Source organism: Umezawaea sp. (assembly GCF_036375055.1).
In the GTDB taxonomy this organism is placed as follows: Bacteria; Actinomycetota; Actinomycetes; order Mycobacteriales; family Pseudonocardiaceae; genus Umezawaea.
On record NZ_DASUSQ010000144.1, the window covers coordinates 1 to 55,606 of the forward strand.

Annotated in this window: 59 protein-coding genes and 2 tRNA genes (1 of these 61 cut by a window edge); 33 read left to right on the top strand and 28 right to left on the bottom strand. The window is 70.4% G+C overall.

The window, feature by feature from the left end; all coding sequences use genetic code 11:
• From VFZ92_RS34945 to VFZ92_RS34965, 5 genes are all read right to left on the bottom strand, one after another.
• Positions 1-453, bottom strand: a 453-nt coding sequence (locus tag VFZ92_RS34945) for a sodium:solute symporter family transporter (protein WP_414720096.1), incomplete at its 3' end; no start/stop codon positions are given.
• Position 454: 1 nt separating this feature from the next.
• Positions 455-904 (bottom strand): hypothetical protein, encoded by a 450-nt coding sequence (locus tag VFZ92_RS34950; RefSeq protein WP_330880988.1) that lies wholly within the window; start codon positions 902-904, stop codon positions 455-457.
• The gene (locus tag VFZ92_RS34955; protein ID WP_330880990.1) at positions 901-1,737 is read right to left on the bottom strand and encodes a LytTR family DNA-binding domain-containing protein; all 837 of its coding nucleotides are present in this window, start codon (positions 1,735-1,737) and stop codon (positions 901-903) included. Before VFZ92_RS34955 ends, VFZ92_RS34950 begins: the two co-directional genes overlap by 4 nt.
• Before the next feature lie 71 nt (positions 1,738-1,808).
• Entirely contained in the window at positions 1,809-2,678 is an 870-nt protein-coding gene (locus VFZ92_RS34960) for a S49 family peptidase (RefSeq protein ID WP_330880992.1), read from the bottom strand.
• A gap of 372 nt (positions 2,679-3,050) precedes the next feature.
• Complete coding sequence (locus VFZ92_RS34965; protein ID WP_330880994.1) at positions 3,051-4,310, bottom strand: sensor histidine kinase; 1,260 nt, start codon at positions 4,308-4,310, stop codon at positions 3,051-3,053.
• Between the two features lie 105 nt (positions 4,311-4,415).
• On the opposite strand from VFZ92_RS34965, the gene VFZ92_RS34970 reads away from it, so the two are divergent.
• Genes VFZ92_RS34970 through VFZ92_RS34990 form a run of 5 tightly spaced genes read left to right on the top strand, consistent with a single transcriptional unit; the run spans position 4,416 to position 7,686 of the window.
• On the top strand, positions 4,416-5,156 hold the full coding sequence (locus VFZ92_RS34970) for a (Fe-S)-binding protein (RefSeq protein ID WP_330880996.1): 741 nt from the start codon (positions 4,416-4,418) through the stop codon (positions 5,154-5,156).
• Positions 5,135-6,565 (top strand): LutB/LldF family L-lactate oxidation iron-sulfur protein, encoded by a 1,431-nt coding sequence (locus VFZ92_RS34975; protein ID WP_330880998.1) that lies wholly within the window; start codon positions 5,135-5,137, stop codon positions 6,563-6,565. Before VFZ92_RS34970 ends, VFZ92_RS34975 begins: the two co-directional genes overlap by 22 nt.
• Positions 6,558-7,160 carry a LutC/YkgG family protein gene (locus VFZ92_RS34980; protein ID WP_330881000.1) on the top strand — a complete coding sequence of 201 codons (603 nt, stop codon included), beginning with the start codon at positions 6,558-6,560 and terminating at the stop codon, positions 7,158-7,160. The genes VFZ92_RS34975 and VFZ92_RS34980 overlap by 8 nt, the downstream gene beginning before the upstream one ends.
• A gap of 23 nt (positions 7,161-7,183) precedes the next feature.
• Positions 7,184-7,384 (top strand): DUF2945 domain-containing protein, encoded by a 201-nt coding sequence (locus tag VFZ92_RS34985; protein WP_330881002.1) that lies wholly within the window; start codon positions 7,184-7,186, stop codon positions 7,382-7,384.
• A complete protein-coding gene (locus VFZ92_RS34990) occupies positions 7,381-7,686 on the top strand; it encodes a DUF3140 domain-containing protein (RefSeq protein ID WP_330881004.1) in 306 nt (101 codons plus the stop codon). Before VFZ92_RS34985 ends, VFZ92_RS34990 begins: the two co-directional genes overlap by 4 nt.
• A 3-nt stretch (positions 7,687-7,689) precedes the next feature.
• On the opposite strand, the gene VFZ92_RS34995 is transcribed toward VFZ92_RS34990, so the two are convergent.
• The 3 genes from VFZ92_RS34995 to VFZ92_RS35005 all read right to left on the bottom strand — a co-directional run bounded on the left by VFZ92_RS34995 (position 7,690) and on the right by VFZ92_RS35005 (position 10,553).
• On the bottom strand, positions 7,690-8,553 hold the full coding sequence (locus tag VFZ92_RS34995) for an Fpg/Nei family DNA glycosylase (RefSeq protein WP_330881006.1): 864 nt from the start codon (positions 8,551-8,553) through the stop codon (positions 7,690-7,692).
• 27 nt (positions 8,554-8,580) lie between these two features.
• Positions 8,581-9,018 carry a DUF983 domain-containing protein gene (locus VFZ92_RS35000; RefSeq protein WP_330881007.1) on the bottom strand — a complete coding sequence of 146 codons (438 nt, stop codon included), beginning with the start codon at positions 9,016-9,018 and terminating at the stop codon, positions 8,581-8,583.
• Positions 9,019-9,143: 125 nt separating this feature from the next.
• Positions 9,144-10,553: a sigma-70 family RNA polymerase sigma factor gene (locus tag VFZ92_RS35005; protein ID WP_330881009.1), complete on the bottom strand. Its 1,410-nt coding sequence runs from the start codon at positions 10,551-10,553 to the stop codon at positions 9,144-9,146.
• Positions 10,554-10,780: 227 nt separating this feature from the next.
• Between VFZ92_RS35005 and VFZ92_RS35010 the strand changes: the two genes are divergently transcribed.
• From VFZ92_RS35010 to VFZ92_RS35030, 5 genes are all read left to right on the top strand, one after another.
• Positions 10,781-11,179: a DUF7674 family protein gene (locus VFZ92_RS35010; protein ID WP_330881011.1), complete on the top strand. Its 399-nt coding sequence runs from the start codon at positions 10,781-10,783 to the stop codon at positions 11,177-11,179.
• A 37-nt stretch (positions 11,180-11,216) separates the two neighbouring features.
• A tRNA-Gly gene (locus VFZ92_RS35015) sits at positions 11,217-11,289 on the top strand.
• 124 nt (positions 11,290-11,413) lie between these two features.
• Positions 11,414-11,839: an OsmC family protein gene (locus VFZ92_RS35020; protein WP_330881014.1), complete on the top strand. Its 426-nt coding sequence runs from the start codon at positions 11,414-11,416 to the stop codon at positions 11,837-11,839.
• A 322-nt stretch (positions 11,840-12,161) separates the two neighbouring features.
• Positions 12,162-12,326: a hypothetical protein gene (locus VFZ92_RS35025; RefSeq protein ID WP_330881016.1), complete on the top strand. Its 165-nt coding sequence runs from the start codon at positions 12,162-12,164 to the stop codon at positions 12,324-12,326.
• A 47-nt stretch (positions 12,327-12,373) separates the two neighbouring features.
• On the top strand, positions 12,374-12,766 hold the full coding sequence (locus VFZ92_RS35030) for a hypothetical protein (RefSeq protein WP_330881018.1): 393 nt from the start codon (positions 12,374-12,376) through the stop codon (positions 12,764-12,766).
• Here VFZ92_RS35030 and VFZ92_RS35035 read toward each other — a convergent pair.
• Positions 12,763-13,059, bottom strand: coding sequence for a YiaA/YiaB family inner membrane protein (locus VFZ92_RS35035; RefSeq protein ID WP_330881020.1), 297 nt, complete (start codon positions 13,057-13,059; stop codon positions 12,763-12,765). The genes VFZ92_RS35030 and VFZ92_RS35035 overlap by 4 nt on opposite strands.
• Before the next feature lie 419 nt (positions 13,060-13,478).
• Here VFZ92_RS35035 and VFZ92_RS35040 point away from each other — a divergent pair, with 419 nt between their 5' ends.
• Both VFZ92_RS35040 and VFZ92_RS35045 read left to right on the top strand, forming a co-directional pair.
• Positions 13,479-14,552, top strand: coding sequence for a hypothetical protein (locus tag VFZ92_RS35040; protein ID WP_330881022.1), 1,074 nt, complete (start codon positions 13,479-13,481; stop codon positions 14,550-14,552).
• 97 nt (positions 14,553-14,649) lie between these two features.
• Positions 14,650-15,417, top strand: coding sequence for a hypothetical protein (locus VFZ92_RS35045; protein ID WP_330881024.1), 768 nt, complete (start codon positions 14,650-14,652; stop codon positions 15,415-15,417).
• Here VFZ92_RS35045 and VFZ92_RS35050 read toward each other — a convergent pair whose 3' ends face one another.
• Positions 15,418-16,551: an acyltransferase gene (locus tag VFZ92_RS35050; RefSeq protein WP_330881026.1), complete on the bottom strand. Its 1,134-nt coding sequence runs from the start codon at positions 16,549-16,551 to the stop codon at positions 15,418-15,420. It abuts the gene before it with no gap.
• 202 nt (positions 16,552-16,753) lie between these two features.
• Here VFZ92_RS35050 and VFZ92_RS35055 point away from each other — a divergent pair, with 202 nt between their 5' ends.
• The 3 genes from VFZ92_RS35055 to VFZ92_RS35065 are packed head-to-tail and all read left to right on the top strand — an operon-like array spanning position 16,754 to position 20,471.
• A complete protein-coding gene (locus VFZ92_RS35055) occupies positions 16,754-17,830 on the top strand; it encodes a hypothetical protein (RefSeq protein WP_330881028.1) in 1,077 nt (358 codons plus the stop codon).
• Positions 17,827-18,729, top strand: coding sequence for a glycosyltransferase (locus VFZ92_RS35060; RefSeq protein WP_330881030.1), 903 nt, complete (start codon positions 17,827-17,829; stop codon positions 18,727-18,729). Before VFZ92_RS35055 ends, VFZ92_RS35060 begins: the two co-directional genes overlap by 4 nt.
• 11 nt (positions 18,730-18,740) lie before the next feature.
• Positions 18,741-20,471 carry a methyltransferase domain-containing protein gene (locus VFZ92_RS35065; RefSeq protein ID WP_330881032.1) on the top strand — a complete coding sequence of 577 codons (1,731 nt, stop codon included), beginning with the start codon at positions 18,741-18,743 and terminating at the stop codon, positions 20,469-20,471.
• On the opposite strand, the gene VFZ92_RS35070 is transcribed toward VFZ92_RS35065, so the two are convergent.
• On the bottom strand, positions 20,468-21,793 hold the full coding sequence (locus VFZ92_RS35070; protein ID WP_330881034.1) for an alginate O-acetyltransferase AlgX-related protein: 1,326 nt from the start codon (positions 21,791-21,793) through the stop codon (positions 20,468-20,470). The genes VFZ92_RS35065 and VFZ92_RS35070 overlap by 4 nt on opposite strands.
• Positions 21,794-22,161: 368 nt before the next feature.
• On the opposite strand from VFZ92_RS35070, the gene VFZ92_RS35075 reads away from it, so the two are divergent.
• Positions 22,162-22,536 (top strand): hypothetical protein, encoded by a 375-nt coding sequence (locus VFZ92_RS35075; protein ID WP_330881036.1) that lies wholly within the window; start codon positions 22,162-22,164, stop codon positions 22,534-22,536.
• Between the two features lie 81 nt (positions 22,537-22,617).
• Here VFZ92_RS35075 and VFZ92_RS35080 read toward each other — a convergent pair whose 3' ends face one another.
• The 4 genes from VFZ92_RS35080 to VFZ92_RS35095 form a co-directional block, all read right to left on the bottom strand.
• A complete protein-coding gene (locus tag VFZ92_RS35080) occupies positions 22,618-23,283 on the bottom strand; it encodes a response regulator transcription factor (RefSeq protein ID WP_330881038.1) in 666 nt (221 codons plus the stop codon).
• Entirely contained in the window at positions 23,280-24,086 is an 807-nt protein-coding gene (locus VFZ92_RS35085) for a sensor histidine kinase (RefSeq protein ID WP_330881041.1), read from the bottom strand. The genes VFZ92_RS35080 and VFZ92_RS35085 overlap by 4 nt, the downstream gene beginning before the upstream one ends.
• 63 nt (positions 24,087-24,149) lie before the next feature.
• Positions 24,150-24,335, bottom strand: a complete 186-nt coding sequence (locus tag VFZ92_RS35090) for a DUF397 domain-containing protein (protein WP_414720097.1) — start codon at positions 24,333-24,335, stop codon at positions 24,150-24,152.
• Between the two features lie 9 nt (positions 24,336-24,344).
• Positions 24,345-25,166 carry a helix-turn-helix transcriptional regulator gene (locus VFZ92_RS35095; protein ID WP_330881043.1) on the bottom strand — a complete coding sequence of 274 codons (822 nt, stop codon included), beginning with the start codon at positions 25,164-25,166 and terminating at the stop codon, positions 24,345-24,347.
• A gap of 99 nt (positions 25,167-25,265) precedes the next feature.
• Between VFZ92_RS35095 and VFZ92_RS35100 the strand changes: the two genes are divergently transcribed.
• On the top strand, positions 25,266-25,529 hold the full coding sequence (locus VFZ92_RS35100) for a hypothetical protein (protein ID WP_330881045.1): 264 nt from the start codon (positions 25,266-25,268) through the stop codon (positions 25,527-25,529).
• A 190-nt stretch (positions 25,530-25,719) separates the two neighbouring features.
• Here VFZ92_RS35100 and VFZ92_RS35105 read toward each other — a convergent pair whose 3' ends face one another.
• On the bottom strand, positions 25,720-27,510 hold the full coding sequence (locus tag VFZ92_RS35105; RefSeq protein ID WP_330881047.1) for a gamma-glutamyltransferase family protein: 1,791 nt from the start codon (positions 27,508-27,510) through the stop codon (positions 25,720-25,722).
• Between the two features lie 298 nt (positions 27,511-27,808).
• Between VFZ92_RS35105 and VFZ92_RS35110 the strand changes: the two genes are divergently transcribed.
• Entirely contained in the window at positions 27,809-28,567 is a 759-nt protein-coding gene (locus VFZ92_RS35110; RefSeq protein WP_330881050.1) for an SDR family NAD(P)-dependent oxidoreductase, read from the top strand.
• A gap of 182 nt (positions 28,568-28,749) precedes the next feature.
• On the opposite strand, the gene VFZ92_RS35115 is transcribed toward VFZ92_RS35110, so the two are convergent.
• Positions 28,750-30,393: a TM0106 family RecB-like putative nuclease gene (locus VFZ92_RS35115; RefSeq protein WP_330881051.1), complete on the bottom strand. Its 1,644-nt coding sequence runs from the start codon at positions 30,391-30,393 to the stop codon at positions 28,750-28,752.
• Positions 30,394-30,510: 117 nt separating this feature from the next.
• Here VFZ92_RS35115 and VFZ92_RS35120 point away from each other — a divergent pair, with 117 nt between their 5' ends.
• A complete protein-coding gene (locus VFZ92_RS35120) occupies positions 30,511-30,948 on the top strand; it encodes a DUF6474 family protein (RefSeq protein ID WP_330881052.1) in 438 nt (145 codons plus the stop codon).
• A gap of 55 nt (positions 30,949-31,003) precedes the next feature.
• Here the strand turns inward: VFZ92_RS35120 and VFZ92_RS35125 are convergent, their stop codons facing one another.
• Entirely contained in the window at positions 31,004-32,668 is a 1,665-nt protein-coding gene (locus VFZ92_RS35125; RefSeq protein ID WP_330881055.1) for a BCCT family transporter, read from the bottom strand.
• Between the two features lie 126 nt (positions 32,669-32,794).
• Between VFZ92_RS35125 and VFZ92_RS35130 the strand changes: the two genes are divergently transcribed.
• Genes VFZ92_RS35130 through VFZ92_RS35145 form a run of 4 tightly spaced genes read left to right on the top strand, consistent with a single transcriptional unit; the run spans position 32,795 to position 35,731 of the window.
• Positions 32,795-33,343 carry a hypothetical protein gene (locus VFZ92_RS35130; protein WP_330881057.1) on the top strand — a complete coding sequence of 183 codons (549 nt, stop codon included), beginning with the start codon at positions 32,795-32,797 and terminating at the stop codon, positions 33,341-33,343.
• 53 nt (positions 33,344-33,396) lie between these two features.
• Positions 33,397-34,146 (top strand): YcnI family protein, encoded by a 750-nt coding sequence (locus tag VFZ92_RS35135; RefSeq protein WP_330881059.1) that lies wholly within the window; start codon positions 33,397-33,399, stop codon positions 34,144-34,146.
• Positions 34,143-34,715 carry a copper resistance CopC family protein gene (locus tag VFZ92_RS35140; RefSeq protein ID WP_330881061.1) on the top strand — a complete coding sequence of 191 codons (573 nt, stop codon included), beginning with the start codon at positions 34,143-34,145 and terminating at the stop codon, positions 34,713-34,715. The genes VFZ92_RS35135 and VFZ92_RS35140 overlap by 4 nt, the downstream gene beginning before the upstream one ends.
• Positions 34,715-35,731 carry a copper resistance D family protein gene (locus VFZ92_RS35145; RefSeq protein ID WP_330881063.1) on the top strand — a complete coding sequence of 339 codons (1,017 nt, stop codon included), beginning with the start codon at positions 34,715-34,717 and terminating at the stop codon, positions 35,729-35,731. Before VFZ92_RS35140 ends, VFZ92_RS35145 begins: the two co-directional genes overlap by 1 nt.
• 106 nt (positions 35,732-35,837) lie before the next feature.
• On the opposite strand, the gene VFZ92_RS35150 is transcribed toward VFZ92_RS35145, so the two are convergent.
• From VFZ92_RS35150 to VFZ92_RS35160, 3 genes are all read right to left on the bottom strand, one after another.
• Positions 35,838-36,116 (bottom strand): hypothetical protein, encoded by a 279-nt coding sequence (locus VFZ92_RS35150; RefSeq protein ID WP_330881065.1) that lies wholly within the window; start codon positions 36,114-36,116, stop codon positions 35,838-35,840.
• 152 nt (positions 36,117-36,268) lie between these two features.
• Entirely contained in the window at positions 36,269-37,186 is a 918-nt protein-coding gene (locus tag VFZ92_RS35155; protein ID WP_330881067.1) for an aminoglycoside phosphotransferase family protein, read from the bottom strand.
• Positions 37,187-37,199: 13 nt separating this feature from the next.
• The gene (locus tag VFZ92_RS35160) at positions 37,200-38,603 is read right to left on the bottom strand and encodes a helix-turn-helix domain-containing protein (protein WP_414720098.1); all 1,404 of its coding nucleotides are present in this window, start codon (positions 38,601-38,603) and stop codon (positions 37,200-37,202) included.
• 194 nt (positions 38,604-38,797) lie between these two features.
• Between VFZ92_RS35160 and VFZ92_RS35165 the strand changes: the two genes are divergently transcribed.
• A complete protein-coding gene (locus VFZ92_RS35165) occupies positions 38,798-39,121 on the top strand; it encodes a hypothetical protein (RefSeq protein WP_330881069.1) in 324 nt (107 codons plus the stop codon).
• 13 nt (positions 39,122-39,134) lie between these two features.
• A complete protein-coding gene (locus VFZ92_RS35170) occupies positions 39,135-39,494 on the top strand; it encodes a hypothetical protein (RefSeq protein WP_106185032.1) in 360 nt (119 codons plus the stop codon).
• Positions 39,495-39,737: 243 nt separating this feature from the next.
• Here VFZ92_RS35170 and VFZ92_RS35175 read toward each other — a convergent pair whose 3' ends face one another.
• From VFZ92_RS35175 to VFZ92_RS35185, 3 genes are read right to left on the bottom strand one after another with little or no spacing between them, the layout of a single operon-like run.
• Positions 39,738-40,529, bottom strand: a complete 792-nt coding sequence (locus VFZ92_RS35175; RefSeq protein ID WP_330881071.1) for an SDR family oxidoreductase — start codon at positions 40,527-40,529, stop codon at positions 39,738-39,740.
• A 15-nt stretch (positions 40,530-40,544) separates the two neighbouring features.
• Positions 40,545-41,780 carry an MFS transporter gene (locus VFZ92_RS35180; RefSeq protein ID WP_414720099.1) on the bottom strand — a complete coding sequence of 412 codons (1,236 nt, stop codon included), beginning with the start codon at positions 41,778-41,780 and terminating at the stop codon, positions 40,545-40,547.
• Positions 41,758-43,026: a GH1 family beta-glucosidase gene (locus tag VFZ92_RS35185; protein WP_330881076.1), complete on the bottom strand. Its 1,269-nt coding sequence runs from the start codon at positions 43,024-43,026 to the stop codon at positions 41,758-41,760. Before VFZ92_RS35185 ends, VFZ92_RS35180 begins: the two co-directional genes overlap by 23 nt.
• Before the next feature lie 103 nt (positions 43,027-43,129).
• On the opposite strand from VFZ92_RS35185, the gene VFZ92_RS35190 reads away from it, so the two are divergent.
• Positions 43,130-43,777, top strand: coding sequence for a TetR/AcrR family transcriptional regulator (locus tag VFZ92_RS35190; RefSeq protein ID WP_414720100.1), 648 nt, complete (start codon positions 43,130-43,132; stop codon positions 43,775-43,777).
• A 260-nt stretch (positions 43,778-44,037) separates the two neighbouring features.
• Here VFZ92_RS35190 and VFZ92_RS35195 read toward each other — a convergent pair whose 3' ends face one another.
• Positions 44,038-45,225 (bottom strand): amino acid deaminase/aldolase, encoded by a 1,188-nt coding sequence (locus tag VFZ92_RS35195; protein WP_330881080.1) that lies wholly within the window; start codon positions 45,223-45,225, stop codon positions 44,038-44,040.
• Positions 45,226-45,313: 88 nt separating this feature from the next.
• Between VFZ92_RS35195 and VFZ92_RS35200 the strand changes: the two genes are divergently transcribed.
• Complete coding sequence (locus VFZ92_RS35200; RefSeq protein WP_330881082.1) at positions 45,314-46,618, top strand: D-arabinono-1,4-lactone oxidase; 1,305 nt, start codon at positions 45,314-45,316, stop codon at positions 46,616-46,618.
• On the opposite strand, the gene VFZ92_RS35205 is transcribed toward VFZ92_RS35200, so the two are convergent.
• The 3 genes from VFZ92_RS35205 to VFZ92_RS35215 form a co-directional block, all read right to left on the bottom strand.
• Complete coding sequence (locus VFZ92_RS35205) at positions 46,615-47,244, bottom strand: NAD(P)H-binding protein (RefSeq protein ID WP_330881084.1); 630 nt, start codon at positions 47,242-47,244, stop codon at positions 46,615-46,617. The genes VFZ92_RS35200 and VFZ92_RS35205 overlap by 4 nt on opposite strands.
• Before the next feature lie 14 nt (positions 47,245-47,258).
• A complete protein-coding gene (locus tag VFZ92_RS35210; protein ID WP_330881086.1) occupies positions 47,259-47,876 on the bottom strand; it encodes a hypothetical protein in 618 nt (205 codons plus the stop codon).
• 876 nt (positions 47,877-48,752) lie between these two features.
• Positions 48,753-48,835 (bottom strand) — tRNA-Leu (locus VFZ92_RS35215).
• Positions 48,836-48,952: 117 nt separating this feature from the next.
• Between VFZ92_RS35215 and VFZ92_RS35220 the strand changes: the two genes are divergently transcribed.
• The 6 genes in view from VFZ92_RS35220 to VFZ92_RS35245 are tightly spaced (at most 51 nt apart) and all read left to right on the top strand, a layout consistent with a single transcriptional unit that may run on beyond the window.
• Complete coding sequence (locus VFZ92_RS35220; RefSeq protein ID WP_330881088.1) at positions 48,953-50,146, top strand: DUF3662 and FHA domain-containing protein; 1,194 nt, start codon at positions 48,953-48,955, stop codon at positions 50,144-50,146.
• Between the two features lie 51 nt (positions 50,147-50,197).
• The gene (locus VFZ92_RS35225; RefSeq protein ID WP_106185021.1) at positions 50,198-50,659 is read left to right on the top strand and encodes an FHA domain-containing protein FhaB/FipA; all 462 of its coding nucleotides are present in this window, start codon (positions 50,198-50,200) and stop codon (positions 50,657-50,659) included.
• Positions 50,656-52,071 (top strand): PP2C family serine/threonine-protein phosphatase, encoded by a 1,416-nt coding sequence (locus tag VFZ92_RS35230; protein WP_330881092.1) that lies wholly within the window; start codon positions 50,656-50,658, stop codon positions 52,069-52,071. The genes VFZ92_RS35225 and VFZ92_RS35230 overlap by 4 nt, the downstream gene beginning before the upstream one ends.
• Positions 52,072-52,074: 3 nt before the next feature.
• Positions 52,075-53,538, top strand: coding sequence for an FtsW/RodA/SpoVE family cell cycle protein (locus VFZ92_RS35235; RefSeq protein ID WP_330881094.1), 1,464 nt, complete (start codon positions 52,075-52,077; stop codon positions 53,536-53,538).
• The gene (locus VFZ92_RS35240; RefSeq protein ID WP_330881096.1) at positions 53,535-55,010 is read left to right on the top strand and encodes a penicillin-binding protein 2; all 1,476 of its coding nucleotides are present in this window, start codon (positions 53,535-53,537) and stop codon (positions 55,008-55,010) included. The genes VFZ92_RS35235 and VFZ92_RS35240 overlap by 4 nt, the downstream gene beginning before the upstream one ends.
• Positions 55,010-55,606 carry the beginning of a protein kinase domain-containing protein gene (locus VFZ92_RS35245; RefSeq protein ID WP_330881098.1) on the top strand. Its footprint extends 852 nt past the window's final position, so the window shows 597 of its 1,449 coding nt (coding positions 1-597); the start codon lies at positions 55,010-55,012; the stop codon falls past the right edge of the window. Before VFZ92_RS35240 ends, VFZ92_RS35245 begins: the two co-directional genes overlap by 1 nt.

Below are 55,606 nucleotides of genomic sequence, written 5' to 3' on the forward strand. Positions count from 1 at the left end.
GAGACCGGTGATCGTGTTCAGCGTCAGCCCCGCGCTCTGGAGCTGCGGCACCAGGTAGAGGACGCCGATGCAGACCACGAAGAACGTGCACACGTGCCGCAGACCGGTCGAGCCGAGCCTGGCTTCCGCGAAGTCCGGCAGGGTGTACGCACCGGACCGGCGCAGCGGCGCGGCGACGAACAGCATCAGCGCGAGGTACCCGGCGGTGAAGCCGATCGGGTACCAGATCGCGTCGATGCCGTCCTTGAGGACGAGGCCCGCGACACCGAGGAACGAGGCCGCGGACAGGTACTCGCCGGAGATGGCGGCGGCGTTGCGGGTGGACGGCACCGCGCGGCGGGCGACCAGGAAGTCCGGGGTGGAGTTGGCCCGCCGGGAACCGACGTAGCCGAGCAGGAACGTGACCACCGCGACCACGACGACGCCGGAGAGGCTCCACAGGTCCTGGGTCATGTCAGCGGTCGACCATGCTCACGAAGTCGCGCTCGTGGCGCTCGGCGGTGCGGCGGAACCAGAACCCGATGGCGTAGAACAGCGGGAACGGCACCAGTCCCAGGACGATCCAGGGCAGCCGCACGCCGACGAGCTGCACGTCGGAGAGCGCGGGCACCCACAGGAACAGCGCGGGCAGCAGGCACAGGAACAGCAGGGTGCTGCCGCCGAGCAGGAACGCCGTGCGAAGCTGCTGGTTGATCAGGTCGCGCACCAGCTTCTCACCGACGCTGGTCTGCTCCTCCAGCTCTATGATCGTGCGCATGGCCCTGCCGCGGCCCTTGCTGTCGGCCAGCACGACGCGGCGGCGCCGCTGCTTGCGGCCGGACGCCTCCAGCGGGGAGTCGCGTTCCCCCGGCTGCGGCTGGTCCGGTTGTCCGGGCGGACCGGACCCGATGTCGTGCCTGGTCATCCCCAACTGCTCTTGGGCGGACGCACGATTCGCTCCTTCAACTCCCGCGTGTGCCTGCGGCTCACCGGCAACTCCTTGGCGTCGGCACCGCTGCCGATGACGACCGCGTAGCCGTTCGACGTCATGCGCAGTTCGCTCACCAGGGGCAGGGCCACCAGGTAGGACCGGTGGATGCGGACGAAGCCCGCGTTGGCCCAGCGCTCTTCGAGCTGCGCCAGCGGGATCCGGACCAGGTGGCTGCCCTCGGCGGTGTGCAGGCGAGCGTAGTCGCCCTGCGCCTCGACGAACCGCACCGTGGCCCTCGGGACCAGTTTGATCGTCCCGCCCAGTTCGACGGGGATGACCTCCTCGTCCGTCGGCTCGACGTACGCGGGCTGGTTCTCCGGTGCCACCGCCGGTGTCTGGTTCACCCGGTCGACCACGCGGGAGATGGCCTTGTTGACGCGGTCGTCGTTGATCGGCTTCGTCACGAAGTCCAGCGCGCCGACCTCGAAGGCGACGACGGCCTCCGAGTGCTCGACCCCGGTCACGAACACGAGGGCGGGCGGCGCGCGGAACGCGTTCAGCACCCGCGCCAGGTCGGTTCCGCTCAGCCCCGGCATGTTGATGTCCGCGAAGACCGCGTCCACCGGAGGCCGACCGTCCTTCGTGCGCTGCATGACCTCGTCGTCGTAGTCGCCGCGCAGTATGCGCAGCGCCTCAGCGGCGTCGAAGGCCGTCAGCACACGGCGGATGTGCGGGCTGCTCTCCAGCAGGAACTTGATCTCGCTCAGACCTGGCGCCTCGTCGTCCACCGCCAGGACGAGGAGACCGGTGTTGTCGTGGGTGCTCACTGTGTGCGCATCTTGCCCATCCGCGAGGGGTCGTGTCTACGCCACCGACCAGCCGTTGGAGAACCTTGATCTCACAATCCGAATCGGGACCAGCGCGCACGTTCCTCCAGCGCCGCCAAACCGTCGAGCACGAAGTCCCCCGATCGGGTGGTGGCTCCGGCCAGTCCGAGGCGGCTGAGGAGGTTCTTCTTCGGCTCCGCGATGGTGATCTCGGCGTCCGGGAACCTCTTCGCGACGACGCTCCGAACGGTCCCGATGCCGTCGACGAGCCCCAACTCGGCCGCCCGCACCCCCGTCCAGACCTCACCGGTGAACAGCTCGTCGTCGGCGGCGGTCAGCTTGGCACCGCGGCGCTCCTTCACCCAGTCGATGAACTGCGAGTGCAGCTGGCCGTGCAGGCTCCTCAGCCACTCGACGTCCTCGGGCTTCTCCGCCTGGAACGGGTCGAGCCGGACCTTGTTCGCCCCGGCCGTGTAGACCCGGCGGTCCACGCCGTAGCGCTCCAGCAGCCCGTTGAGCCCGAACCCGGCGCTCACGACACCGATCGAACCGACCATCGACGTCCCGTGCGCGTAGATCTCGTCGCCCGCGCACGCCAGCCAGTACCCGCCCGACGCCGCGAGGTCCTCGCAGAACGCCAGCACGGGAACCCCCTTCTTGTCCGCCAGCTCCCTGATGCGCTCGGCCACGAGCGCGGACTGCGTCGGCGCACCACCCGGTGAGTTGATCAGCAGCGCGACCGCGAGGAGCCGGTCGTGCTCGAACGCGCGCGTGAGCGCGGTCTCCAGGTTCTGGAGGCTGATCGAGTTCCGCGCCATCGGCGTGGGCGTCGGCGTGATCACCCCGTGCAACCGCACGGCCGCGACGACCGGCGTCCGCTCGCCCCGCTCGCCGACGATCTTCGGAAGGCGGGCCGCGATCTTGTCAGTCACGCTGCTCATGACCACGACCCTACGTGCGGCGGGGTGGGGTTCGCGCGGTTAGCATCGGGGACCAGCGCAACCACGGCGAGGTCGCCCATGACGTTTAACCCGATCCGATGGCTAGAGCGGTACGTCGAGTGGTGGGACGACCGGGGTCGGCAGAACGCGGACGGGCCTTCGCCCATGGGTGTCTACTGGATGTGGATCCTGTGGTGCGTGTGCGCGGTGATGCTGGTGACCGTGTTGGCCGCCGCCGCTCGGTGAGTGCCGCTGGTTCGGGTGTTGTCGGTTCCCGCCCGCCGGGTGGCAGGCCGCTGGTCCCAGCGGATCCGGTGGTGGCCGCCGGTCCCAGCGGTGGTGGCCGCGGCTCGCGCCGGGTGCCGCTCGCCCCTACGCCCTGATCACCGGTTGTTCGCTGGTGTCCTCCATCGTCGGCTGCACCAGCGTCAGGTTGGTGCGTACGCCCCTGCTGTACTTGGGGATCTTGAGGATGATCTTCATCCCCGCTTCCGGCGCCGTTTCGACCACCAGCGCGTACTCGTCGCCGAAGACCGCCCTCATGCGGTCGTTGATGTTGCCCAGGCCTACGTGCGCGCCTGTCTGGTGGGCGTCCTTGAGGTCGTCGAAGAGGCGGTCCGGGTCCATGCCGACACCGTCGTCCTCGACGCTGATCAGTGCTTCCGCGCCGTTGTCCTCGGCGATGATGGTGAGGAGGCCGCCGCCCGGCTTCTTCGCGATGCCGTGCCTCACCGCGTTCTCCACCAAGGGCTGGAGCACCAGGAACGGCAGGACCACCTGGAGGACTTCCGGGGCGATCCTGAGGCGGACGTTGAGCCTCGGGCCGTACCTCGCCTGTTCGATGGTGAGGTAGCGGTGGATGTTGGTCAGCTCGTCGGCGAGGGTGGTGAAGAAGCCGTCCGTCCTGAACGAGTAGCGCGTGAACTCCGCGAATTCCTGGAGCAGTTCCCTGGCGTGGGCCGGGTCGGTGCGGATCAGGGACGAGATGGTGTTCAGCGCGTTGTAGACGAAGTGGGGCGAGATCTGGGCCCGCAGAGCCTTCACCTCCGCCTGGGCCAGGGCCTGGCGGGACTTCTGCAAGACCTCCAGCTCCAGCTGGGTGGAGACGAAGCGGGCTGTTTCCTCGGCCATGCGGATCTGGCGCTTGTTGGCCACCCCGCTGATCACGATGAGCGTTCCGGCCACGTCGTTCTCCACCACCAGCGGCACGACCACGGCGCTGTGCAACGAGCACGGTCCCGGTAGCTCGCAGCCGAGCTTGCGGTGGTCCACGTGTTCCTTGTGGCCCTCGGTGATCGCCCTGGCGATGTACTCCTGGAGGAACTCGTAGTGGTCGTTGGCGCCGCCGTCCCACGAGAGCAGGGTGCCCTCGTGGTCGGTGATGCCCACCGCCACGCACCTCAGCATCTCGCGCAGGTGGGGTGTCGCCTTGTCCGCCGCCTCCTGGGTCAGGCCCTCGCGCAGGTCGGCCGACGCCTTCGACATGCGGTGCAGCATGTCCATGACGGCGTCTTCCACGGAGGTGCTCACGCGTCGAGCACGGCAGAGCATCACGAAGAGGCCGAGGACGGCCAACGTCGCGATGACGCCGAGCACCGTCCTCTCGGCCAACAGGTCACCCACACCGACCATGCTGTTCCGTCAGGTGCCCTCTCGGCAAGGGCCTCCGGCCCCCAACGCCCGTACGGTCCACTGCTTCGGGTAGACATCCGATGACTCAGCGGCAAAAGTGGCGGTGTGCAGAAGGTTGTCGAGAAGTCGCCGAAGGTCGCTTTGTTCGCAACATGCCTGACTGACACGTTGTACCCGGCGACGGCGCGGGCCGTCGTGACGCTGCTGGAGCGGCTGGGGTGCTCGGTGGAATTCCCGCTCGACCAGACGTGCTGCGGGCAGATGCACTTCAACACCGGCTACCCCGACCACGCGCGCGGACTGGCCGGGGCGTACGAGCGGACGTTCACCGGCTACGACGCGGTGATCATCCCGTCCGGGTCCTGCACGGGGATGGTGCGCGACATCCACCCGCAGCTCGGGTCGCGGCCCGCGCCGACCTACGAGCTGTCGGAGTTCCTGGTCGACGTGCTCGGCGTGACGGACGTCGGCGCGTACTTCCCGCACCGCGTCACCTACCACCCGACGTGCCACTCGCTGCGGATGCTCGGCGTCGGCGACAAGCCGTTGTCGCTGCTCAGGGCCGTGCGCGGGCTGGACCTGGTGGCTCTGCCGGACGCCGAGTCGTGCTGCGGCTTCGGCGGGACGTTCGCGGTGAAGAACGCCGACACGTCCACGGCGATGCTGTCGGACAAGATGCGGCACGTGCTCGACACCGGCTCGGAGGTGTTGACGGCGGGCGACAACTCGTGCCTGATGCACATCGGCGGTGGGCTGTCGCGGCTGCGCGCGGGCGTGCGGACGGTGCACCTGGCCGAGATCCTGGCGAGCACCGAGGAGGAGCCGTGGGCACCCGCAACCCGGTGACGTGGCTGGGCAGTCCGAAGTTCCCGGACGCCGCCCGGACCGCGCTGGCGAACACGCAGCTGCGCGGCAACCTGCGCAGGGCCACGGGCACGATCCGCGGCCGCCGTGCCGCCGCGGTCGGGGAGATGACCGACTGGGAGGACCTGCGGCTGGCCGGTGAGGCGCTGAAGGACGAGGTGCTGGCCAACCTCGACGTCTACCTGGAGCGGCTGGAGAAGTCCGTGACCGAGCGCGGCGGTGTCGTGCACTGGGCGCGGGACGCGGCCGAGGCGAACGAGATCGTGCTGCGGCTGGTCCGCGAGACCGGGTCCGACGAGGTGGTCAAGGTCAAGTCGATGGCCACCGCCGAGATCGGGCTCAACGAGGCGCTCGAAGCCGGTGGTGTGACGGCGATCGAGACCGACCTGGCCGAGCTGATCGTGCAGCTCGGGAACGACCGGCCGTCGCACATCCTGGTGCCCGCCATCCACCGCAACCGCTCGGAGATCCGCGAGATCTTCCGCCGCGAGATGCCGGACGTGCCGGACGGCCTGACCGACGAGCCCCGCGACCTGGCCGAGGCCGCGCGGGCGCACCTGCGGCGGAAGTTCCTGTCGGCGAGGGTGGCCGTGTCGGGCGCGAACTTCGCGGTCGCCGACACCGGGTCGATCGTGGTGCTGGAGTCCGAGGGCAACGGCCGCATGTGCCTGACGCTCCCGGAAACCCTGATCACGGTGATGGGCATCGAGAAGCTGGTGCCGACGTGGTCCGACCTGGAGGTGTTCCTCCAGCTGCTGCCCCGGTCGTCGACGGCCGAGCGGATGAACCCCTACACCTCGGTGTGGACCGGCGTGACGCCCGGCGACGGGCCGCAGCGGTTCCACCTGGTGCTGCTCGACAACGGCCGCACGGCCACGCTCGCCGACGAGGTCGGCAGGCAGGCGCTGCGCTGCATCCGCTGCTCGGCGTGCCTCAACGTGTGCCCGGTGTACGAGCGCACCGGCGGCGAGTCGTACGGCTCCGTGTACCCGGGCCCGATCGGCGCGATCCTCACGCCGCAGCTCGTGGACGACCCGCACGACGCGCAGGCCGCGTCGCTGCCGTTCGCGTCCTCGCTGTGCGGCGCCTGCTTCGAGGTGTGCCCGGTCCGGATCAACATCCCCGAGGTCCTGACCCACCTGCGGGCGCGGTCCGTCAAGGCCCGAGGCCGCTCGCCCGAGTCGATCGCGATGGCCGCCGCCGCGTGGGTGTTCAGCTCGCCCAGCCGGTACGAGCGCGCGCAGAAGCTGGCCACGTTCGCCAAGCTGGTCAGCCGCAACGGCCGCATCACCCGCCTGCCCGGTCCCGGCGCCGCGTGGACGTCGTCGCGCGACGCGCCCGTGCCGCCGAAGCAGTCGTTCCGCGCCTGGTGGAAGGAGAACCGTGGCTGACGCGCGCACCGAGGTCCTGGCCCGCATCCGAGGGGCCCTCGGCGACCGGTCGGCACCGGTGGTGGTGCCCCGCGGGTACCACCGGACCGGGCCGGGGTCGCTGGACCTGCTCGCCGAACGGGTCGCCGACTACCGCGCGACCGTGCACCGGGTGGCGTCCGACGGGCTGGTCGAACTGATCGGGTCGCTGCTGGCCGGGCGCCGGATCGTCGCGCCCACCGACCTGCCCGCGTCCTGGCTGGTCCCGTCGGTGACGTGGCTCGCCGACTCGCCGCCGCTGACCGTCGAGGAGCTGGACGGCTCGGACGGCGTGCTCACGGGGTGCGCGGTGGCCATCGCCGACACGGGCACGATCGTGCTCGACGCCGGTGAGGCCCAGGGCAGGCGGGTGCTGACGCTGCTGCCGGACTACCACCTGTGCGTCGTGCGCGAGTCCCAGGTGGCGGCGACCGTACCGGAGGCCCTGGCCCGCCTGGACCCCGTGCGCCCGCTGACGTTCATCAGCGGCCCGTCGGCCACCAGCGACATCGAGCTGGACCGGGTGGAGGGCGTGCACGGACCGCGCACGCTGGAAGTGATCATCCTGCGGGACTGAGCCGTTCGGCCGACACTCGGTGCATGGAAAAAGGCGACAAGGTCTCCTGGTCCAGCCACGGTCAGCGCGTGCGGGGCGAGGTGGTCGAGGAGATCACCTCGGACACCGAGGCCGCGGGCCGGACCGTGCGGGCTTCGGAGGACGAACCGCAGTACCGGGTGAGGAGCGACAAGACCGGCAAGGACGCGGTGCACAAGCCGGACGCGCTGCGGGAGAAGTCGTGACCGGGTTCAGCGAGGCCGTCAACATGACCGCCTCGGAACTGGAGCGCTGGCTGGACACCGACGAGTCGAAGTCGGTCGGCCAGTCCGACGGAGGCGAGTCGGTCGGCCACCGCTCCGGGCGGCGGATCGTCGACATCCTGGGCAAGAAGAAGGCCGACCTGACCGACGCCGACGAGGAGCACATGGCCAAGGTCGTGGGCTACGTCCACCGCCACCTCGCCCAGCGTCCCTCCGGCGACGTCGAGGACACGCGGTGGCGGTACTCGCTGATGAACTGGGGCCACGACCCGCTGAAGCCCTGAGCGTCACTTCAGCAGGCGCGACATCCTGCGGTCGGCCAGCGGTTTGCCGCCGGTCTGGCAGGTCGGGCAGTACTGGAACGCCTTGTCGGCGAACGAGACCTCGCGGACGGTGTCGCCGCAGACCGGGCACGGCAGGCCGGTGCGGGCGTGGACGCGGAGGCCGGAGCGCTTCTCGCCCTTGAGGGTGGCCGCCGACTGCCCCACCGAACGGCTGACGGCGTCGGTGAGGACGGTCGTCACGGCCTCGTGGAGCTGGTCCAGCTTGTCGTCGGCGAGCTTGCCCGCCGTGGCGTACGGCGAGAGCCGCGCGGTGTGCATGATCTCGTCGGAGTAGGCGTTGCCGATGCCCGCGAGCAGCGTCTGGTCGGTGAGGGCCGTCTTCAACCGCTCGCCGCGGCCTTCGAGCAGCGACGCGAGGTCGTCGCGGCTCAGGCTCAGCGCGTCCGGACCCAGGCGGGCGATGCTCGGGACCTCGGCCGGATCGCGGACGATCCACGCGGCCAGGCCCTTCTTCGTGCCCGCCTCGGTCAGGTCGAAGCCGGGCCCCTCGCCGGGCGGACCGAGGTGGACGCGCAGCGCCAGCGGACCGCGACCGGGTTTGGGCGGTGGCGCGGACGTGGTCTCCGACCAGCGCAACCAGCCCGCGCGGGCCAGGTGCACGACCAGGTGGATCCCGTCGCAGTCCAGGTCCAGGTGCTTGCCGTGCCTGCCCGCGCCCGTGACGGGACGGCCGACCAGCGCCGTCCACGGCGGGTCGAACGTCTTCAGCACCTGCGTGGACGCGACGTCCACGCGGTGCACCGTCCGCCCGACGGCGTGTTCGCGCAGGTGGTGGGCCAGCGCCTCGACCTCTGGTAGTTCCGGCACCAGCCCAGTGTCACCCGTGGACGCCGATCAGTCGACCGGTTGCAGCGGACCCTCGACGTCCGGCAGGGAGTACATCTCGATGTTCCGCGACACCTTGGACGCCTCCTGGCGCACGGTGAGCACCCCGCGGACCTGGCCCATCCACAGCTCCGGCGGCTGCTCGTCGGCCGTCGCCTTCGACTCCGCGACCAGCGTCCACGGCCTGCGCAGGCTCCAGCGGACCGGGAAGAACAGGAACAGGAAGATCAGCGCCAGGATCAGCCACGCGGGCACGACGACCTGCTCGGGTGTCCACGAGACGAGCACCACGCCCATCACGATGACGATCAGCATCATCATGACGCCGGGGCCCTGGCCCCCGCTCACGTCGTGCTCGAAGTCGCCGTCGGGGGACGGGTTGCGCCACTCGATCCGGCTGCGCACCGTCCACATCCGGCCGTCCGCACCGCGCACCAGCCGCGTCATCACCGTCTCCTAGGCCTCACGAGCGATCACTCAGCGTTGGGTCAACGCTACCCGCAAAGCGCTGCACCCGGCGGGTGAACCGGCGGGGCCTCGTCGTGGCGGGGAGTGATCGCGAATTGTGCCAGTCACTCCGCGCGGTAGGCGGTCCCGTAGGTCGGGTACGGCGGCGGCGTCGAGGTCGGCCGGATGATCACCGTGGTGGGGGTGGGCGAACCGCTGGCCGACGCGGTGGTGGACGCGCTGCCGAGCGACTTCGTCGGGACCGCGGTGGTCGGCGTCCCGGTGGTGGACTCGTTCAGCTCGACCGGCACCCCGGAGTCGGAGCTCTCCACGACGACCTGCTCCCCCACCTCGCCCGCAGGCTCGTCCGGCTCCCCGGTCAGGGTGGCCGCCGACCCCCCGACCGGCGTCGGGGCACCCCGGTCGCCGTGCTGCCGCGCCGCGGCGGGCGGAGCGGCCACCTCTTGGTGCCGCGGCTGGTCGACCTCGTCGGAGCTGGGCGGCAGCGCGACGATCGCGCCGGGCGGCTGGCTGGACGTCGTGGTGGCGCTGGTGGTGATCACGAGCTGCAACCCGTGCGGCGCGTCCTGGTCGGCGCGGATCACCCCCGGCCCCGGTGAGCCGGTGAACAGGCCCGCGAGCAGGCTGAACACGCCGACGGCCGCGGCGGACGCGGCTCCCGCGAGCACGAGCTTCACCCGGCCGCCGAGCCACGCGGCCTTGCCCGCCACGGCGACCGACGCCACCTGGGCGCCGACCAGAGCGGTCGCGGCCACCGGGACGCCGAGGTGCGCGGCGTGCGCGCGCAGCGCGGAGCAGACCTCGGTCAGCTCGTCGTGCAGCGCGCTGCACCGGGCGCACGTGCGGAGGTGCTTGCGGATGCGGAGGTGCTCGGCGCCCTGGACGCCCCCCGCCGTGTACGAGCCGAGCTTGGCCAGCACCGACGCGCACGACTCCCCGCCGCGGTCCTCGGCGAGGTGGGCCTGGAGGTAGGCGGCGCGCAGGCCTTCGCGGGCGCGGCGGGCGAGCGCGGACATGGCGTTGGCGCTGAGGCCGAACAGCGGCGCGACCGCGGACGGCCGCTCCCCCTCGACCTCGACCTGCCACAGGACCGTGCGCCAGCGCTCGGGCAGGCTGGTGAACGCGCGGCCGATCAGCGAGTACTCGGCCCGCTGGGCGGTGGCGTCGGCGTACGGCTCGACCCGCCTGTTCAGCTCCTCGTCGTCCACCGGGACGTCGCGGCGGCGCCCGCTCCACTCCCACGCGACGCGGCGGGCGACCGTCAGCAGGTACGTGCGGACGTGGTCGGTGGGCCCGGTGCCGCGGCGGATCGCCTGGAGCACCCGGAAGAACGTCTCGGCGGTCAGGTCGTCGGCCTCGGCGGGTTCGCGGACGTGCCGCAGCGAGAACCGCCTCACGGCGTCCGCGTGCCGCGAGAACAGCTCGCCGTAGGCGGCGTCCTCCCCGGCGCGAACCCTGGCCAGCAGTTCCCGGTCGACCTCGGTGCCGTCGGTGCCATCGATGTACTCGGCCATCCCGACCAGACACCTCCACCCAGCCACGTGCTCCCAGGTCAACATGCCACAAACCGGTCCTACCGCCCGAGGAAGAAGCCGAGCCGGTACCGAAGACCATCCGGTCGGCGTAGGACGTTCGGCCCAGTCCGCTCGTCCCACCACCGGTGACGAGCCGGTCACGGGTCGGCGTCGGGTGATCTCGCCGGCGTCCACGCGCGAGCCGTGAACCGGTAACCTCCCGACGTGTGGCCGACTGGCGTTCGAGAGCGGCAGCTCTGCTCCCCGAGCTGAGCGGTGTCGTCGAGCAGGAGTCCTGGTCGTGCCACGTGTACTTCGGCGAGGTCTGGCACCTCGCGCTGGAGGCCCACCAGGCGCGGGACGAGGACACCCTCCGGCGCGTCTACGGCTTCGCGCACTGGTGCTTCCAGCAGCCGGAGCAGTTCCTCACCAACGCGATCATGGTCAGCTTCTACGAGCACGTGTTCGACGACTGGGACCTCCGCGACGACGTGGCGCACCGCCTGCCGCCCGAGGTCGTGACCAGGGTGCGACCGCTGTGGGAGTGGCGCATGACGACGGAGCGGTTGGCCGAGGTGGACCAGCTGATCGCCGAGACACGACCCCCCGGTCGAAATGCCGTTTGAGGCTGGGCTATAGTTACCTCGCACCAAGAAAACCGGTGCGGACGTGGCGCAGCTGGTAGCGCATCACCTTGCCAAGGTGAGGGTCGCGAGTTCGAATCTCGTCGTCCGCTCGTTGAAGAGGCCAGTGCTCATCCGAGCACTGGCCTCTTTTCTCATGCCCGTGGCGCGTGCTCCGGCGACCGCGATTAGGTTTGGCCCCGTTAGGAAGACACCTCTTCGAGACGGAGCTTTCAGATGGCCACCACGCGCAAGGCGACCACGCACTGGGAAGGCAACCTGCTGGAGGGCAAGGGCGCTGTCACGCTGGAGTCGTCCGGCATCGGCACCTACGACGTGAGCTGGCCCTCCCGCGCCGAGGCCGCCAACGGCAAGACCAGCCCGGAAGAGCTGATCGCCGCGGCGCACTCGTCCTGCTACTCGATGGCGCTGTCGCACGGCCTCGCGGGCGCGGGCACCCCGCCCACCTCGGTCGACACCTCGGCCGAGGTGACCTTCCAGCCCGGCACGGGCATCACCGGCATCCACCTGACGGTGCGGGCCTCCGTACCCGGTCTGGACGCCGCCGCGTTCGCCGAGGCCGCCGAGGGCGCGAAGAAGAACTGCCCGGTCAGCCAGGCGCTGGCGGGCACGACGATCACGCTCGACGCGACGCTGGTCTGATTTCCCGATGGGGACCGGCTCGGCCGGCACCGGTCGAGCCGTCCCCGTTGGCACATCACGATTTGACCCGACCAGGTGATCAAGATAGGCAGTCCGGGTGCTGTGGGGGCTTCCGGGGAGGGTCGCGGTGGGCGCGCTGGTGGGTGCCGCCTTCGCCGCCCTCGTCGCCACGAGCCCCTCGGCGGAGCCGGTTCGACCACTCGGCGGCACCCCGAACGTCCTCGTCGTGACCGCTTCGGCCACCCGCACGGAGCTCAAAACGGCGTCCAGCACCCCTGCCCCGGTCGTCTCCACCCCTGTTTCGACCACTACGTCCGCCGGTGTGACGACAACGTCGACGACCACCACGACGACGACCACGGCCGCCGTGACCACAACGGCCGTGACGACAACGACGCAGGTCCAGCCGCCGACGACCACCACGACGACGGTCCGGCCGACGACCACGACCACCACCCGGAGGCCCTGCGGTCTGCTGTCGTGCTGATCTCTCCCCCTGGAAGTCAACGCGGTGGAGCCGGCAGAATCCGAGTTGTGACGTTGAGCCAGGAGCACCAGCAGTTCACACCCGGCAACGAACCGACGATCAAGTTCCAGAGCGACGCGACGGTCAAGTTCCAACCGGTCGGCCCCCCGCCGCCGTTCGTACCACCGCCCGCGCGGCAGGTCCCGCCACCGGCGCCCCAGGTCGCGGCAGCTCCTCCGCCACCGGCGCCCCAGGTCGCGGCAGCTCCTCCGGCACCGGCTCCACCGGCCGCCGCTCCACCGGCCGCCGCTCCCCCGGCGGCAACTCCCCCGGCGGCGACTCCCCCGGCACCGGCCCCCGAGGCCAAGCCCGCGGCCCCCAAGCCGTACGTGCCGCGCAGCGCGGCCCGCCGCCTCGCCCGCAAGATCCTCGGCCCGTCGCTGATGACCAAGAGGGGCTAGAGCGCCTCGACCTTGAACGGGTCGTGCTCGGCCAGCAGCTTCTCCAAGCGGGCCTGGTCGACCCGGCTGGCGAGGTACTGCTCCTCCTGGCGGTCCCGGATGCACTTGGCGAGCGTGAACGCCGACGTGACCGTGAACAGCAGCCCGAGGGCCAGGAACGCTCTCACCCACCCGTCGACGGGCAGGTAGGCCACTCCGAGGCCCACCGCGCCGAGCGAGACGGCGAACGAGATGACGGCCTGCGCGTAGAACGCCGTCGAGGTCGGGGTGTGCTTCTTGGTCGTGGCAGCCATGCCAGGAATTCTGCGGTCGGCACCGGCCGCTGTCTTGAGTACCGCTACTCAACTTGTGCCGCTCGACCGCGGTGCCGCGGGTGGGCCTGTGGTGACCGTTCCCTCGGCGACCACCCATCGCGCCGCGCTGGAGCGGCTGTGAACGCACGGGCGGGGCGCGTTCCGCGTCGATGAGCGCGGTCTTGCCGCGCCCGAACCGGGCCGTGGCACCGATGTGCGGAACGCGGGCGGTCGGCGTGGTACCGAAGTCATCCGGTAGCGACCCATCTCACCTGCGGATTTGCCCGACCGGCTGATCGGTGCGCCCGTGGTCGGTCAAGATAGGCTCGGCTGGCTTGGCCACTGGTGTCGACTTGTTCCCAACGGCCACGACACGGACGTCCGAGAAGTCGCGGACAGATCGCCGAGAGGGATTTCAGATGGGCTGGCAGGAAGAGCTGAGCGCTCTGGACGAGGCGCTGGCGGCCGGGCGGATCACCGCGGACCAGCACCGGTCGCGTCGCGACGAGCTGCTCGCCGCCGCGTCCGGGGGTGGCCCCACGCCCATGCGGTGGCGGGCCAGCCAGCCCGCCGACCCCGAGGCGACGAGCGTGATCAGGAAGAGCGACTTCGCCGACCCGGAGAAGACGCAGCAGGTGCGACCGGTGGGGTTCCCGGCCACCCCGTCCACGTCGCAGCCGCTGCCGCAGTTCCCACCGCAGCAGCAGTTCGGCCAGCCTCCCAAGAGGCCGGTCCCGCCGTGGGAGGACAAGGGTTTCGGCGTCACGCCGAGCACGTCGGGCGTGCACGGCGCCGAGGTGTTCGACTCGAACGCGGGCAAGAGCCCGAGGGTCGGCATCTACGTGCTGATCGGGGTGCTGGCGTTCGTCGTGATCGGCGGTGGCGTCTTCTGGTTCGGGCTCAGCGGCGGCATGGGCACGCAGTCGGCGGCCCCGCCGCCCGCGACGACGACGGAGGCGTTGACGAGCGCGCCGCCCACGTCGAGCCCGCCGCCCGCCCCGACCACCACGGCCCCTCCGTCGGGCCTGGCGGCGGTGCCGGACCCGCCGGGCAACCCGTACCCGAAGAACGGCGAGTACACGCTGGAGACCGCCAAGGACGCCAAGATCATCCCCGAGGGCGACCTGGCGGCGCTCGAAGCCGCAGGCGTGGACAAGGTCTTCGAGAAGTCGAGCGGTGACGGCACGCTGTCCTACGCCATCGCGGTGTACGTCGCCGAGGACGAGCAGTCGGCCAAGGACCTGTCGGCCGCGCTGGTGGAGAACCGGGCCGTCGCCGGTACGTCCACTGTGGAGCTGAACGACGTGCCGAAGTCGGTGACGATGACGAAGCTCGCCACCTCCAACCAGTTCCTGTACCGCGGCATCTACACGTCGGGCAAGATGACCGTCCGCGTCGCGACGGCGGGTCCCACCACGGTGCCGGACCAGGACGTGGGCGGCAAGTTCGCCGAGTTCATGCGCGGGGTGGTCGGTTCCATCCGGGTCGGCTGACCGGCATCGGCACCACCGCGAGGATCTTGACGACGGGACTCGGGCAGGATGGTGCAGTCCCGATCGGGGCTGTCGATCGATACGTGAGGTGCTGGCGATGGACTGGCAGGAGAACCTGCGCGCGCTCGACGTGAGGCTGGCGGGTGGTGAGATCACCCGCGCCGAGTACGTCAAGGAGCGCGACAGCCTTCTCGTTCGGGCGGCCGCGCCCGCTCCCGGTTCACCGGCGGTGGACTTCGCCGACCACACACCCGTCGACGAGCCCGTCGCCGCACCGCCCGACGCCGCAGCCGTGCGCAAGCCGAAGCGCAAGCGCCGGTGGATCGCCGTCGTCGCCGTGCTCCTGGTGGCCGCGCTCGCCGCGAGCACGTGGTGGTTCACCCGCGACACCGGCTCGTCGGGCGCGGCGGCGGCGAGCAGCGCGGCGCAGATCCCGGCGCTGCCCGGCGCGGGCCAGACGGAACCGGAGATGGACGTCGTCCGCGCGATGAACCTGCGGCTGCTCTCGCCGCAGGAAGCGGGTCTGCTCAACGACAACGGCGTCAACAGGTTCCACTTCGCGACGTCGTACGAGAACAACACGTCCTACGCGCTGATCGTCGTGCCCGCGGGCTCGGCGCAGGAGGCGGGGCAGGTCGCCGCGGGGTTGACGGAGCAGCTGCGCACCGCGGGCTTCGTCGACGTCAGCGAGGGCCGCTTCGTCCTGTCCGCCCCGGACAAGGCGGTGCTGCGCCTCGTCTACACCTCGGGGGACAAGGTGGTCCGCGTCGGCGTCGCGCAGGGGCCGAAGCCGGACATGGCGCGGCTGGCGCAGGACCTCACCACCCTGCTGGCCACGGTCCAGGCCGCGCTGCCGAGCAGGTGATCAGGTCCTGACCCGCTCGAACTCGACGGTGGGCGCGGAGTGCGACGGCGGTTCCGGCTTGCGGCGCAACAGGACCCGGCGCAGCTTCATCGCCGGCTTCTCGACGAGGTTCCACGACAGCAGCCCGAGGGCGAACGCGATGGGCACCGACACCAGCGCGACCACCAGTTCCGACCGCGCGCCCGCCCACACGACGAGCTGCTCGGTCGGGAAGCCGTAGAGGTACACGCCGTAGCTGGCGGCGGTCAGCGAGGACGGCAGCCACAGCGTGCTCGGCAGCAGCGTGCCGATGGCCAGCGCGATGTAGGGCACGGTCACCAGCCGCGTCAGCTCGGTCATCGGCGACGCGTACATGACCACCTCCACGGCGACGCACACCAGGACACCGCCCCACGCGTACCGGAACTTCTCGCGGTAGAGGTGGGCGAGGATCCCGACGCAGTACACGGCGAGGTACTGCACCAGCGGCGACGTGGGCACCAGCAGGAACACCGGGGGCGTCTCCCACTGCGCGGTGAGCATCCGCTGGAACAGCACGGCCAGCGCGAGGGCGACCACCAGCACGACCCACCGGCGCCGGAGCGCGCCCACGAGGCCGAACACGGCGATCAGCAGGTAGCCGAGCACCTCGATGGCCAGGCTCCACAGGGACCCGTTGACCGCGTTGGGGTAGGGGTTCTCGGTGAACACCCCCGGCAGGGCGTACCGCTGTGGGAAGATCAGCAGGTTGTCGTAGAGGTAGCTCCACGTCGCCGGGTGCCGGAAGTAGGCGCCGGTGGGGAGCGTCGTCAGCAGCGGGCCCAGCACCAGGGCGCACAGCGCGAGCACGACCACGAGACCGGGCAGGATGCGGAGTGCGCGCTTGACGGAGAACCGCCACGGGTGGGGATCGCGTTCCCAGCTCTGGACCACCTGGTAGCCGCTCATGGCCATGAACGCCGACACCATCACCGTGCCCAGGTCGAACCCGAACCAGACCGGCAGCACCGAGCCGCCGGACTTGGTCAACGGAGCCGCGTGGTCGATGATGATGCAGAACGCCGCGATCAGACGAAGGGTCCCGAAACCGTCTGTGGCCCTCTTGCGGTCGTTCGGCGCGCTGCCCTCGGAACGACGATTCCCCCAGATGCCCACCGGGGCCTCCTCCCGCCGACCCGCAGTCGGCGGACCGTAGGATAGGCGAACCGCGAGGGCCGGGGGTTTTTCCGTGCGCACGTGCAGAGATTGACCACGAGGGAGGATCGCGGTGACCTGGCAGGAACAACTCCGACAGCTCGATGCGGCGTTCGCCGCGGGGAAGGTTTCGGCAGACGTCTACCGGCGTCAACGCGACGACTTGCTCGCCAGTGCGCAGAGCGGCCAGAGCGCCGCGCCCCCGCAGCAGACCGGACCGGACTCCAACCCGTTCCCCGCTCCGTTCAAGTGGAGCCCCCAGCAGCCCCAGCCGTCCCAGCAGCAGCCGTCGGGCTCCTCGGAGTCGACGCAGTTCATCAAGCCCGTGGGCACGCCGGGCGAGGCCGACCGCACCCAGGTCGTGCCCAACAGCGGTGGCCAGCCGCCCGCGGGCGACGCGGCCGAGCGGACGCAGGTCGTGTCGAACGCCGACCGCACGCAGGTCGTGCGCGGCCAGCAGCAGCAGGGCGCGCCCTGGCAGGCCCAGCAGGGCACGCCGTGGGGCGGCGACCAGAGCGCGTACTCCCCTCCGTGGGCGGGTGGTGACCCCGAGCAGCAGCAGTGGAGCGGGTTCAACACCCAGGGCCCCGAGGTGTTCGACGAGAGCGGCGGCGGCAAGGGCAAGGTGTTCGCCATCGTCGGCGTCGTCGTCCTCGTGCTCGCCATCGCCGCGGGCGTCTACTTCTTCGCGATCAAGCCGGGTGGCGGTCAGTCGGTCGCCGACCCGACGTCCTCGTCCTCGGCCGCGCCGACGACCACCACGAAGCCGAAGCCCAGCCCCTTCGGCACGCTGGTCGTGCCCGAGGGCCGCTCGGCGGGCCCGAAGACGTACACGCCGGAGGAGTTGACGACGGCCAAGCCGCTGCCGACGCCCGACCTCGTGGTGCTGAAACAGGTCGGCGCGACCGAGGCGCGCTCGGTGATCGTGGTGGAGAACGAGATCACCACGAGCCTGTGGGCGTTCAAGGCCGGCAGCCCCGCCGCGCTCCAGGAGGCGATGGACACCGACCAGAAGCGGTTCGGGTTCACCGAGGACCCGGCGGCCAAGCAGGGCGACATCGTGCCCTCGAAGTCGGTCCAGACCAGTGCGGAGAAGTCCATCACGGTCTTCCGCGCGCACTACGTCGCGGGCGGCGAGGTCATCCGCGTCGAGGTGTTCAGCGTGGACGAGGCCAGCGCCCGGAAGCGCTTCGACGCGGTGTTCACCGAGCAGCTCAAGCACACGGCCCCGACGAAATGAGTTCTCCCTCGTCCGTGCGGGTCGCGGTCGTGCTCTACGAGAACCCGCTCGCCGAGGTGTGGCGGTGCGTCCGGGCCCTCAACCGGACGGCGCAGCTCGCGCTGGACGCCGCCGAGGTCGGGCTGAACAAGGTGGCCCTGGCCATCGGCGACTGCTCGGACGTGCCGGTGATCAGCGAGGGCGACCTGCGGGAGCTGCGCGCGGGCGCGGACCCGCGGGTCACGCTGGACTACACGTGGTTCAACGCGAACCTCGGCCACAGCGCGGGTTCGAACGCGCTGGCCGAGGGCGCCACCGAGGACGCGGTGCTGTTCCTCAACCCGGACAGCTACGTCGCCCCGACGCTGCTGCGGCACCTGGTGGAGGCGCTGCGCGACCCCGACGTGGTCGCCGCCGACGGCCGCCAGATCCCGTGCGAGCACCCGAAGCACTTCGACCCGAGGCTGGGCGACCAGAGCTGGGCCAGCGGCGCGTGCCTCGTGGTGCGCACCGCCGACTTCCACGCCGTCGGCGGGTTCGACGCGCGCTGGTTCCCCTCCTACGTCAACGACGTCGACCTGAGCTGGCGGCTGCGGCTGCGCGGCTCGCGGGTGGTGCACCAGCCCAGGGCGGTGCTGTTCCACGACAAGCGGCTCGACGCCACGGCCGGGGTGCGCACGACGGCGATCGAGCCGTACGAGGGCATCCTCGGCAGGCTGATGCTGGCGACCAGGTTCGCCCGACCCGACATCGTCACCGAGACCGTCGAGGTCATGGAGGTCCACGGCAGCCACGAGCAGCGCCGCGCGCTGGAGGAGTACGAGCGCAGGCACTCCGGCGGCGACCTGCCGCCGGTGCTGCCCGACGCCGCCTCGGTGGCCGACTTCGTCAACGGTGAGTACGGCCGCCGCCGATTCTGAGGGATGCACGCGTGGGCAACTACGAATTCGACTTCAACGACTCCGGCCCGTACGGCTCCGCCGTGCGGCTGCTGTCCACGAGCGCGCCCGAGGGCCGGGTGGTGCTGGACGTCGGGTGCGGCGCGGGCGCGGTGGCGGGTCCCCTGGGCGACCTGGGCGCGACCTACGTCGGCCTGGACCTGGACGAGGGGTCGGTGGCCGCGCTGACCGAGCGCGGCATCGAGGCCCACGTGCTCGACCTGACCCGTCCTGACCTGCGGGAAGCGCTGGACAAGGCGGTCAACGGCCGCAAGGTCGCCGCGGTGCTGTGCCTGGACGTGCTGGAGCACGTGCCGGACCCGAGGGCGGTGCTGGAGGTGCTGGCGGGCCTCGCCGCCGAGCAGGCGGACGTGGAGCTGGTGGTCAGCGTCCCGAACGTCGGCCACGTGGACCTGGCGCGGCAGCTGCTGTCCGGCCACTGGGACATGACGGACTCGGGCCTGCTGGACCGCACGCACGTGCGGTTCTTCACCGAGCGCTCGCTGACCGAGCTGATGGTGTCGACCGGCTGGTACGAGGCCGCGCGCGAGGACTTCGTGCTGCTGCGCTCCGACCAGAGCCGCGCAGGCCACCCGCTGTTCGAGCCGAAGGCGACGCTGGGCGCGCTCGTGGACCAGGTGCGGTCCGGCGCCGACGAGCACGGCAAGGTCAACCAGTTCGTCCGCCGCTACCACCGCGGTGCCGCGCGGGTCGCCGTCGCCGTCGAGGAGGAGCGGCCGTTCCTCAGCGTCGTGATGCGGACCCAGGGCAGGCGCCCGGACACGCTGGTGGACGTCCTGTGCTGCCTCGGCGCGCAGACCGACCTCGACTTCGAGGTCGTCATGGTCGTGCACGACTCCACGATGGAGACCGACGTGCGGACCGCGGTCGACCAGTTCGAGGGCAACCTCGCCCACCGCGTGACGGTGCTGCCGTGCGACGGCGGCACGCGCGGCAGGCCCGCGAACGCGGGTCTGGCGGCGGCGCGCGGCGAGTACGTCGTGTTCCTGGACGACGACGACCTGGTGACCGCGAACTGGGTGGAGAACATCAAGGCGGGCGCGCGGACGTCACCGGGCACGCTGGTGCGCTGGTGGGCCGCCGAGCAGCACCGCGAGTGGGCGCCGAACGGCCAGCTCGCCACGCACACCGCCACCGGTCCGCTGACGCCGACGTACGCCACGCGGTTCGACATGGTCCGGCACATCCGGCAGAACGAGACGCCGTTCCACTGCTTCGCGTTCCCGCGCGTGCTGGTGGAGCTGGGGTTCCGGTTCGACGAGTCGCTGACGGTCTGCGAGGACTGGGAGTTCCTGGTGCGCGCGGCGTCGTTCTGCGGCGTGCACGACACCGACGAGATGACCTCCATCTACAACAAGTGGTCGGAGAAGTCGTCCTCGCACGCGGTGGCCACCGACGAGTGGCTGGTGATGCGGTCGATGGTGCACGTGGCGCTGGACGAGAAGCCGCTGCTGCTGCCGCCGGGGTCGGTGCGGTCGCTGGACCGCCGGTTGGAGCGCGAGGAGGTGCTGCAACGGCGCGTCGACGCGCTGGAGGCCGAGCTCGCCGCGGTGCGGGGCCAGTTGGCGCACACCGAGCAGGTGTCGACCAACGCGCACAACGCGCTGTCGGAGCTGCGCGGCTCCACGTCGTGGAAGGTGAGCGCACCGGTGCGGCTGGCGGGCGCGGTGGCGAAGAAGGCCAGGCAGAAGCGCCAGTCCTAGCGGGGCCGCTTGGCCAGTTCGGCCTTCACCACGTTGATGATCGGGTCGGCGACCATCGGGTTGATGCCCGCGGTGAGGCTGCGCTCCACCGCCTCGAACACGACCACGTCGCTGTCCGCGAGCGTGTTCGCGACCTTCAGCACGTCGGTGCCCGCCGTGTCGCTGTGCACGACGGTCAGGTCGGCGAACCCGCCGCTGAGGTACGGGATGGCGGGCAGCGTGAACGAGTCGGCGATCATGCTGACCTTGGTCCGCACGACGCCCTTCCCGGTCGCGCCGGGCAGCCGGAGCGGGTCGCGGAACGCCTTGTCGACCGCCTTGCTCTGCACCGTCTGACCGTCCGGTGCCAGGTCGTAGGTCTGCACCGGGAACTCGACGGTCTTGCCCAGCAGCGTCGGCAGGTCGCCTTCGCGCCGCACCACGGTCGCGGGCGTGGCCTTCCAGGTCGCGGTCGAACCGGCCTGGACCGCCTCGGCGATCAGGCGGGTCATCGCGAGGCCGCCCTCGTGGGTCCAGTGCGTGTCGATGGTGGAGTAGACCGGGGCGCCGCGGCGTTCCCCGGCGGCGCGCAGGGCAGGCCGGACGTCTAGCACGCCCGCGTCGGCCAGCGCCCGCTTCCAGAAGTTCTCGCGGGCCTCGGTGGAGCAGGCCTTGCCGACGTAGTCGGCGGGCAGGTGCTCGGGGACCATCGTGGTCTTGTCCGGCGCGACGATCAGGATGAACTCGCGCCCCGACGACTCGACGGCCTCGCGGAGCTTCTTCATCCCGCCGATCACGTCGTCGACCGACCGCTCCGGCAGGCACGCCCCGAGCACGTCGTACCCGAGGTAGAGCCACTCGTCCGAACCCTCGATGACCTTGGGGAACCCGCTGGCGCGCAGCTTGTCGCGGTCCTCGTCGGACGCGCTCGGCGTCTGGACGGGCGCCTGCACCGGGCCGACGACGGCGGGCTTCTGCCCGAGCGGCGGCGGTTCGCCGAACACGCCGCGGCTGATCGCGTCCTCGGCCAGCACGGCCTTGTCGCGCAGCGGCAGGTGGTCGGTCGCCCACTGGTCCAGGCCCGTGAGGAGGCCGAACCCGTCGGTGACGGACGGGAAGTCGGCGAGCTTCCTGTTCTCGAACTCCGGCGCGCGCACGCCCACGACCAGCAGCAACATCGGGACGCAGAAGAACACGAGCGCGGCGACGCGCGCCGTCGTCTGGCGGGCTCCGTGCCTGGGCCGGTGCAGCGGGTGCTCGCGGGGGAGCCAGGACTCGGCCAACGGCGGCAGGCCGGGAACCCCTCCGGGCGGGGTCGGCGAATCAAGCCGGTTGGCGGTCACCTGGTCAGGGTATCCAGCGCCGCCGCGGCGGGTCGCGTGGATCTGCAACCTCGCACGAGAGCCGCACGTCTATACCGGTGGGTCGAGCGATCAGGACCCTGACGAGTCGACGGAGGCCGCCATGTGGTTGCATGTGACCCTGGTCACTTTGGCAAGTGTCGCATTCCTGGCACGAACGTTCCGGGTGCTCAGAGCGGGACCCAAGAGAACCGGACAAGAGCAGGACAAGCTTCTACCGCCATCCCCGATTGAGACATAGACAAGACCCACAGGTCTATGTTGGATTCCCTCGTTTGCCGTACGATCCATTCCAGTTGATATTGGGATCGGTCTACGCCCGACCCGGACCTCACAGAGGTAGGTGCGTCATGGATCTCGCACTGAGCAAGGTCATCGAGTTGCGCGAAAGTGGCTTCCAGTTCCTGCACCTGAGGGACGGAGAAGGCGAACTCGACCGGATCATGGCCTTCAAGCAGCGCAGAGGCTTCATCGACTCGATCCTCTTCTGGTCTGAGACAGAAGCTCGCGCAGGCCGTCTACCTGCGGTTCGAGACAGCACGCGCCCCGCGCAGGCCGTCTGGATCTACGAGGGTCAGCTCGTCGAGGCCGTCGACCGCCTGCTGCACCTGCCCGAGCCGGGGGCCCGCAACGCGCCGTCGTTGATGAAGAGCACCGCGTCGGACCTCGCCGTCGTGACGACGCTGCCCTTCAAGTTGAACCTCCCGCCCGGCGCCATCGCCTAGCCGTCAATTGGTCGCACTGCGTCAATAAATTACTCCGTGACCAATACGACCAATACAGCCGGTAACGGGCTCATGAATTGCTCATAATCTTTTAGCGGTTACGAGTCCCGATTCATAAGCGAGAACGACGAGTTGCGCCCGGTCCCTCGCGGCAGTCTTCGTCATGATGCGGCTCACGTGCGTCCGGGCCGTCGCAGGGCTGATGACCAGGTGTTCCGCGATCTCGTCGTTCGACAGTCCACCCGCCACGAGCGCCAGGACCTCTCGCTCACGATCAGTGAGTTCTCGCAGCGCAGATGGGTGAACGCGACGATTCTCCGGTCGCGACGCATACTCAGCGATGAGTTTCCTGGTCACGCTCGGTGCAAGCAGGGCGTCACCCGCGGCGATCACGCGCAGGGCGTGCAGCAGCTCCACCGGTTCGACGTCCTTCAGCAGGAACCCGCTCGCCCCGCCCCGCAGCGCCTCGAACACGTACTCGTCCACGTCGAACGTCGTCAGGACCAGCACCTTCGTGTCCCGCAGCTCCGGGTCCCCCGAGATGAGCCGCGTCGCCTCCAGACCGTCCGTTCCGGGCATCCGGACGTCCATGACCACGATGTCCGGCCCGCACTCCCGCGCCCGCGCCACGGCCTGGGCACCGTCACCGGCCTCCCCGACGACCTCGAAGCCGTCCTCGGTGTCCAGCAGCAACCGGAACCCGGCCCTGACCAGCGCCTGGTCGTCGGCCAGCACGACCCGGATCATCCGCCTCCCCCTTCGACCGGCAGCACGGCCCGCACCTCGAACCCACCGCCCGGCACCCCGCCCGCGTCGACGCTCCCGCCGAGCGCTTCCGCCCGTTCCCGCATCCCCGCCAGCCCCGTCCCCGCACCGATGCCCGGCATGGTCGCCCGACCGTCGTCCCGCACCGTGATCTCCAGTTGACCACCGGTCCGCTCGAAGCGAATGGTGATCTTCGTGGCGTCCGGCGCGTAGCGCAGCGCGTTGGTCACCGACTCCTGCACGATCCGGTACGCCGCCACGTCCACCGGCACCGGTAGATCGCCCGGTTCACCCAGCACCTCGACGGGTTTGCCCACCGGGGCCAGCAGCTCGTCGAGCCGAGCCAGGCTCGGAGCCGGAGCCGTGCCCTCGCCGCTGCGCAGCACCCCGAGAGTTGCCCGCAGGTCAACCAGGGCCGCCCGACTCGCTTCCTTGATCGCCAGCAGCGCCTTCACCGCCTCGTCGGGTTTGCGATCGGCCACGTGCGCCGCCACCCCCGCCTGCACGTTGATCATCGCCAGGCTGTGCGCCACCACGTCGTGCACCTCGCGCGCGATCCTCAACCGCTCCTGCTCGGCCTGCCGCCGCCGCCGCTCGACCGCCGACACCCGGCCCAGGCTGAAGACGGCCAGCGCGGGAGCCGCGACGAGCGGCCCCCAGTGGCCGGTCGTGTAGTACAGCCACGTCGACGTCCCGGTGAGCGCGATCGTCGCCACCGGGTACCGCTTGCGCAGGAACAGCAGCCCGAACGTGGCCGCGAACCAGGCGTAGGGCAGGAGGAACACGGCTCGACCGTACGGGAGGAGGTGCCCTGGGACGTCGGTGCTGGAGCGGCACCGCGGCGTACGTCAGCGGTCGTACGCGCCGCTCCTGACGGCGACCAGAAAACCGGACCAGTCCGGCAGCGAGACCGCCGGGCCGGTCGGGTTCTTGGAGTCCCGGACGACCGCGGCGACACCGGCCAGGGCGACCTCGACACAGTTCGCGTTGCCGCCGGCGTTGCTACGGCTGCTCTTGCGCCACACAGTGGACACCACGATCCCCTATCGCTCAGCGGCCAACCCCTCGATCCACGTCACGGACTCGTCCGGGGACAACGCGCGCTTCGAGAGGTGGTTGAAGACGAGTTTACCGGCCCTGACCTTCTCGGGGTCCTCGATGTGGATCGCCCCGGTGGCGTGCTCCACGTAGAGGACCTGCGAATCCCGCCTGTCGGGGAAGTCGAGCAGCGTGAACGGGCCGCTCTGACCGTCGTGGAAACCGACCGAGCGGGGCAGCACCCGCACGTCGACGGCGTCGAGCCGACCGCGCTCGACGATGTGCCGCAACTGCGCCCGATCGGCCTGCGCGAGGGCGCTCTCGGCGATCACCACCTGGAGCCGCAACGGGTCGGCGGCCAGCAGGCGCTCCTGTCGGCGCATCCGCACGAGCACCTGGTTGTCGACCCACTGCCTGGACCGCTGGACCCGAGCACCCGCGAAAGCCGCGCGCACGTACGCCTCCGTCTGGAGCAGGCCGGGCACGTGGGCCAACTGGAAGTCCCGCACCACGCACGCGTCGTGTTCCAGACTGGTGTACCCGTGGTCATCCACTCCGTACGGGTGCCACCAGCCCTTCTCGATGGCGCGCTCGTACATGTCCAGGTAGCGCTTCCACTCCGGCACCGGCAACCCGTACTCGTCCAACATCGCCCGCAGGCCGTGGTACTCGGGCCGTTGGCCGTTCTCGATGCGGCTGAGCTTGCGGTGGTCGTAGCGGAGTCGGGCGGCGGCTTCCTGCTGGGTCAGTCCAGCGCGCTCCCGCAGCACGCGGAGCGCTTCGCCGAGCTTCCGCTGCCGGAACGTGGGTTCGGCGTTCTTGCCCACCAGGCACCTCCCCGTGATCGCCCGACCACGAGACGTTACGACCTGGAATGCACGCGGCGGGAATCCCACCGCGTGACGCCCGCGTGGACCGTCCACCGCATGGACGACTACCACCACCGGATCGAGTACCAGAGGCGGCGGCCGGGCGGGGCGCTGGTGTGCGAGCACGTGGAGAACGTCTCCGACCACGGCTGGTACGTCGTGCGGGGCGAGGCGTGGAAGGCGCACTACACGCGGGGCTGCGCGGCCGAGTACCTGACTCGGGTGCGGGCGGAGAGCGGTACCTACGTGGTCGTGGTGTGGCGGGCGGACGTTCGGGTGTGCACGACGAAATTGGACTGGGCGCGCCCCTCTCGCGGGTGAATGAAGTCGCCCAGGGTGATTACGCGCCTTGCTCCGGACGGCCCGGATGCGGCAATTTCCCCGCCATGAACCTCGGGCGCGCCGCAGCGGTGCCGTGCCGGAGGGGATTCCGGTACCGGAACGGCCCTGCTCCCCTCCCCCCTCGGGTCAGGGCCGTTCCGCTCCTAGCGCGAGCGTGCGCGGCCGGGGGCTAGCGGCCGACCGCGTAACCCTGGGCCCCGCGGGGGTTGGCGGCGGCGCGGAGCAGGCCGTCGCGGGAATCCCGCGCCACGGCGGACATCCGGCCCAGCGTCCAGTCGCCCGCGTCGACGACGGTGTGGCCGCGGTCGCTCAGCTCGGCCATCGCCGCCGCCCCGATCCGGGACTCCACGACCAGTTCGCCCGGCGTCCACGTGCGCGGGAAGAAGGAGCTGGGGAACGCGTTGCTGTGCCACAGCGGCGCGTCGATCGACGCCTGGAGGTTCAGGCCGCCGGTGGTGTGCGCGAGCCAGAACCCGAGCTGCCACTGGTCCTGCTGGTCGCCGCCGGGAGTGCCGAACGCCAGCGCGGGCAGGCCGTCGCGCAGCGCGAGCGACGGGGTCAGCGTGGTGCGGGGGCGCCTGCCGGGGGTCAGGGAGTTGGGCAGGCCCTCGTCCAGCCAGAACATCTGCGCGCGGCTGCCGAGGCAGAAGCCCAGCGACGGGATGACCGGCGACGACTGGAGCCAGCCGCCGGACGGGGTGGCGGAGACCAGGTTGCCCCAGCGGTCGACGACGTCGACGTGCACGGTGTCGCCCTTGGTGGTGCCCGCGCGTTCGACGGTCGGTTCGCCGATGGCGCCGCCGAGGTCGGTCGGGGTGCTCGGTCCGCGTCGGATGTGCTCGGCCAGCCGCGGCGTGAGGTCGCGCGGCGAGCCGGGACGCAGGTCCAGCGAGGCGTTCTCGTCCACGAGCTTGCGGCGCACGTCCGCGTACTCGCGCGACAGCAGCACGTCGAGCGGCACGTCACCGGAGTCGCCGTACCAGGCCTCGCGGTCGGCGAACGCCAGCTTCGCGCACTCGACGGCGAGGTGGATCGTCTCGGCGGTCGGCTTGCCGTCCACGTAGGACAGCCGGTCGGAGAAGCCCTCCAGGAGCCGGAGCTGTTGCAGCAGAACGGGTCCCTGCGACCAGGCACCGCACTTGGCGACCGTCCAGTCGCCGAAGTCGGCCGTGACGGCGTCCTCGTAGGTGGCCTCCCACCCGGCCATGTCGGCGCCGGTGAGCACGCCGGCGTGGTCGCGGCCGGAGTCGTCGCGGAACTCGGACCGGCAGAAGTCGTCGACCTGCGCGGCGACGAAGCCCTGCGACCAGGCGCGGCGGGCGGCTTCGATCTGGGCGTCGCGGTCGCCGCCCGCGGCCTCACCCGCCGCCAGCAGCCACTCCCACGTCTCGGCGAGCTTCGGGTTGCGGAACCGGGTACCGGCCTCGGGCACGTGCCCGCCGGGCATCCACTGCGCGGCCGACGTGGGCCAGTGGTCGCGGAACAGGTCGGAGACGCGGGAGATCGTGAACGACACCCGCTCCAGCAGCGGGAAGCCGTCGCGCGCGTAGCCGATCGCGTAGCCGAGGACCTCGCGCAGCGACTTCGTGCCGTAGTCGCGCAGCAGCGTGAGCCAGCCGTCCCACGCACCGGGCACGGTGGCCGCGAGCAGCCCGCTGCCGGGCACCAGTTCGAGGCCGAGGCCGGTGTAGTGGTCGATCGTCGCGCCCGCCGGTGCGACGCCCTGGCCGCACAGCACGCGGGGCGCGGACTCGTTCACCGACGAGAAGACGATCGGGACCTCACCGCCGGGTCCGTTGAGGTGCGGTTCGACGACCTGGAGCACGAAGCCCGCCGCGACGGCGGCGTCGAAGGCGTTGCCCCCGGCCTCCAGCACGGCCATTCCCGCCGAGGAGGCGAGCCAGTGGGTGGACGCGACCATGCCGTGGGTGCCGACGAGTTCCGGCCGGGTGGTGAACACGTGGCCAACTTACGCGGTGGGGAGGATTTTGGTTACCCCGGCTAACGAACAGAAAGTCGATCACCGAGGTGTAGCGGAGCGTGACATCGGGTATCCCCTGAGTGCACGCAGACAACCCTCTGCCGGACGACGCGGGGGAACCACGAAGAGGGGCACTGTTCACCACATGGAATTGCTGGTCATCCTGGGCCTGTTCGTCGGACTGGCAGCACTGGCCGCTGTGCCGTTGGTCGCACTGCTCCACTTCTCCGACCACCGGAGCAGGAGCCTGCGCTGAACGAGCGTTAACCTGGGCCGCATGCAGATCACGGGTACCGCGGCGATCGTGACGGGTGGTGCGTCGGGCCTCGGTGGGGCAACCGCACGCGCTCTGGCGGCGAAGGGCGCGCACGTCTTCGCGCTGGACCTGCCGTCGGGCATCGAGAAGGCCGAAGCCGTCGAGGGCGTGACGTACCTGCCCGCCGACGTGACCTCCCCGAGCGAGGTGCAGGCGGCGGTGGACACCGCGGCATCCGCCGGAGCACCACTGCGCATCGTCGTCAACTGCGCGGGCATCGGCCCGTCGAGCAGGACGGTGGGCAAAGCGGGCCCCCACGACCTCGACCTGTACCGCAAGGTCATCGAGATCAACCTGGTGGGAACGTTCAACGTCCTGCGCCTGGCGGCAGCGGCCATCGGCAAGACCGAACCCCTGGAAGACGGCCAACGCGGCATCGTCATCAACACCGCGTCCATCGCCGCCTACGACGGCCAGATCGGCCAGGTCGCCTACGCCTCCTCGAAAGCAGCGGTGGTGGGCATGACCCTCCCAGCGGCGCGAGACCTGTCGACCGTGGGAATCCGCGTGATGACCATCGCCCCCGGCATCGTGGACACCCCCATGCTCGCAACGGTGTCGGACGATTTCCGCGCAGGCCTGGCAGCAGGCGTCCCGTTCCCCAAGCGCCTGGCCCTGCCAGCGGAGTACGCCCAACTAGCGCTGACGATCATCGAACACGACTACCTCAACGGCGAAGTGATCCGCATGGACGGCGCCCTGCGCATGGCCCCCCGCTAAGAACAAGACCCACCACACCACGAAACCCGACCGGTCACGGAACGTGGCCGATGTGACTCGGGGTCGTGAGCCTTGAAATTGATGATCGGGCAGGCCTTCGGGACTGCCCCTTCGGCCCGATCAAGGCTCACGAGAGGGGTCCCGAGCCACATCGGCCGCACCACCCACGAGCCCGGCGACCCTCACAGGTCCCCGGCAAACGGCAACTCGTTGATCTCCTCGGACGACATCCAGTGCCGCAGGGCATGGGTAGCCCGGACATCATCCTCGTTGTACTCGACCAACCGCCGCCGCTGCACGTCATCGGGCGGAAGACCGTCCATCCCCACGGCGTCCCGGTACCAGCGCATGGAGTTCTCCCCACCGGCCTCGGGATCACGCCACCTGAACCCGGCCACGGGAGCGATCGTCTTCAACCCCTTCCCGTGCGCGCACAGGAACTCCTCCCGCACGATCCCGAACAGGTCCACCCAGGCGTCGGACTTGATGAACTCCCGAACCGCCGACACGGGCGGGATCCCCGGCATCCCCTTGAACCGCTCAGCGGACCCCAACAACCACCGGTTCTCCGCCAGCTCGTTGTAGCAGTAGGCCCGGAAGCTCAACCCCCGCGCCCGAGCCCGCAACCGAACCGCCGTCAACCAGGTCCAGAACTCCGCGAACGACCGCGCCTCGTCATCGCTGGGCACCGGGTCCCACGTCGCGAAGGCCCGGTACCCCGGCTCCTCGTCCACGTTCTCCCCGGACAGCCAGCAGCCCCACATGTAGGCCCCGAGGTCGCCGAAGCTCTCCATGTCGACGTCCACCTCGACGTCCGCCCTCGGCACCGTGAAGCTCTTCGACCGCCGCACGACCGTCAGGTCCCGCAGCCAAGCCCGAGCCAGGATCACCGCGTCGTCGAACGGCATCCCGACGAGCTGGAGCAGGGGCTTGCCCCCGATCGACAGCTCGGCGAGCTGGTCCACGGTCGTCACGCCGACCTTGCGCAGCGCCACGGCGTCCTCGCCGCGGGCGACCAGGCTGACGTCGCGGGTCGACTTCAGCTCGTCGTCGCAGATCGGCCACCACGGGCACGACTTGCACTCCACGATCCGCGACGGCTTCGCGAGCGGCTCGTCACCCCGGTCGGCCGCACCCGCCACGGCGAGCCGGTCGGAGAACCTGGCGTCGTACTCCGACAGCGCCGTGCGCCCACCGGGCCACGTCGCCGCCTCCAGGTCGTGCCACACGACGACGTCCGCGTCCATGCCGATCACGCCCGCCACCGCCCGACCGTGCTTGGCGAACCCGGAGGCCTGGAGCTGGCGCTGCGCGTGCGCCAGCCGGAGCTGGTCGCGCGGCTGCGGCCGGACCTTGCGCGACGGGTCGACGCGGGCGCCGTTGGGCAGGGGGTGCGACAGCGGCGACGTGCGGGCGCCCTGACCGGGGTCGCTGGTCTTGTGCCGGACCACGAGCACCGGCACGTAGCCGGTGGTGTCCTTGACCAGCAGGTCGATGCCGCCGCGACGGCCGCCGGTGAGGTCGCGCGGGAGGGCCGCGCCCCAGATGTACGGGGTGCCCATCCGCATCGCGGCGAGGGTCACGCGCTCGCGGTCGGCGGTGCTGATCTCCGGCCCGTGCGGGATCTCCATCAGCTCGGACCCGAACACCTTGGCCAGCGCCGACGCGACCTGGCGGCGGTGTTCGGTCGCGTCGGCCTTGCGCTGCTCACCCGCCGGGTCCGCGGGCGCCCTGACGACGTCGCGCATCGCAGGGTCGTTCTCTAGGTGCACCCGCCGCCGACAACGAGTGACCACGCCGGCGTCTAGCTGCACCTGGGAAGTCACTGGTGAAGGGTATGCCGCGCCCGCACCGGGCGTGCGCGCAACCTGCGGAGTCCAGTGGATCTTTTGTGCTCCGGGCGCAGGTCGGCTCTACTGTTCGGGTAGGAGGTGGCGCCAACCATGGCACGCAAAGCACTCGGTCCCCGGCTCACGCCAGCCAAGGCGAAGAACCTGCTGGGTGTGGCCAAGGTCGTCGGTCCGGTCCTGATCCCGGTGCTCGCGCCGTTCGCCGCGAAGGCGGCGAGCGCGGTCAGCGACCGGTACGACCACTACCGCGCCCGCAGGCTGGGCGTCGGCATCGAGGAACTGACCAAGTACACCGGCAAGGGCGCGCGGCTGCACGCGCGCATCGCGGGCTTCGCGCAGGCGTTGGACGAGCTGCGCGCGAAGGACCCCGACTACGTGACCACCACCGAGTCGCGCCTGGTCAAGCTGGCCGCGGCCGTGCGCGCGTCCGAGCGGATGCCGACGGCCAGGCGCAAGGCGGCCCACCGCGCGGTGAGCGCCGACCTGGACGCCCTGGAGACCGAACTGCTGCGCAGGCTGGGCGTTTCCTGAGCGAGGTGGCGCCCCCGGTCCGGGGCGCCACCTCGCTCAGGTCGACGGCACCGGGTCAGCGCTTCGCGGTGACCTGTTCGACGGCCCGGAGCGCGGCCTCCTCGGGTCCGAGTTCGGCGGTGGCCCGCTCCATCACCTCGGCCACCCGTTCCTCGCGCCTGATCAGCGGGTCGCTGCGCAGGTCCTTGGCCAGCGAGACGCACAGGCCGATCATGATCACCAGGAACGGCAGCGCGGCGATGATCGTGAGGTTCTGCAGCCCCGTCAGCGCGTTCGACCCGCCGACCAGCAGCATCACCGCCGCCACGGCACCGGTCAGCACACCCCAGAACACGACGACGCGCTTGTCGGGCCTCATCGAGCCCCTCTGGGAGAGCGTGCCCATCACGATCGACGCGGCGTCCGCGCCGGACACGAAGAAGATGGCCACGAGCAGCATCACGACGACGCCGGAGACGGCGGCCAGCGGGAAGTTGTCCAGCAGCGAGAACAGCTGGCCCTCGGGCGTCGCCTGACCGGCGATGTCGACCCCGGAGCGCTGGGTGAAGATCGCCGTGCCGCCGAGGATCGCGAACCACACCACGCTGACGCCGCTGGGCACCAGGATCACGCCCGCCACGAACTGGCGGATGGTGCGACCGCGGCTGATCCGGGCGATGAACATGCCGACGAACGGCGTCCACGAGATCCACCAGGCCCAGTAGAAGATCGTCCAGCCGGACAGCCAGGTCTGCATCGCGTCACCGCCGGACGCGGCCGTGCGGCCCGCCATGTCGGCCATCTCGCGGACGTAGTCGCCGAGCGCCGTGGGCACCAGGTTGAGGATGAACACCGTCGGGCCGACCACGAAGATGAACGCGGCGAGCACCACGGCCAGCACCATGTTGATGTTGGACAGCCACTGGATGCCCTTCGACACACCGGACACGGCCGACGCGACGAACGCGGCGGTCAGCACCGCGATGACACCGACCAGGACGGCGTTGCCGACCTCACCGGCCCACCCCGCGACCTCGAGACCACTGCCGATCTGCAACGCGCCGAGCCCGAGCGAGGCGGCCGAGCCGAACAGCGTGGCGAAGATCGCCAGCACGTCGATCGCCCTGCCCGCCGCGCCGTTCGCGCGCTTCGCACCGAGCAGCGGCGCGAACGCGGCGCTGATCAGCTGGCTGCGACCGCGGCGGAAGCTGCCGTAGGCGATGGCGAGGCCGACGACCGCGTAGATCGCCCACGGGTGCAGCGTCCAGTGGAACATCGTGGTCGCCATCGCGGTCTGCACCGCCTGGTCGGAACCGCCCTCGACGGTGCCCGGCGGCGGCTTCACGAAGTGCGTCAGCGGCTCGTTCACGCCGTAGAACATCAGGCCGATGCCCATGCCCGCGCTGAACATCATCGCGACCCACGAGATGGTCCTGAACTCCGGCTTCTCGTCGTCCTTGCCGAGCGGGATCCGGCCGTAGCGGCTGAACGCCAGCCACAGCGCGAACACCACGAACCCGGAGGCGGTCAGCACGAACGCCCAACCGAGGTTCCCGATGATCCAGGAAAGGGAGGTTTTGGAAGCCGAGGCGAGGGAATCCGTACCGAAGACGCCCCAGACGACGAAGCAGAGGGTGATGCCCGCGGCGACGCCGAACACCACCTTGTCGGTGCGAGCCGGACGTTCGGCCAGTTCAGCCGACGGCTCGCCGGGTAGGGGTCGTTCGAGCGGCGTTGTCACACCTGGCCTCCTGAGCTGTTGCCTGTCAACGTTGCGACACTGCTTCCGGTTAGCCGGTACCCGTTCACCTGAACACCCAAACACGGCGGCTTACGTCCGTGCGGGTTGTTCTCCTACTCTCATGACGTGACCCCCCGGCCCGCACCCACCCGCGCAGCGCGCGGTCTGCTGCTGGCCGTGACGTCCGCGTCACTCAGCGTGGCTGCTCACGGTGCCGCGGGCGGGAGCCTGTCGGAGTTCACCCCCGTGCTGCCGTTGGTGCTGCTCATCGCCGGTGCGGCGACCGCGCTGGCCGACCGCCGCCGGAGCCCGCTGACGATCGTCGCCGCTCTCGGGGTCGCCCAGCTCGCTCAGCACGAGATGCTCGGCCTCGCCCACCACCACAGGGCGCCGTCCGCGGGCCTCGGGTTCGACACCGGGCAGATGACGACCGCGCACGTGGTCGCCGCGCTGGCCACCGGCCTGCTGCTGGCCAGGGCCGATTCCGCGCTGGTCTCCCTGGTCGACGCGGTGTCCCGCCTGCTGCCGAGGACGCTCACCCCCGGCCCGGTCCGCCTCGCGCCCCGCTCCACCGCCGTCCGCCCCGCCGCGGGCGCCCAGCTCATCGAACTCCTCCTGCGGATCGTGAACGGTCGTCGCGGGCCACCCGTAGTCCTGGTCACCCGAGTCCCCTAGACACTCCGGTCTACCCCAGGAGCTACCTCAAGATGTCGACAAATCGATTTGGCGTGCGCACGGTGGCCCGCGGCGCGGCCGTCCTCTCCGCGGCGGGCGTGCTCGCCCTCTCCACGGCGGGGCTCGCGTCCGCCCACGTCACGGCCTCCACCCCCGGCCCCGCGACCAAGGGCGGCTACACCAAGGTGACCCTCCGGGTCCCCAACGAGCGCCCCGACGCGGGCACGGTGAAGCTCCAGCTCACCCTGCCCCCCGAGTACCCGCTGGCCTCGGTCAGCAGCAAGCCGGTGCCCGGCTGGAAGGTCGAGGTCGTCAAGGCCAAGCTGGCCAAGCCGATCACCAGTCACGGCAAGGAGATCACCGAGGCCCCCAGCACCGTGACCTGGACCGCCGACCCCGGCGTCCAGATCGAGCCCGGCCAGTTCAACGAGTTCGACCTGTCCGTCGGCCCGCTGCCCGAGGACACCGACCGCCTGCTCCTGCCGACGACGCAGACCTACAGCAGCGGTGAGGTCGTCGCCTGGGACGCTCCCCCGGCCGCCGAGGGCGCCGACGAGCCCGCGAAGCCCGCGCCCGTGCTGAACCTGGTCGCCAAGGCCGGTGGCGCGGACGCCCACAACGCCTCCGCCACCGCGGCGGGCTCCGACGAGCACTCCGACAGCGCCGCGGGCACGAGCGCGGGCACCGACACCACCGCCCGCTACCTGGGCGGCGCGGGACTCGTGGTCGGCGCGCTCGGCCTCGGCTTCGGCGCGGGCGCCGTCCTGCGCTCCCGTCGCAGCACGGGGAAGCCCGCGGCATGAGGCGCGGGTTCTCCTTCGTCCTGGCCTGCGCGGTCGCCTGCGCGACGATGCTCGGCCTCGCGGGCCCGGCACTCGCGCACAACGTGCTGATCAGCAGCGACCCGCTGGCGGGCTCGTCCGTCGAGGCCGGACCCGCGACGGTCTCGCTGACGTTCGACCAGCCGGTCAACGGGGGCCCCGGCCTCAACGCGATCTCGGTGACCAGCCCCGACGGCGGTCACTGGGAGGGCGTCGGGGAACCGACCGTCAAGGACAACGTCGTCTCGCTCCCGCTGAGGCCGCTCGGCCCGGCGGGCGAGTACACCGTCAGCTACCGGATCCTCTCGGCGGACGGCCACCCCGTGGCCGACTCGCTGAAGTTCACCCTCACCAAGGCCGGGACGGGAACGCCCGCTCCGGCCGACGAGGTGGCGGCGACCGACCCGGCGTCCACGCCCGCGGCGAGCACCAGCACCGAGTCCGGTGGTGGCGTGCCCATCTGGGTGTGGATCGTGGGCGCCGTGGTGCTGCTCGGCGGCGGCGTGTTCCTGGCGCTGCGCGGCGGCGTCAAGGAGGACCAGCAGCAGTGATGACGAACTGGACCGCCGCTCCCACCAGGTACCACGTCCTCGGCGGCCTCGTCGCGGGCGGAGTGGCCGGCGTGCTGCTCGGCCTCGCGCTCTCGACCACGACGACCGTGGTCGGGATCGCCGAGGCGGGACCGGTGGTCCAGTTCCTCCACCCGCTGGTGCGGGTGCTGCTCGACCTGTCCGCGACCGTCGTCGTCGGCCTGAGCCTGCTGCCCAAGCTGCTCGGCTTCACCAGGCCGACGGTCACCGAACCGGTGCTGCGGATCGCCCGGCCCGCCGCGGTGGTCGCCGCCGCGGTCTGGGTGCTCACCGCGCTGCTGTCCATCGTGATCAGGGCCTACCAGGTCCGCCCTGGTCAGCCGCTCACGATGGGCAGCGTCGTCGACTACGTGCAGCGCGTCGCCGCGGGCCAGGGCCTGCTGTTCAGCGCGGTGTGCGCGACGGCCTACCTGTGGGTGGGCTCGCTCGCCGCCCGCAAGGGCGAGACGGTGCCCGCCGAGCTGCGGATCCTGATCGCCATGTTCGGCCTGCTGCCCCTGCCCGTGACCGGGCACGCGTCGAACTGGGAGTTCCACGACTACTCGATGATCTCGATGGAGCTGCACGTCCTCGGCGCCGCGGCGTGGACCGGTGGTCTCGGCGCGCTGATCGCGCTGGTCGCCCACCGCAGGGGCCTGCTGGCCGACGCCCTGCCGAAGTTCTCCAAGCTCGCCACGATCAGCCTCGTGCTGGTGACCGCGACCGGCCTGTTCAACGGCCTGCTGGAACTCGGCCTCAACCCCGTCGTCTCGCTGCCGGGGTCGCTGTTCACCACGTCCTACGGGCTGCTGCTGATCGGCAAGGCCGTGTGCGCGGGGGCGTTGGCGCTGCTCGGGGCCAACATCCGGTGGCGGCTGCTGCCGCACATCGCCAGGCACCGGCCGACGGCGGTCTTCGGCTGGGCGGCCGTGGAACTGACGATCATGGGGGTCGCGTTCGGCCTCGCGGTGGTCCTCGCGAGCGCACCGGTCGCCTGACCGGCCCGATTCGACGTCCGGGGGAAAACAGCAGGTGAACGAGGGCCAACCGGATGATCACACTCGCCGAGCGGTAACCCTGGCGCGCTGAGCTGCGGTTCCGGGGTCAGTCGTTGATCAGCCGCGCGGTCGGGTCCTCGCGCAGCCTGCCGAGCTGCTCGATGGCCAGCTGACCGCGCCGGTCGAGTTCCCTGGCGTCGATCCAGCCGTTCGCGAAGTACCGGTAGTCCTGGGCGAGCTTCACGAGTTCGGCCAGGTAGTCGGCCGAACGGCGGCGGCGCTCCTCGCCGAAGGCGGCGAGCAGCGGCAACTGCGTGTCGACGACCTCGTCGAGCAGACGGGCTGACCTGAGCGCGCGACGCGCGCGCCACCGCCTCATCCCCATCCGAGTCACGATCTCACGCATCGGTGACCTACCTACCTCGCCATCAGAACCGCACCGGGCACTCTACGGGCGCCGCAAAAATGCGCCCTACCCTGCCAACGTCGGAAATCGACGGGCGGGCGTTACCGGTTCGTGGCCCAGCAGACAGGTCCTCAGCGGTAGGGCGACCACCTGGCGGCGGTGTCGCCACGCCGGAGCGAGGTGAGGCGTCGGCGCAGCTCAGAGCGGGCGCCGGGGTGGCTGCGCAAGATCGGCAGCGCGCTGGTGGTGAGTTTCAGCTCACGCAGGTCGCGGAGCACCGGAAATCCATCCCAGCGGGTGACGTCGAAGCGGTAACCCCGGACGAGCTGCCGCTGCCACCGGGGAGAGTGGCCGAATCTCGCCACCCCGACCGGCAGGGAACTCAGGTCCCACTCGCGGGGGCCGGTCGACGTCGAGTCGAAGTCGCACAGCACCGGGCCGGACCTGCTCGCGATCAGGTTGCCGAGGTGCGCGTCGCCGTGCAGAACGCCCCGCGGGAGCACCGGTCGCAGCCCCGACAACCGCTCGGCGAGCGAAGCGCACCGTTCTTGCAGGAAGGAGCGGTCCGGATCGGACAGTTCTTCCGCATCGGCGAGTCGACGCCGCACGTCGTCGAGCGGTGCCCACTCGGGCAGTTCGAACGGTGGCGCGGGCAGTTCGTGGAGCCTGCGCAGCACCCGCGCGAGGTCTCGACCGTCGAGTGCGCGACCTGGTTGGACGGGGCCGGGGACGTGCTGCCAGAGGGTCGCGAGGTGGTCGCCCACGACCACCGGCGACGGGAATCCGGGCAGGAGGCGGACCGCGGGAACGTCGTGCTCGGCCAGCCACGCGGCGACCCTGACGACCTTGGCGGCGCGGTGCCGCAGCCGCGTCGAGCCGACGATCCGCACCACCGCGCGCTCGGCGGGGAGCTCGAAGACGGCGTTGCTGGTGAACTTCAGGAGCCTCGCACCGCGGTGGTCCAGCCCGTGCTCGGCGCACAGCCTCCGCAGTGCGTCAGCCAACTTCTCCCTGGTGAACCGACCGTCGAGGGTGACCGTCGAGGACATCAGGAACCCGATCTCACGCCGCGGTGTCGCTGCCGGTGAACTTGGCAAGGCGGTCCGCCAGCTCACGGGCATCGGGGTTGTTGCGGCGCTTGTCGGCCTCGCGCAGCAGGGGCTTCATGCGGTCCTTGGTGCGGATGGACTTCAGGCCCTCGGACAGGTCGACGGCCTGGCGGCCGACCTTCGCGCCGTGGTCGACGTCGCCCTCGATGAGGTGGTTGATCGACAGCGAGGTCAGGTTGAACGACCGGTTGCGGGTCATGTCCTCGCCGAAGCCGTTGACGGCCTTGGACAGCGCGGGGATCGCGGTGCGCGTGTACTTCGGGTCCACCGTCTGGGCCAGCTCCGTGTGCACCGTGCCGATCATGGACGACAGGTCGATCTCGGTGAAGAACTTGGCCCAGGCGGGCGCTTCGCCGACGTTGGCCCTGGCGAACTCGTCACGGGCGCGACCCAGCAGCTTGATGGCCTGGTCGTCCGAACCCATCTTCGCGTAGGCCCACGCCTCGTTCGCGCAGAGGATGCCGACGGCCAGCTCGGAACCGGAGTTCTGCGCGGCCAGCTGGCCGAGCTGGAACACCTTGAGCGCGTCGTCCGGAGCGTCCTGGTGCAGGTACACCCGGCCCATCCGGTAGAGGATGTTCGCCACCAGCGCCTCGTTGCGGCCCTGCTTCGCGAGGTCGAGCGCCTGCCCGAAGTGGTTGCGGGCGGAGTCCATGAGACCGGTGTCGAACGACGTCCACCCGGCCAGGTTGTGCAGGTCGGCGAGAGCCACGAAGAGCCGCTCCCGCACCAGGTCCGTCGCGTTCGCGCCGAGCATCTGCTGGCCCCACGACAGCTGGGCCACCACTGCGTCGCGACAGGAGCCGCCGCCGTACTGGTAGTCCAGCGCTCGCAGGGCGCGCGTCGCCGCTTCCACCTGTCGGACGTCGGTCATGCCGATACGTCCGGGGGCCGGAGTCTGTGTGGGGTTGGAAACCCACGACCCGGAGTCCGTGCCGAGCACGGCCGCGCCGACTGTCACGGCGGCGGCGTGCGCGAGGAACTTCCGACGCTTCACCGACTCGTCCTCCTCAGAATTGGGTGAGTCCGCGGTTGCGGCCACCCGTACTGCCGTTGCCTCGTCGTAGGCGAGGCCCATGTACCCCCTCGGAACGCCCAGGCCCATGGCGATCCGCGTCAGGACGTCGTAGGCCATGACCTGACGACCCTTGAGGATCTCCGAGACCTCGGACTGCGACTGACCCGTCAGCGCCGCGATCTGGCGCTGCGACACACCATGTCGGCGGAGCAGTCGGTAGACCGAGCTGATCTCCCGCCGAGCGAGCGCGTCCCGCATCTCCTGCTGGTCCCAGACCTCGGAACTCACAGGAGCACCTTGCGAACCGATGGTGTTCAATTTCGCCGCCTCACAGTCCATTGGGCGTCAACGGCAGAGTAGGGGCACTCCCCCAACTGCGAGAAGTGCCGATCGGCAGAGCTGATCGGCTCTACCGAACTCCACTGACCGCTCGTCGTGGAACTTCCACCGGCCAGCGTTTTGACGTCCCGATCTGAGATGAATCATCGCAATCTAAGTTCCGGTAAGCGAGTGAGCACGGAGAGGAACACCAAGTGGACCTGATCGAGCGGGCGGTGACCACCACACGTGGTGGCTCGGCAGAGCCTGCCGTCGCCACGGTGTCCTCCCCGTCCACCCTGTCCGTCCAGGAGTCGAACGACCTTGGCTCCGGATGGCGCGGTTCGACTGGGCAACGTCGTTGGTGGCGGATCCGCTGCAACGACGTGGTCGACCGTGAGCGCTGCCTCACCGTTGTGGTGGACGAGGACCGCGTGGTCCTGGTCGGCCCCCCCGGTGAGACCGCGGTGCTCTCGGCCGACCAACTCGTACAGCTCAGGGCTGCGCTACGCGAAGCCGCCGAGCAGGCGGAAAGGTGACGGTGACGTTTCGATGGACGAGATCCTTGGACAAGTCCTCCGCAACGCGGTGTGGGAGCGACTGGACCTGCTCACAGAGCTGGCCAGCCAGGCTGACGCCCCGTCCCTGCTCTCGGTGGCTCGATCCGAACTCCCCCGGCTGACCGAGGGATGGCGAGCGCTGCTCGCCGCGCACGAACCGGACGAGAAGGGCAACTGCCCTGAGTGCTCCAGTCGTTGGCGGCAGCAGAAGTCTCCTTGTTCGGTGTGGCGCGCCGCGTACGAACACCTGGTCGCGGGCGGCTTGGCCCCGCGCCCGGCTCGCCACCTGCGCGCAGCCCCGGTGACCCCTCCTGTCACCAGGTCTCGCCGCGCGGTGGTTCGAGCCCACTAACGGGCGGCCCCGGCCGTGTCGTTCCCCCGACACGACACGGCTGGGCCACCGCCTACTGGCCGGCGGTCCGGGACGTGCGACCCCCCGACCGCGACGAACGGATCGCCGGCCAGCTCCAACTGAACAACGAGACTTCCGCGGACTGGTGTTGTGCACCTTCCTCCCCGACCGACACCGGTCCGCGGACTCCACCTCGGCCCCGATGTGCGCACCTCCCGCGCGTGCATCGGGGCCGATTTCACGTCACCGGTGGGTGCCGGTCCTCCAGGCCAGGTAGTGGGTCAGCGTCGGGAACAGCCGCGACCCGACCTCGAAAGCCTTGAGCTGCCAGGGGAACACGACTTCAGCGCGGTCCTTCTCGACCACGGCGACGATGGCGGCGGCGACCTGCTCGGACGTCACGTCGGGGATCAGCCGCGAGATGCTCGGCATCCGGTCCTCGGCTCCGGGGTTGTTGACCCAGTACTGGCTGTTGACCTTGCTCGGGATCACCTCGCTGACCCCGATCCCGGTGCCGCGCAGGTCGAGCCGGAGCGCGGCGGTCAACCCGCGCAGCGCGAACCGCGCCGACGTGTAGCCGGTCGCGCCGGGGATCGGCATCCGCGAGATCGGCGAGTTCACGTTCACGATCCGGCCGGTTCCGCGCTCCCGCATGGCGGGCAGCAGTGCGCTGGTGAGCCGGGCCGCCGCGAGGTACGGCACCGAGGCCATCCCCAGCAGCTCGTCGGGTTCGGTCTCGTCCAGGAACAGCCACCGGCCGACGCCCGCGTTGTTCACCAGGACGTCCGGCGGCCCGAACTCGCCGAGGACGCGCTCGGCCAGCGCGGTGATCCGGGCACCGTCCGCGAGATCCGCGGCGTGGACGACGGCACGGCCACCGTTCGCGGTGATCCGTTCAGCGTGCTCGGAAAGCCCTTGGGCGCCGCGGGCCACGAGCACCACCCGCGCTCCCCTGCGCGCCACGAGTTCGGCGGTCGCGGCGCCGATCCCCTGGGAAGCCCCTGTGACCAGCACCGTCTTGCCGTCCAACCGCACGAACTACCTCCAGCACTAGGAAACGGACCTGACCCTGCTCACCAGGAACCCGGCGAGCAGGGTGGCGAGCGCCGACACCGCGAACAGCCCGCGGTAGCCGCCGAGGTTGGCGAGCACGACGGTCGTGAGCAGCGGGGCGACGACCTGCGGCAGCGCGTTCGCGATGTTGACCACGCCCAGGTCCTTCGCGCGGTCGGCGGCGGCGGGCAGCACCTGCGTGAGCAGCGCCAGCGCCACGGCCATGTAGACGCCGAACCCGACGCCGAGCAGCGGTGCGGCGATCAGCGCCGCGGTCCACGTCTGCCAGACGACGAGCAGCAGCGCGGCGGCGGCCATCACCGCGACGGCCAGGAAGACGAACGGCTTGCGCCTGCCCGAGCGGTCGGACATCGCGCCGAACACCACCGCGCCGACGACGAGCGCGGCGCCGTAGAGGCCCATGAGGACCAGCAGCCCGTCCTCCGGTGACGGGTGGTGGACCACGTCCGCCAGGAAGAACAGCAGGTAGAGCGTGCCGAACGCGTTGCCGAGGTTGATCATGAAGTGGCAGCCCCACGCCCAGGCGAAGTCGGGGTGCGCCTTCGGCGAGATCCACATCTCGTGCAGCACGAACCCCGGACGCAGCGCCTTCGGCAGCCTGACGTCGGGTGTGACGACGACGAACAGCAGCGCACCGACCACGACGATCGCCGCGCACGCCAGGTAGCCGTTCATCAGACCGGTCACCAGCAGCGTCACGACGACCGCTCCGAGCACGGTGCCGAGCATCTGGCTGATCCCGACCAGTCCGCCGACCGTCGCCCGCTGCCCGACCGGCACCTGGTCCGGCACCACGGAGGTCAGGCTGGCCAGCATCCCGTTCAGCCCCGCCTGGACCAGGCACCAGCCGATCGTCATCACGGTGGTGCTGGGCGCGCTCGCCAGCACGACGAGTCCGGCCGCGCCGATCAGCGCTCCCGCGAGCGTCCACGGGTGACGGCGGCCGAACCTCGACGTGGTGCGGTCCGACAGCAGGCCGATGACCGGGTTCGCCAGCAGCGCCGCGATGGCGCCCGCACCGGTGACCAGGCCGAACACCAGTTCCTTGTTGGCCCGGTCGAACAGTTCGGCCTGCTGCGGGAGCAGCACCTGGATGGGCGCGTAGATGCCGAGCCACAGCCCCAGGTTCGCGAGGAACAGCCACGTCATCCAGCTCCGGCGAACCGGGACCACCGGCTCGCCGAGCGCCTCAGTTGCCGCCGGAGACGACATCGCGGTACCACCGGTAGGAGTCGCGCGGTGTCCGTTCCTGCGTCTTGTAGTCCACGTGCACCAGGCCGAAGCGCTGGGAGTAGCCCGAGTCCCACTCGAAGTTGTCCATGATCGACCACACGAAGAAGCCGCGGACGCCCGCGGCGCGGGCCGCCCTGATGTGCCCGTCGAGGTAGTCGATCCGGGCCTGGTCGGCGAGGTCCTCCGGGTAGCTGCACCCGGACTCGGTGATGTAGACGGGCGGCAGGCGGTCGCCGTAGCGCTCCCGGAGCGAGGTCAGCATCTCCGTCAGGCCCTCCGGCACGACCGGCCAGCCGAACGAGGTCTTCGGGTACTCGTGGATCTCGATCCGCTCGAACGGCAGCGGCTCGCCCTCGGCGGTCGCCCGCAGCCGGGTCGGGTTGTAGTAGTTCACGCCGTAGAAGTCGAGCGGTGCGGCGATCTTGTCGAGGTCGCCGTCGACGATCGGGAGGAACGACGCGACCTCCTCCGGGTACGCCCCGGTGAGCTGCGGGTCCGCGAACATCCAGTTGTGGATGGTGTCGTAGAACCCGGCGGCGAACCGGTCCTCCGGGGAGTCCGACTCGGGCCACGCGGGTGAGTGGTTGTTCGCCGTGCCGACCGCGGCGGCGCCGTTCGCCCGCAGCGCTCCGACCGCCAGGCCGTGCGCGAGGTTCAGGTGGTGGGCGGCGGGCAGCGAGCCGAACAGGAGCGACTTCCCCGGCGCGTGCTCGCCGATCGCGTAGCCCGAAAGCGTGACGACGACGGGTTCGTTGACGGGGATCCAGAGTTTCACCCGATCGGAGAGCCGATCGGCCACGAGCGCCGCGTACTCGGCGAACCGCTCCGCGGTGCCGCGGCTCAACCAGCCGCCCTCGTCCTCCAGGACCTGCGGCGTGTCCCAGTGGTAGAGCGTCGCGACCGGGTCGATCCCGGCCTCCACGAGCCCGTCGACCAGCCGGTCGTAGAAGTCGAGCCCGGCGGCGTTCGCGGGGCCCTTGCCGGTCGGCTGCACGCGTGGCCAGGCGACGGAGAACCGGTAGGCGCCCACGCCGAGGTCCTTCATGAGGGCGATGTCCTCGGCGTACCGGTGGTAGTGGTCGCACGCCACCTCGGCGGTGTCGTCGTCCACGACGGGGGAGAATCGGTCCCAGACGGATCGACCGCGACCGCCTTCGGTGAACGCACCCTCGATCTGGAAGGCGGAGGTGGACACTCCCCACAGGAACTCGTCAGGCAACGTCATGCAACGCCTCCGGGTGGTTTTTCCTGGTCAAAACGTGAAAGTGATTCGGATAATAGGCGTGTTGCTGTTCACGGGGAAGTGCGAAACCCGTCGAGCAGGCACTATGGGAGTCCCAACGTCGTCGCATGGAGTCGCCGTGACCAGTTCCACCCCGCTGCGCCGCCAACCGGTGCAGCAACGGAGCGCCAAACGCGTAGAGCGGATGCTCGAAGCGTGCGCCTCGCTGATCGAGGAAGTCGGCTACGACGGGGTGACGACAACACTCATCGCCGAGCGCGCGGGAGTTGCCGTCGGCTCTCTCTACCAGTTCTTCCCGGACAAGCGCGCGGTGGTGCAAGCACTCACCATGCGCAACCTCGACAAGTTCATGGACACCATCACCGCCCGGTTCGCGAAGACACCGCTCGAACACTGGTGGGACGCCGTGGACACGATCTTCGACGCCTACGTCGGGATGCACCGCGACGTTCCGGCGTTCAGCAAGGTGCGCTTCGGCGACGCCGTGGACATGCGGCTGCTGGACGACAAGCGGGACAACAACGCCGTCATCTCCGACCGGATGGTGGAGCTGATCGCCGCCAAGTTCGGCATCCCGCTGGACGAGCTCCAACTGCCGATCGCCGTCGCCGTCCAGGCCGCGGACGGTGTGTTGGACCTGGCGTTCCGGATCGACCCGAACGGGGAGCAGCGGGTGCTGGACGAGGCCAAGTCGCTGATCCGCGGCTACCTGTCCACCCGGTTGCCGAAGTAGGCGGGACCCGGACGCCGCACCGGTCGGAGCACCCGACCGGTGCGGCGTCCGGGCGTGGTCACGCAGGGTGGGAACCGGCGTGGACGGCGTGCCGGATGAGGGGTTGTTCACAGCAGTTGTCCACAGGCTGTCCACAGGGGTTGTCCACAGCTGGCGAGCTGACGCCTATCCCTAGTGGGTCGTGGGGTCCGCGACCACTAGGGCTAGGCCCCTCCGTTCTCGACCGTGGTGTTCTGGAACACTTGTTGCAGGTCAGGGTGTTAGCCGAAGCTCTGGCCCTCGCCGCGGTAGGTGGGCACCGTGCGTTCGACGTCGTTGCCCGCGAGCAGGTGCACGTGGGTGAAGCGCTCCGCGAGTTCACCCGCTTTCGCGTGACGCATCCACACCCTGTCACCCAGGCGCAGCGCGTCCGCGGCCTTGCCCACCACCGGCGTCTGGACCTCGCCCGCTCCCTCCAGGGGGAGGGTCGCCAGGCCTTCCGGCAGGTACGGGCTCGGCTGGCGGTCCGGGGTGGCCGTGCCCGAGGCGATGTAGCCGCCCGCGAAGAGGGTGGCGGTGTTGCGGGCCGGGCGGCGGACCACCGACAGCGCGTACAGGAACGCGGGTTTCGGGTGGAACCTCCGGTAGGCGTCGAACAGCGTCGGGCCCACCAGACCCGAGCCCGCCGCCAGCTCGGTCACCGACGGGTCGGAGCCGGTGACCTCCAGGCTGCCGGTGCCGCCGCCGTTGACGAACTCCAGGTCGGCGATCCGGCGGACCGCCGCCACGGCCGCGCTGCGGCGTTCGATCAGCTCCGCGGCCGAGCGCTTCTGCATCCAGTGCACCACCGCTCCGCGCAGCGGTTGACCGGGCGGGTTGTCGCCCAGTCCGGCGATCTGGCCCTCGTAGGCCATGACGCCGACGAGGGTGAAGCCCGTGCGGCTCGCGATCCGGCGGGCCAGTTGGCCCGCGTCGCGGGCGGTGTGGACGGGTGACCTGCGCGAACCCACGTGCAGGCCGGGCAGCGGACGCCAGGAGACGTCCAGTTCCAGGCAGATGCGGATCGTCGGGTGGTGGGCGCCCAGCGCGGCGTCGATCAGGTCCAGGTGGTCCAGCGAGTCGATCATCAGCGTGACGCGGCGGAGCGCGGTCTCGTCCTTGGCCAACCCGCGGAGCGCGCCGTGGTCGACGGTCGGGTACGCGACCAGCAGGTCCTCGCTGAGGTCGTGGCCGGACAGCCAGAGCGCCTCGGGGAGGGAGTAGCACATGACACCCGCGTAGCCGGGCTTCGACAGGACGCGTTGCAGCAGGTCACGGACCCGGACCGACTTGCTGGCGACCCTGATCGGCCGGCCACCCGCTCGGCGGACCAGGTCCGCCGCGTTGTGGTCGAACGCGTCCAGGTCGACGATCGCGAACGGAGGATCGAAGTCCTTCGTCGCCGTGTCGAGGCGGGTTCGGCTCTGCATGGCTTTACGGTACGTCCTCGAACCTTGAAATGTGAATAGCTTTCACCTACGGTTCGTATCGTTCGTCACAGTGCGAGGAGGGGCGTGCATGAAGGCCCAGTGGACCAACTGGGCGGGCACCGCGTCCGCCTCGCCGCACCGGGTCGAGCGCCCGGCCAGCACCGACGCCATCGCGCACGCGATCACGTCCGCGCGAGCGGACGGGAGGTCCGTGCGGCCACGGGGCAGCGGGCATTCGTTCTCCGAGATCGCGGTGGCGCCCGGTGTCGCGCTCGACCTGGACGCCTGGACGGGGATCATCTCAGCCGACGCCGCATCCGGCCTGGTCGAAGTCCGGTCGGGCACCACGATCGCGCAGCTGAACGCCGGTCTCGAACGGCTCGGCCTGGCGATGGCGAACCTCGGCGACATCGACGCGCAGACGATCTCCGGCGCGATCTCGACCGGCACCCACGGCACCGGTGCGAAGCTCGGCGGGCTGTCCACGCAGGTCGAGTCGCTCGAACTCGTGCTGGCCGACGGCTCGGTCACCTCGTGCTCGGCGAACGAGAACCCCGACCTGTTCAACGCCGCCCGGCTCGGCCTCGGCGCGCTCGGCGTGATCAGCACCCTCACCCTGAGGTGCGTGCCCGCGTTCGTGCTGCACGCCCGCGAGACGACCGGTCACCTCGACTGGATCCTGGAGGAGTTCGACGACCTGACCGCGGTCGAGGACCACGTCGAGTTCCACTGGTTCCCGCACGGCGACGGCGTCCTGGTGAAGCGCAACAACCGGGTGCCCGACGACCACGAGGCCCGGCCGCTGTCCAGGCTGCGCCGGTTCTACGAGTACGAGGTCATGGAGAACACCGTCTTCGGCCTGGTCACACGGCTCGCCCGCGCGGTGCCGCCGACCGCTCGTCCGCTGACCAAGCTGTGCGCGGCGGCGCTGTCCGAGCGGGTCTACAGCGACCGGTCGCACCGCGTCTTCGTGTCACCGCGGCGAGTCCGGTTCGTCGAGTCCGAGTACGCCGTGCCGAGGGAAGCGCTGCACGAGGTCGTCCGGGGGCTGCGGGCCGCGGTGAAGAAGCTCGACCACGGCGTGATCGTGCCGGTCGAGGTCCGCACCGCCCAGGGCGACGACATCTGGCTGTCCACCGCGTCCGGCCGCGACTCGGCCTACATCGCCGTGCACCAGTTCCTCGGGATGCCCTACCGCGAGTACTTCGACGCGTTCGAGCGGATCGCGACCTCGGTCGGCGGCAGGCCGCACTGGGGCAAGATGCACACGCTCGGGGCCGGAGCGCTGCGTGAGCGCTACCCGCACTTCGACGACTTCCGCCGCGTGCGGGACGAGGTCGACCCCGAGCGCGTCTTCACGAACCCGTACCTGGACCGGGTGCTCGGCGCCTAGACCGGAGCGTCGCCGCTGATCACCTCAAGGGTCTTCCCGACCGTCTCAGGCCTGTCCAGCAGGGCCAGCACGACGGCGGCGACGTCAGCACGCGGGATCGAACCCCTGGTGACCTTCTCGGCCAGTTCAACGCGACCGGTGGCCTGCTCGTCCGTCAGCGCTCCGGGGCGCAGGATCGTCCAGTCGAGGTCCCGCGCCCGCAAGTCCTCCTCGGCGGCGCCCTTCGCCTTCAGGTACACGGCGAACTCGGGCGACACCGACGGGTCGTCCGCCTTGTCGATGCCCATCGAACTGATCTGCACGAAGCGCCGCACACCCGCCTGCTCGGCGGCTGCGGCGAACAGCGCGGCCGCGTCGCGGTCGACGCTCCCCTTGCGGTCCGGCCCGCTTCCGGGTCCCGCGCCTGCGGCGAACACCGCGGCGTCGGCGCCGGTCAGGTATTCGGTCACGGCAGCGACGTCGGCTGCTTCCAGATCGCAGTGAACAGGTACCGCACCGGCCGTCCACACGTCCGAGAAGTGGTCGGGGTTGCGCACCAGCGCGGTGGCCGAACCCCCTCTGGCGGCGATGAGCCGCTCCAACTCCAACGCGATCTTCCCGTGGCCGCCGGCAATCACTACTCGCATGCCTCGACCGTAGGTCAGGAAGCGGTCGCCAGCACCTGCTCGTAGACGAGCTCGTTGACCCAGCGGGTGGTCGCGGTGTCCTCGACCGGCACGTGCTCGTTGCGACCCGCGACGTCGGTCGTGACGTTCGACTCGGTGTCCGCCATCAGCACCGAGACGCCGTAGCGGCGGACGCGGGGCAGGCAGTTGGTCAGGTAGTCGTGGGTGAAGGCGACCGACGTCGGCAGGACGACCGCGGCGTTGCCGTAGCGGGCGAACGGCACGGCGGAGGCGAGCGCGGTGCGCCAGTGGCGGGCCACGGCCAGGACGCCGACGATCTTGACGGCCGACGGGGGGACGCGACCCTCCATCTCGGGCCACACCCAGGTGGACACCGTGGTGCGGTCCGCCTCGGGGCCCGCTCCCACGCACACCCGCTCGGCGTGGGCGTCGGCCATCAGCTCGGCCACGACGACCACGCGGCGACCCATCAGGACCATCTCGGGCAGCACGACCCCGTGCCACCCCAGTCGGATGGCCGCGGACGCGGCGAGTTCCTCGGCGGTGCCGGGAAGTTCGGGAACCGGAACAGCAGTGGCCGACAGCGCCCGTGTGTCACCGGGAACCGCGATCCGTGCTGGTGTGCTGCTCACGCCAGGGCCTCCTCGGGAATCACGGTCGGGAAGTCCGCCGTGTTTCGACTCGTGCTCTGGATAATGGGTACCAGGAGGAACCGGCCGTGCCTGCGGGTCGAACGGGGCCCTGCGATCGGCGGCGTCGAGCGGTCGGTGACCGGTAGATAGCCCTCCTGGGGAGTTCGGCCCGACCATGCTGCCGTCCGGGTGATGCCGACGTGGGCGGTTGTGCCGAAACCCGTGCTGACAGTAGGCGTGGATCGCCTCCGGTAACCCGCTCGTCAACGGTCCGCGGGCCGACCGTCGAACCGCTTGTCGACCGTTCAGCGCGCCAAATCGACCGGACGACGTGAGAAGCGCTGGTCAGGTGACCGGGACCGGCTCGCCCGGAGCGCCGGTCACCGGTGCCGCCGACGCCGGAACCTGCGGGAACGCGGGCAGCCCGGTCGCCGCCGACGGCTTTTCGGCCCAGGGCGTTCACCCCCGCGGTCGCGAGCCGGACGAGTGCACCTCCGGGACGCGGTACCGGCTAGGGGAGCGCGACCGGCTTCGGTTTTCCGTCGTCCTCCGCCGACCGCGAACGTCCGACTATGTCGTCCGTCACTCGACCGGGTGACTGAGATCACGCATGCCGGAACCGAATCGGGTGCGGACGGGACGATCGAGGAACTCCGGACCGCCACCGGGGGGTACACCGGCGCGAATGGCCCAACCAGTGCAGACCAATCACCGTCGGGCCCGACCACGGGTGCGCGGGAGGCCCCCGCGCGGAGGTGATCACCCCGCGGACCTGGCCCAAGATCGCTGGTGGCGACCGGGCAAGGCCATCACGAGGACGAATGCCAGAAGGCCCTTGACCGCGTACTCTGCGGTCAAGGGCCTTCTGGGTAAGGATGGGCGAGGGGGGAGTTGAACCCCCACGTCCTTTCGGACACACGGACCTGAACCGTGCGCGTCTGCCATTCCGCCACTCGCCCGGAGCGACGTGGTGAACACTAGCACGCCCTCTGGACGGGTTACCAATTGGCCCGTGTCCCACCACGTCAGCCCGGATACGATCGGGGTCGGAGTCAACCGAGTCGGAGGGTGTTGCCGTGGGCCTCGTACAGCGCTTCGAGCGCCGTCTCGAAGGCATGGTCGGAAATACCTTTGCGCGCGTGTTCGGCGGCAGCGTCGTCCCGCAGGAAGTAGCGCAGGCGCTTCAGCGTGAGGCCGAGAGCAACATCCGCGAGCTCGCGGGTGGCAGACTTCTCGCGCCGAACCACTATGTGGTCCTGCTCGGCCCGCAGGACCACGATCGGCTTGCCGGTGACGGGCAGGATGAACTACGCATCACCCAGCTCCTCGGGGACTCCCTCGGAGAGCACCTGGCCGAGTTTGGGTGGGATACCTATGGTGACGTCGTAGTCTCCCTGGAGCGCTCCGACGCGCTGCACACCGGACAGTTCCGAACCAGCTCGTCCGTCGACCCCGATGTGAAAGTTGCCAGCCGACGGTCAGCACCACCTCGCACCGCAGGAGACCGATCCATGAGCCAGCCTCCCGGCTACGGACAAGGACAGGGCCAGCCCGGCCACGACCCCTATGGGCAGGGCGGTTACGGCCAACAACCGCCGCAGCCCGGCTACGACCAGGGCTACGGCCAGCAGCCGCAGCAGGGTTACGACCAGGGTTACGGCCAGCAGGGCTACGACCAGGGCTACGGCCAGCAGCCCGCGCAGGGCTACGACCAGGGTTACGGGCAGCAGCCCGCGCCCGGTGGTTACGACCAGGGCTACGGCCAGCAGCCCCAGGGGTACGACCAGGGCTACGGGCAGCAGCCCGCCCCCGGTGGTTACGACCAGGGCTACGGGCAGCAGCCCGCACAGGGCTACGACCAGGGTTACGGCCAGCAGGGCTACGACCAGGGTTACGGCCAGGGCGGCTACGGCCAGCAGGGCGGCTACCAGGACCCGGCGGCGGGCTACGCGCCCCCGGCCGTGCAGTCCGGGCCCCGCACGCTGAACGCCACGCTGCACCTGGACGACGGCTCGAACCGCACGTATCCCCTGAAACAGGGGGGCAACGTGGTCGGTCGCGGGCAGGAAGCGGACTTCCGCCTACCCGACACCGGGGTCTCCAGGAGGCACCTGGAGATCACGTGGGATGGGCAGAGTGCAATGCTCGCGGATCTCGGTTCGACCAACGGCACGACGGTGAACGGCACTCCAGTGCAAACTTGGCAGCTCGCGGAAGGCGATGTCGTCCGCATCGGCCACTCCTCACTGGTGTTCCGCACGCAAGGCTGAGGTCGATACGGGCGTCGGTGACAGCACTCAAGGCAGGAGCGGTTACAACCGGTGCCAGAGCTGGTGATGCAGCTGACCAGAGCAGGTTTCCTCGTCCTGCTGTGGTTGTTCGTGCTGGCCGCACTTAGGGTGGTCCGCTCCGATCTCTACGCTGCCTCGGGATTGCGGGTCTCAGTGCCCGGCTTCCGAAGAAACGCGGACAAGGCCGCCAAGGGGAACAAGGCCCCCCGGCAACTCGTGGTCACTCACGGGGCGCTGACGGGTACCCGGATCTCCCTTGACGGCAGGCCGATCCTGATCGGCCGCGCAGACGATTCGACGCTCGTGCTGGACGACGACTTCGCGTCGACCAGGCACGCGCGCATCTCGCTGCGCGGCACTGACTGGTACGTGGAAGACCTAGGCTCCACGAACGGCACCTACCTAGACCGGGCGAAGGTCACGGCACCCCTCCGGGTCCCGCTCGGCTCTCCGATCCGAATCGGCAAAACGGTGATCGAGCTGCGCTCATGACCCTCGTCCTCCGATATGCGGCCCGCAGCGACCGGGGCCTGGTGCGCAACAACAACCAGGACTCCGTGTACGCGGGCCCACGCCTGCTCGCACTCGCCGACGGCATGGGTGGCCATGCCGCCGGTGAAGTCGCGAGCAAGGTAGTCATCGCCGCCCTGGCCCCGCTGGACGACGACGAGCCGAGCGACGACCTGCTCGGCCAGTTGCGCGAAGCGGTCATCGCGGGCAACGGCGCCATCTCCGAACTCGTCGCCAGCGACCCCGACCTGGACGGCATGGGCACGACGCTCACAGCCGTCCTGTTCGCGGGGAGCAGGCTGGGGATGGCCCACATCGGCGACTCGCGTGCCTACATGATGCGCAACGGCGCGTTCTCGCAGATCACGCACGACGACACGTTCGTCCAGTCGTTGATCGACGAAGGCCGGATCACCGAGGAGGAAGCGGCGACGCACCCGCAGCGGTCACTGCTGCTGCGCGCGCTGACCGGCCACGAGGTGGAACCCCGCCTCATGGTCCGCGAAGCGCGTCCGGGCGACCGCTACCTGCTCTGCTCGGACGGCCTCTCCGGTGTGGTCAGCCTGGAGACGCTCGACGAGGCGATCCGCATCCCCGACCCGCAGGCGTGCGCCGACCGGATGATCGAGTTGGCGCTCAAGGGCGGTGGGCCGGACAACGTGACGGTCATCGTCGCCGACGTCGCCGACATCGACTTCGGCGACGACGCGCCGATCATCGGCGGGGCCGCCGGTGACGGCAGCGCCGATCCCCCGCCACCGGACTCCCCCGCCTCGCGGGCGAGTTCGATCACCGGTCCGCGGCCGATCCCGCAGCGGGCCGAGGCACCGCCACCACCACCGGACCCCAAGATCAAGCGGCGACGCAGGGTCAAGGCGGTCCTGCTGGTGTTCTTCCTGCTGCTGCTGGTCGCGGCCGCGGGCCTGGGCACCCGGTGGTGGGTGATGCGCCAGTACTACATCGGCGCCACGGAGGACGGCCAGGTGTCGATCTTCCGCGGTGTGAGCGGCAGCTTCCTCGGCGTCGCGCTGCACACGTTCGCCGAGGGGTCGTGCCCGCCCGGCTCCGAGGCCGCGTGCGAGCCGATCACGATCAACGACCTCCGGGTGTCGTCGCGCGACGTCGTGCGCAACGGCATCACGAAGGACGGGCTGGAGGAGGCTCGGGAGGGCATCCGCAAGCTCCGCACGGAGCAGGTGCTGCCCCCGTGCGCGGACACCACGAAGCCCTCGACGACCGTGACGACGACCACACCGCCCACGAGCACGACCACACCGCTGTCGGGCACGAGCACGACCACCGAGCCGACCCCGGCGGCGACCAGTTCGGACGCCACTCCACTGCAGTCGCCCTCGCAGACGCCGGGCACGGACTGCCGACGGAAGGGCCAGTAGTCGATGGGTTCGCCGGCTCCTACCGGGGAGGCGCCGCTCGCAGCGGCGACCAGCACGTCGCCGGGCTTGAGGCCGCCCACGAGGCGGGGTACCGAACTCGTCATGCTCGGGTTCGCCTCGGCCCTGGTGACGGCCGCCCTGATCCTGGTGGAGGCGAACCAGGAGCAGGCCCTGACGATGCAGATCGTCTACTACGGCTTGGCCTACATGGGGTTGTTCGCGGTAGCGCACCTCGCGGTTCGGAAGTGGGCCCCGTACGCGGACCCGATCATCCTGCCGTGCGTCGCGCTGCTCAACGGCCTCGGCCTGGTGATGATCCACCGGATCGACCTCGCGAACGAGGGCAAGGTGTTCCAGGGCGAGCTGTACTCGGCGAAGGCCCCCAAGCAGGTGCTGTGGACGGCCGTCGCGCTGGTGCTGTTCGCGCTGGTGCTGAAGTTCGTCAAGGACCACCGGACGCTGGCCAAGTACGGCTACACCGCCGGTCTGGTCGGCCTGGTCGCGCTGATCCTGCCCGGCATCCTGCCGGGCTTCATCGCGCCGGAGATCAACGGCGCGAAGATCTGGCTGACGTTCGGGGCGTTCTCGATCCAGCCGGGTGAGTTCGCGAAGATCCTGCTGATGGTCTTCTTCGCGGCCTTCCTCGTCTCCAAGCGCGACCTGTTCACCGCCGCGGGCAGGCGGTTCCTCGGTCTCGACCTGCCGAGGGCCCGCGACCTCGGTCCGCTGGTCGCCGCGTGGGCGGTCGGCGTGAGCATCATGGTGCTCCAGAAGGACCTCGGCAGCTCGCTGCTGTTCTTCGGCATCGTGCTGGTGCTGCTCTACGTGGCCACCGAGCGCGCGGCGTGGGTCGTGATCGGCCTCGTGCTGTTCTCCGGCGGTGCGATCGTGGCGTGGAAGCTGTTCAACCACGTGCAGCAGCGCGTGTCGAACTGGCTGGACCCGTTGGCGACCTACGACCTGCCCGGCGGCGGCTACCAGATCGCCCAGTCGCTGTTCGGGCTCGGCACCGGCGGGATCTTCGGCGCCGGTCTCGGCGCGGGCAGGCCGGACCTGATCCCCGAGGCGAACACGGACTTCATCACGTCCGCCATCGGCGAGGAGCTCGGCTTCGTCGGCCTGTCGGCGATGCTGCTGATCTACATGGTGTTCTCGCTGCGCGGCCTGCGCAGCGCCATCGCCGTGCGCGACAGCTTCGGCAAGCTCCTCGGCGGCGGTCTCAGCTTCGCGCTGTGCTTCCAGGTCTTCATCGTGGTCGGCGGTGTCACCAAGCTGATCCCGATGACCGGTATCACCGCACCCTTCCTGTCCTACGGCGGCTCGTCGCTGCTGGCCAACTACGTCCTCGTCGCGCTGTTGCTGCGCATCTCGGACGCGGCGCGCGGTCCGAAGGTCGTGCCGAAGCCGAAGCCGCAGCAGCCCGCCATCGCGGACCAGTACACAGTCATGGTGGAGCGTCCGAAATGAACACACCGCTCCGCCGCGTCGGCATCGCCATGATGGTGATGATCCTGCTGCTCATGGGCAACGCGACGTACGTGCAGGTGATCAAGGCGGACGACTACCGCAAGGACGACCACAACCGTCAGCGCGTCCTGCTCAACGAGTACTCCCGCGAGCGCGGTCAGATCATCGCGAGCGACGGCACCCCTCTGGCGAACGTCAAGAGCACCGACGACACGTACCGCTACCAGCGGGTCTACGCCAACGGTCCGGCGTACGCGCCGGTCACCGGCTACTACTCGCTGATCTACGGCAGCGGCGGCGTCGAGCGGGTCGAGGACGACCTGCTGAACGGCTCGGACGACCGGCTGTTCGCGCGCAGGCTGTCCGACGTGATCACCGGTCGCGACCCCAAGGGCGCCAGCATCCAGCTCACGGTCGACCCGAAGGTCCAGCAGGCGGCGTTCGACTCGATGACCAACGCCGGGTTCACCGGTTCGGTGGTCGCGCTCAACCCGCAGACCGGGGCCATCCTCGGGATGGTGAGCACCCCCTCCTACGACCCGAACCGGCTCGCGAGCCACGACGGCGAAGAGCAGGAGGCGGCGTGGCAGGAGTACACCGCCGAGGACGGCCCCCAGCCGACGATGAACCGCGCGGTGCAGGCCATCTACCCGCCCGGTTCGACCTGGAAGGTCGTCGTGTCGGCGGCGGCGCTGGAGGACGGCAGGACCAAGGACACGCAGCTCACCGCCGCGGGCTCGATCACGCTGCCGAACACGAACACGCCGCTGCCGAACTTCAACGAGACGCCCTGCGGCGGCGGCGCGACCGCGTCGCTGGAGGAGGCGCTCGCGCGGTCGTGCAACACCGCGTTCGCCGAGCTGGCGGGCGAACTCGGCGAGGCCAAGCTCACCAAGCAGGCCGAGAAGTTCGGCATGAACGACAAGAGCCTGACGATGCCGCTGGCCGTGGCGCCGTCCTCGTACGGCCCGGTGCCGGACAAGGCCGCGCTGTTCCAGAGCGGCATCGGCCAGCGCGTGGTCGAGATGACCCCGATGGAGAACGCGGTCATCGCCGCGACCATCGCCAACGGCGGTGTGCGGATGAAGCCGTACCTGGTCCAGAAGCTGATCGCCCCCGACCTGGAGGTCATCGAGGAGACCGAGCCGGACGAGGTGGAGGACGCGATCAGCGCGAACACCGCCAACACCCTGCGCGACATGATGCTCAAGTCGGAGGCGAACACCGGCGGTGAGGGCAGGCTCAGCGGCGTGAACATCGCGTCGAAGACCGGTACCGCCGAGCACGGCGTCGACCCGAGCAAGGTCGCGCCGCACGCCTGGTACATCGCGTTCGCGCCCGCCGAGAAGCCGACCATCGCCGTCGCGGTGATCGTCGAGAACGGTGGCAACCGCGGTCTGGGCGCGACCGGCGGCAAGGTCGCCGCCCCCGTCGGCAGGGCGGTCATCGGCGCCTACCTGGCTGGCCGCTGATGCTCATCACCGGCCAGCTCCTCGCCGAGCGGTACCGCCTCACCAGGCGGATCGCCGTCGGCGGCATGGGCGAGGTCTGGGAGGCCGAGGACACCAGGCTCGACCGCAACGTCGCGGTCAAGGTGCTCAAGGCCGACCTCAGCGGGGACGCGGAGTTCCTCACGCGCTTCCGCATCGAGGCGCGGACGACCGCGTCGCTGAACCACCCCGGCATCGCCGCGGTGCACGACTACGGCGAGACCGCGTCGATGCCGGACGGGCCGGAGGACACGGCCTACCTGGTGATGGAACTGGTCGAGGGCGAGCCGCTGGCCGCGATCATCGCGCGCGGCAGGCTGACCGTCGACCGCACGCTGGACGTGCTCCAGCAGGCGGGGACGGCGTTGCAGGCGGCGCACGAGCGCGGGCTGGTGCACCGCGACGTGAAGCCGGGCAACATCCTGGTGACCCCCACCGGCAAGGTGAAGATCACCGACTTCGGGATCGCGAAGGCGGCCGACGCGGCGCCCGTGACCCGCAACGGCATGGTGATGGGCACCGCCCACTACATCGCGCCCGAGCAGGCGCTCGGCCACGACGCCGAACCGGCGAGCGAC

Bases quoted from the DNA above. Each gene is read 5' to 3' on its own strand.
- VFZ92_RS35035 (WP_330881020.1), bottom strand. From the start codon at position 13,059: ATGGCTGCCACGACCAAGAAGCACACCCCGACCTCGACGGCGTTCTAC.
- VFZ92_RS35240 (WP_330881096.1), top strand. From the start codon at position 53,535: ATGAACACACCGCTCCGCCGCGTCGGCATCGCCATGATGGTGATGATC.
- VFZ92_RS35140 (WP_330881061.1), top strand. From the start codon at position 34,143: ATGAGGCGCGGGTTCTCCTTCGTCCTGGCCTGCGCGGTCGCCTGCGCG.
- VFZ92_RS35190 (WP_414720100.1), top strand. From the start codon at position 43,130: ATGGGAGTCCCAACGTCGTCGCATGGAGTCGCCGTGACCAGTTCCACC.
- VFZ92_RS35185 (WP_330881076.1), bottom strand. From the start codon at position 43,026: ATGACGTTGCCTGACGAGTTCCTGTGGGGAGTGTCCACCTCCGCCTTC.
- VFZ92_RS35020 (WP_330881014.1), top strand. From the start codon at position 11,414: ATGGCCACCACGCGCAAGGCGACCACGCACTGGGAAGGCAACCTGCTG.
- VFZ92_RS35160 (WP_414720098.1), bottom strand. From the start codon at position 38,603: ATGGACTGTGAGGCGGCGAAATTGAACACCATCGGTTCGCAAGGTGCT.
- VFZ92_RS35045 (WP_330881024.1), top strand. From the start codon at position 14,650: ATGGACTGGCAGGAGAACCTGCGCGCGCTCGACGTGAGGCTGGCGGGT.
- VFZ92_RS34985 (WP_330881002.1), top strand. From the start codon at position 7,184: ATGGAAAAAGGCGACAAGGTCTCCTGGTCCAGCCACGGTCAGCGCGTG.
- VFZ92_RS35110 (WP_330881050.1), top strand. From the start codon at position 27,809: ATGCAGATCACGGGTACCGCGGCGATCGTGACGGGTGGTGCGTCGGGC.
- VFZ92_RS35205 (WP_330881084.1), bottom strand. From the start codon at position 47,244: ATGCGAGTAGTGATTGCCGGCGGCCACGGGAAGATCGCGTTGGAGTTG.
- VFZ92_RS35200 (WP_330881082.1), top strand. From the start codon at position 45,314: ATGAAGGCCCAGTGGACCAACTGGGCGGGCACCGCGTCCGCCTCGCCG.
- VFZ92_RS35120 (WP_330881052.1), top strand. From the start codon at position 30,511: ATGGCACGCAAAGCACTCGGTCCCCGGCTCACGCCAGCCAAGGCGAAG.
- VFZ92_RS35075 (WP_330881036.1), top strand. From the start codon at position 22,162: ATGGATCTCGCACTGAGCAAGGTCATCGAGTTGCGCGAAAGTGGCTTC.
- VFZ92_RS35235 (WP_330881094.1), top strand. From the start codon at position 52,075: ATGGGTTCGCCGGCTCCTACCGGGGAGGCGCCGCTCGCAGCGGCGACC.
- VFZ92_RS35195 (WP_330881080.1), bottom strand. From the start codon at position 45,225: ATGCAGAGCCGAACCCGCCTCGACACGGCGACGAAGGACTTCGATCCT.
- VFZ92_RS35005 (WP_330881009.1), bottom strand. From the start codon at position 10,553: ATGGCCGAGTACATCGATGGCACCGACGGCACCGAGGTCGACCGGGAA.
- VFZ92_RS35170 (WP_106185032.1), top strand. From the start codon at position 39,135: ATGGACGAGATCCTTGGACAAGTCCTCCGCAACGCGGTGTGGGAGCGA.
- VFZ92_RS35060 (WP_330881030.1), top strand. From the start codon at position 17,827: ATGAGTTCTCCCTCGTCCGTGCGGGTCGCGGTCGTGCTCTACGAGAAC.
- VFZ92_RS35080 (WP_330881038.1), bottom strand. From the start codon at position 23,283: ATGATCCGGGTCGTGCTGGCCGACGACCAGGCGCTGGTCAGGGCCGGG.
- VFZ92_RS35145 (WP_330881063.1), top strand. From the start codon at position 34,715: ATGACGAACTGGACCGCCGCTCCCACCAGGTACCACGTCCTCGGCGGC.
- VFZ92_RS35180 (WP_414720099.1), bottom strand. From the start codon at position 41,780: ATGTCGTCTCCGGCGGCAACTGAGGCGCTCGGCGAGCCGGTGGTCCCG.
- VFZ92_RS34965 (WP_330880994.1), bottom strand. From the start codon at position 4,310: ATGGTCGGTGTGGGTGACCTGTTGGCCGAGAGGACGGTGCTCGGCGTC.
- VFZ92_RS35000 (WP_330881007.1), bottom strand. From the start codon at position 9,018: ATGACGCGGCTGGTGCGCGGTGCGGACGGCCGGATGTGGACGGTGCGC.
- VFZ92_RS34960 (WP_330880992.1), bottom strand. From the start codon at position 2,678: ATGAGCAGCGTGACTGACAAGATCGCGGCCCGCCTTCCGAAGATCGTC.
- VFZ92_RS35150 (WP_330881065.1), bottom strand. From the start codon at position 36,116: ATGGGGATGAGGCGGTGGCGCGCGCGTCGCGCGCTCAGGTCAGCCCGT.
- VFZ92_RS35100 (WP_330881045.1), top strand. From the start codon at position 25,266: ATGGACGACTACCACCACCGGATCGAGTACCAGAGGCGGCGGCCGGGC.
- VFZ92_RS35230 (WP_330881092.1), top strand. From the start codon at position 50,656: ATGACCCTCGTCCTCCGATATGCGGCCCGCAGCGACCGGGGCCTGGTG.
- VFZ92_RS35155 (WP_330881067.1), bottom strand. From the start codon at position 37,186: ATGTCCTCGACGGTCACCCTCGACGGTCGGTTCACCAGGGAGAAGTTG.
- VFZ92_RS35040 (WP_330881022.1), top strand. From the start codon at position 13,479: ATGGGCTGGCAGGAAGAGCTGAGCGCTCTGGACGAGGCGCTGGCGGCC.
- VFZ92_RS34950 (WP_330880988.1), bottom strand. From the start codon at position 904: ATGACCAGGCACGACATCGGGTCCGGTCCGCCCGGACAACCGGACCAG.